The 57,671-nt window shown below is 57.1% G+C and carries 49 protein-coding genes and 2 pseudogenes; 21 read left to right on the plus strand and 30 right to left on the minus strand.

The window, feature by feature from the left end; translation table 11 throughout:
* The first annotated feature begins 158 nt into the window (after positions 1-158).
* The 4 genes from IQ265_RS22440 to IQ265_RS22455 all read left to right on the plus strand — a co-directional run bounded on the left by IQ265_RS22440 (position 159) and on the right by IQ265_RS22455 (position 2,288).
* Positions 159-491 carry a nucleotidyltransferase domain-containing protein gene (locus IQ265_RS22440; RefSeq protein WP_194057742.1) on the plus strand — a complete coding sequence of 111 codons (333 nt, stop codon included), beginning with the start codon at positions 159-161 and terminating at the stop codon, positions 489-491.
* Positions 466-855 carry a HEPN domain-containing protein gene (locus IQ265_RS22445; RefSeq protein ID WP_194057744.1) on the plus strand — a complete coding sequence of 130 codons (390 nt, stop codon included), beginning with the start codon at positions 466-468 and terminating at the stop codon, positions 853-855. Before IQ265_RS22440 ends, IQ265_RS22445 begins: the two co-directional genes overlap by 26 nt.
* A 104-nt stretch (positions 856-959) precedes the next feature.
* Positions 960-1,901, plus strand: coding sequence for a glycosyltransferase family 2 protein (locus tag IQ265_RS22450; RefSeq protein ID WP_194057746.1), 942 nt, complete (start codon positions 960-962; stop codon positions 1,899-1,901).
* Between the two features lie 42 nt (positions 1,902-1,943).
* Positions 1,944-2,288: a hypothetical protein gene (locus tag IQ265_RS22455; protein WP_194057748.1), complete on the plus strand. Its 345-nt coding sequence runs from the start codon at positions 1,944-1,946 to the stop codon at positions 2,286-2,288.
* 33 nt (positions 2,289-2,321) lie between these two features.
* On the opposite strand, the gene purU is transcribed toward IQ265_RS22455, so the two are convergent.
* From purU to IQ265_RS22480, 5 genes and pseudogenes are all read right to left on the minus strand, one after another.
* Positions 2,322-3,176 (minus strand): formyltetrahydrofolate deformylase, encoded by an 855-nt coding sequence (purU, locus tag IQ265_RS22460; protein ID WP_194057750.1) that lies wholly within the window; start codon positions 3,174-3,176, stop codon positions 2,322-2,324.
* Positions 3,177-3,227: 51 nt separating this feature from the next.
* Positions 3,228-3,986 carry a hypothetical protein gene (locus IQ265_RS22465; protein ID WP_194057752.1) on the minus strand — a complete coding sequence of 253 codons (759 nt, stop codon included), beginning with the start codon at positions 3,984-3,986 and terminating at the stop codon, positions 3,228-3,230.
* A 205-nt stretch (positions 3,987-4,191) separates the two neighbouring features.
* A complete protein-coding gene (locus IQ265_RS22470) occupies positions 4,192-5,613 on the minus strand; it encodes an NAD(P)(+) transhydrogenase (Re/Si-specific) subunit beta (protein WP_194057754.1) in 1,422 nt (473 codons plus the stop codon).
* An 84-nt stretch (positions 5,614-5,697) separates the two neighbouring features.
* Positions 5,698-7,311, minus strand: a pseudogene (gene pntA / locus IQ265_RS22475) (Re/Si-specific NAD(P)(+) transhydrogenase subunit alpha).
* A 651-nt stretch (positions 7,312-7,962) separates the two neighbouring features.
* Positions 7,963-8,736 carry an HAD family hydrolase gene (locus IQ265_RS22480; RefSeq protein WP_194057756.1) on the minus strand — a complete coding sequence of 258 codons (774 nt, stop codon included), beginning with the start codon at positions 8,734-8,736 and terminating at the stop codon, positions 7,963-7,965.
* 139 nt (positions 8,737-8,875) lie between these two features.
* Between IQ265_RS22480 and IQ265_RS22485 the strand changes: the two genes are divergently transcribed.
* The 3 genes from IQ265_RS22485 (at position 8,876) to IQ265_RS22495 (ending at position 12,158) form a co-directional block, all read left to right on the plus strand.
* The gene (locus tag IQ265_RS22485; protein WP_194057758.1) at positions 8,876-10,537 is read left to right on the plus strand and encodes a D-Ala-D-Ala carboxypeptidase family metallohydrolase; all 1,662 of its coding nucleotides are present in this window, start codon (positions 8,876-8,878) and stop codon (positions 10,535-10,537) included.
* A gap of 322 nt (positions 10,538-10,859) precedes the next feature.
* Positions 10,860-11,816, plus strand: a complete 957-nt coding sequence (prmC, locus tag IQ265_RS22490) for a peptide chain release factor N(5)-glutamine methyltransferase (protein WP_194057760.1) — start codon at positions 10,860-10,862, stop codon at positions 11,814-11,816.
* A gap of 69 nt (positions 11,817-11,885) precedes the next feature.
* Positions 11,886-12,158, plus strand: coding sequence for an acylphosphatase (locus tag IQ265_RS22495; RefSeq protein ID WP_194057762.1), 273 nt, complete (start codon positions 11,886-11,888; stop codon positions 12,156-12,158).
* Between the two features lie 271 nt (positions 12,159-12,429).
* On the opposite strand, the gene IQ265_RS22500 is transcribed toward IQ265_RS22495, so the two are convergent.
* From IQ265_RS22500 to IQ265_RS22520, 5 genes are all read right to left on the minus strand, one after another.
* Entirely contained in the window at positions 12,430-13,776 is a 1,347-nt protein-coding gene (locus IQ265_RS22500; RefSeq protein ID WP_194057764.1) for a hypothetical protein, read from the minus strand.
* A gap of 106 nt (positions 13,777-13,882) precedes the next feature.
* Positions 13,883-14,134, minus strand: coding sequence for a hypothetical protein (locus IQ265_RS22505; RefSeq protein WP_194057766.1), 252 nt, complete (start codon positions 14,132-14,134; stop codon positions 13,883-13,885).
* Between the two features lie 166 nt (positions 14,135-14,300).
* Positions 14,301-14,654, minus strand: coding sequence for a cupin domain-containing protein (locus IQ265_RS22510; protein WP_194057768.1), 354 nt, complete (start codon positions 14,652-14,654; stop codon positions 14,301-14,303).
* A gap of 19 nt (positions 14,655-14,673) precedes the next feature.
* Positions 14,674-14,889, minus strand: coding sequence for a hypothetical protein (locus tag IQ265_RS22515; protein ID WP_194057770.1), 216 nt, complete (start codon positions 14,887-14,889; stop codon positions 14,674-14,676).
* A 234-nt stretch (positions 14,890-15,123) separates the two neighbouring features.
* Positions 15,124-15,855 carry a hypothetical protein gene (locus tag IQ265_RS22520; RefSeq protein WP_194057772.1) on the minus strand — a complete coding sequence of 244 codons (732 nt, stop codon included), beginning with the start codon at positions 15,853-15,855 and terminating at the stop codon, positions 15,124-15,126.
* A 328-nt stretch (positions 15,856-16,183) separates the two neighbouring features.
* Here IQ265_RS22520 and IQ265_RS22525 point away from each other — a divergent pair, with 328 nt between their 5' ends.
* Positions 16,184-16,423, plus strand: coding sequence for a hypothetical protein (locus IQ265_RS22525; RefSeq protein ID WP_194057774.1), 240 nt, complete (start codon positions 16,184-16,186; stop codon positions 16,421-16,423).
* Between the two features lie 129 nt (positions 16,424-16,552).
* On the opposite strand, the gene IQ265_RS22530 is transcribed toward IQ265_RS22525, so the two are convergent.
* From IQ265_RS22530 to carB, 4 genes are all read right to left on the minus strand, one after another.
* Positions 16,553-16,879 (minus strand): DUF4926 domain-containing protein, encoded by a 327-nt coding sequence (locus tag IQ265_RS22530; protein ID WP_194057776.1) that lies wholly within the window; start codon positions 16,877-16,879, stop codon positions 16,553-16,555.
* Positions 16,879-17,205: a DUF6883 domain-containing protein gene (locus IQ265_RS30180; protein WP_347405004.1), complete on the minus strand. Its 327-nt coding sequence runs from the start codon at positions 17,203-17,205 to the stop codon at positions 16,879-16,881. Before IQ265_RS30180 ends, IQ265_RS22530 begins: the two co-directional genes overlap by 1 nt.
* Positions 17,206-17,311: 106 nt before the next feature.
* Positions 17,312-17,740: a hypothetical protein gene (locus tag IQ265_RS22535; protein ID WP_194057778.1), complete on the minus strand. Its 429-nt coding sequence runs from the start codon at positions 17,738-17,740 to the stop codon at positions 17,312-17,314.
* 86 nt (positions 17,741-17,826) lie between these two features.
* Positions 17,827-21,129 (minus strand): carbamoyl-phosphate synthase large subunit, encoded by a 3,303-nt coding sequence (gene carB, locus IQ265_RS22540; RefSeq protein WP_194057787.1) that lies wholly within the window; start codon positions 21,127-21,129, stop codon positions 17,827-17,829.
* Positions 21,130-21,466: 337 nt separating this feature from the next.
* Between carB and IQ265_RS22545 the strand changes: the two genes are divergently transcribed.
* Positions 21,467-22,924, plus strand: coding sequence for a heme peroxidase family protein (locus IQ265_RS22545; protein WP_194057789.1), 1,458 nt, complete (start codon positions 21,467-21,469; stop codon positions 22,922-22,924).
* A gap of 51 nt (positions 22,925-22,975) precedes the next feature.
* On the opposite strand, the gene IQ265_RS22550 is transcribed toward IQ265_RS22545, so the two are convergent.
* On the minus strand, positions 22,976-23,308 hold the full coding sequence (locus IQ265_RS22550) for a metalloregulator ArsR/SmtB family transcription factor (protein WP_194057791.1): 333 nt from the start codon (positions 23,306-23,308) through the stop codon (positions 22,976-22,978).
* 124 nt (positions 23,309-23,432) lie between these two features.
* Here IQ265_RS22550 and tgt point away from each other — a divergent pair, with 124 nt between their 5' ends.
* Positions 23,433-24,575 (plus strand): tRNA guanosine(34) transglycosylase Tgt, encoded by a 1,143-nt coding sequence (gene tgt, locus IQ265_RS22555; RefSeq protein ID WP_194057793.1) that lies wholly within the window; start codon positions 23,433-23,435, stop codon positions 24,573-24,575.
* Positions 24,576-24,684: 109 nt separating this feature from the next.
* On the plus strand, positions 24,685-24,822 hold the full coding sequence (locus IQ265_RS22560; protein ID WP_035985667.1) for a photosystem II reaction center protein K: 138 nt from the start codon (positions 24,685-24,687) through the stop codon (positions 24,820-24,822).
* Positions 24,823-24,896: 74 nt separating this feature from the next.
* Here the strand turns inward: IQ265_RS22560 and IQ265_RS22565 are convergent, their stop codons facing one another.
* On the minus strand, positions 24,897-25,823 hold the full coding sequence (locus tag IQ265_RS22565) for a toll/interleukin-1 receptor domain-containing protein (protein ID WP_194057795.1): 927 nt from the start codon (positions 25,821-25,823) through the stop codon (positions 24,897-24,899).
* 183 nt (positions 25,824-26,006) lie between these two features.
* Here IQ265_RS22565 and IQ265_RS22570 point away from each other — a divergent pair, with 183 nt between their 5' ends.
* The 3 genes from IQ265_RS22570 to IQ265_RS22580 are packed head-to-tail and all read left to right on the plus strand — an operon-like array spanning position 26,007 to position 29,287.
* Entirely contained in the window at positions 26,007-27,056 is a 1,050-nt protein-coding gene (locus IQ265_RS22570) for a hypothetical protein (RefSeq protein WP_194057796.1), read from the plus strand.
* 59 nt (positions 27,057-27,115) lie between these two features.
* Entirely contained in the window at positions 27,116-28,660 is a 1,545-nt protein-coding gene (locus IQ265_RS22575; RefSeq protein ID WP_194057797.1) for a GUN4 domain-containing protein, read from the plus strand.
* A 15-nt stretch (positions 28,661-28,675) separates the two neighbouring features.
* Positions 28,676-29,287: a GUN4 domain-containing protein gene (locus IQ265_RS22580; RefSeq protein WP_194057798.1), complete on the plus strand. Its 612-nt coding sequence runs from the start codon at positions 28,676-28,678 to the stop codon at positions 29,285-29,287.
* A gap of 267 nt (positions 29,288-29,554) precedes the next feature.
* Here the strand turns inward: IQ265_RS22580 and IQ265_RS22585 are convergent, their stop codons facing one another.
* The 3 genes from IQ265_RS22585 to IQ265_RS22595 all read right to left on the minus strand — a co-directional run bounded on the left by IQ265_RS22585 (position 29,555) and on the right by IQ265_RS22595 (position 31,856).
* Positions 29,555-30,625 (minus strand): cation diffusion facilitator family transporter, encoded by a 1,071-nt coding sequence (locus IQ265_RS22585; RefSeq protein ID WP_194057799.1) that lies wholly within the window; start codon positions 30,623-30,625, stop codon positions 29,555-29,557.
* Between the two features lie 207 nt (positions 30,626-30,832).
* Positions 30,833-31,363 (minus strand): DNA starvation/stationary phase protection protein Dps, encoded by a 531-nt coding sequence (dps, locus tag IQ265_RS22590; RefSeq protein WP_194057800.1) that lies wholly within the window; start codon positions 31,361-31,363, stop codon positions 30,833-30,835.
* 322 nt (positions 31,364-31,685) lie between these two features.
* Complete coding sequence (locus IQ265_RS22595; protein WP_194057801.1) at positions 31,686-31,856, minus strand: PCP reductase family protein; 171 nt, start codon at positions 31,854-31,856, stop codon at positions 31,686-31,688.
* A 381-nt stretch (positions 31,857-32,237) separates the two neighbouring features.
* Between IQ265_RS22595 and sigC the strand changes: the two genes are divergently transcribed.
* Positions 32,238-33,500, plus strand: coding sequence for an RNA polymerase sigma factor SigC (gene sigC, locus IQ265_RS22600; RefSeq protein WP_228038318.1), 1,263 nt, complete (start codon positions 32,238-32,240; stop codon positions 33,498-33,500).
* Positions 33,501-33,805: 305 nt separating this feature from the next.
* Here the strand turns inward: sigC and IQ265_RS22605 are convergent, their stop codons facing one another.
* From IQ265_RS22605 to IQ265_RS22615, 3 genes are all read right to left on the minus strand, one after another.
* Positions 33,806-34,183, minus strand: coding sequence for a nuclear transport factor 2 family protein (locus IQ265_RS22605; protein WP_194057803.1), 378 nt, complete (start codon positions 34,181-34,183; stop codon positions 33,806-33,808).
* Positions 34,184-34,540: 357 nt separating this feature from the next.
* Entirely contained in the window at positions 34,541-35,494 is a 954-nt protein-coding gene (locus IQ265_RS22610) for an aromatic ring-hydroxylating dioxygenase subunit alpha (RefSeq protein ID WP_228038326.1), read from the minus strand.
* A gap of 79 nt (positions 35,495-35,573) precedes the next feature.
* Positions 35,574-36,269: a YafY family protein gene (locus tag IQ265_RS22615; RefSeq protein ID WP_194057808.1), complete on the minus strand. Its 696-nt coding sequence runs from the start codon at positions 36,267-36,269 to the stop codon at positions 35,574-35,576.
* 287 nt (positions 36,270-36,556) lie between these two features.
* Between IQ265_RS22615 and IQ265_RS22620 the strand changes: the two genes are divergently transcribed.
* Positions 36,557-36,694 (plus strand): hypothetical protein, encoded by a 138-nt coding sequence (locus IQ265_RS22620; protein WP_194057809.1) that lies wholly within the window; start codon positions 36,557-36,559, stop codon positions 36,692-36,694.
* Between the two features lie 82 nt (positions 36,695-36,776).
* Here the strand turns inward: IQ265_RS22620 and IQ265_RS22625 are convergent, their stop codons facing one another.
* Positions 36,777-37,436, minus strand: a complete 660-nt coding sequence (locus IQ265_RS22625) for a Uma2 family endonuclease (RefSeq protein ID WP_194057810.1) — start codon at positions 37,434-37,436, stop codon at positions 36,777-36,779.
* A gap of 209 nt (positions 37,437-37,645) precedes the next feature.
* A complete protein-coding gene (locus IQ265_RS22630; protein WP_194057811.1) occupies positions 37,646-45,094 on the minus strand; it encodes a hypothetical protein in 7,449 nt (2,482 codons plus the stop codon).
* Positions 45,095-45,446: 352 nt separating this feature from the next.
* On the opposite strand from IQ265_RS22630, the gene IQ265_RS22635 reads away from it, so the two are divergent.
* The 3 genes from IQ265_RS22635 (at position 45,447) to cobT (ending at position 48,162) form a co-directional block, all read left to right on the plus strand.
* Complete coding sequence (locus IQ265_RS22635) at positions 45,447-46,151, plus strand: Crp/Fnr family transcriptional regulator (protein WP_194057812.1); 705 nt, start codon at positions 45,447-45,449, stop codon at positions 46,149-46,151.
* Positions 46,152-46,157: 6 nt separating this feature from the next.
* A complete protein-coding gene (locus tag IQ265_RS22640) occupies positions 46,158-46,943 on the plus strand; it encodes a DUF2232 domain-containing protein (protein WP_194057813.1) in 786 nt (261 codons plus the stop codon).
* Between the two features lie 112 nt (positions 46,944-47,055).
* A complete protein-coding gene (gene cobT, locus IQ265_RS22645) occupies positions 47,056-48,162 on the plus strand; it encodes a nicotinate mononucleotide-dependent phosphoribosyltransferase CobT (RefSeq protein ID WP_347405005.1) in 1,107 nt (368 codons plus the stop codon).
* Here cobT and IQ265_RS22650 read toward each other — a convergent pair.
* Together IQ265_RS22650 and IQ265_RS22655 are read right to left on the minus strand one after the other, a co-directional pair.
* Positions 48,159-48,791, minus strand: a complete 633-nt coding sequence (locus IQ265_RS22650) for a Uma2 family endonuclease (protein ID WP_194057814.1) — start codon at positions 48,789-48,791, stop codon at positions 48,159-48,161. The two genes, cobT and IQ265_RS22650, sit on opposite strands and share 4 nt — an antisense overlap.
* A 167-nt stretch (positions 48,792-48,958) precedes the next feature.
* Positions 48,959-49,327, minus strand: coding sequence for a hypothetical protein (locus IQ265_RS22655; RefSeq protein WP_194057816.1), 369 nt, complete (start codon positions 49,325-49,327; stop codon positions 48,959-48,961).
* Positions 49,328-49,834: 507 nt separating this feature from the next.
* Between IQ265_RS22655 and IQ265_RS22660 the strand changes: the two genes are divergently transcribed.
* Positions 49,835-51,625, plus strand: a complete 1,791-nt coding sequence (locus IQ265_RS22660) for an AIPR family protein (RefSeq protein ID WP_194057818.1) — start codon at positions 49,835-49,837, stop codon at positions 51,623-51,625.
* 315 nt (positions 51,626-51,940) lie between these two features.
* Here IQ265_RS22660 and IQ265_RS22665 read toward each other — a convergent pair whose 3' ends face one another.
* From IQ265_RS22665 to tsaB, 4 genes and pseudogenes are all read right to left on the minus strand, one after another.
* Positions 51,941-52,630 carry an SDR family oxidoreductase gene (locus IQ265_RS22665; RefSeq protein ID WP_194057820.1) on the minus strand — a complete coding sequence of 230 codons (690 nt, stop codon included), beginning with the start codon at positions 52,628-52,630 and terminating at the stop codon, positions 51,941-51,943.
* 118 nt (positions 52,631-52,748) lie between these two features.
* Entirely contained in the window at positions 52,749-54,152 is a 1,404-nt protein-coding gene (locus IQ265_RS22670; protein ID WP_194057822.1) for an ATP-binding protein, read from the minus strand.
* Positions 54,149-55,827: pseudogene (locus IQ265_RS22675) on the minus strand (FAD-dependent oxidoreductase). Before IQ265_RS22675 ends, IQ265_RS22670 begins: the two are co-directional and overlap by 4 nt.
* Positions 55,828-55,965: 138 nt before the next feature.
* Positions 55,966-56,589, minus strand: coding sequence for a tRNA (adenosine(37)-N6)-threonylcarbamoyltransferase complex dimerization subunit type 1 TsaB (gene tsaB / locus IQ265_RS22680; protein WP_194057824.1), 624 nt, complete (start codon positions 56,587-56,589; stop codon positions 55,966-55,968).
* Between the two features lie 712 nt (positions 56,590-57,301).
* Between tsaB and IQ265_RS22685 the strand changes: the two genes are divergently transcribed.
* Positions 57,302-57,649 carry a TfoX/Sxy family protein gene (locus IQ265_RS22685; protein WP_194057826.1) on the plus strand — a complete coding sequence of 116 codons (348 nt, stop codon included), beginning with the start codon at positions 57,302-57,304 and terminating at the stop codon, positions 57,647-57,649.
* Positions 57,650-57,671 lie beyond the last annotated feature (22 nt).

The following is a 57,671-nucleotide window of genomic DNA, read 5'->3' on the forward strand; positions in this document are numbered from 1 at the left end:
CATCCTCAATGCCATGGTGAGCCATGACACCCTCTGGCAGGCTCCAGCTTGCTCATTGCCGCCAGCTGCCACCCTCATGGCAGCTACTACATAGCAGGGTGAGCTTGACAATCAAGATAATCGCTACCGTAGCTGCAATCAGTGGATATCATACTGATATGCTCACCCAAAATACCATTCAGCAAATTGCCGATCGTATCGCCGATCGCTTTCACCCAGAGAAAATCATTCTCTTTGGCAGCTATGCCCGTGGCGAAGCCCACAACCACAGCGATTTAGATCTCCTCGTTGTTTTAGAAACCCTGCCCCCACGGGGTCAGCGCAGTGCGCCCATTGTCAAAATGCTAGCCCAAAGCTACGCCGAACCCATAGATGTTGTCGTTCGCTCAGCCCAGACACTCAAAGATTGGGAACAGGTGCCTGGCAGCTTTGCCCATCAGGTGCTCAACGAAGGGATTGTGCTCTATGACCGCCAAAAGCAGCCTGCCTGAAGCCTGGCTTGCCAAAGCAGAAGCCGATTTGCAAGCCGCTGAGTTACTCCTCAACGCAGCTAACCCTCTACTAGATATTGTCTGCTACCACGCCCAGCAATGTGCTGAGAAATATCTAAAGGGCTATCTTGTGGCCCACAGAGTCCAATTTAAGTTTGTGCATGAGCTAGCTTACCTGACTCGCCTTTGTGTAGAGCGAGAACCTGAGTTCTCGGAAATAATTGATATCGCTTCAGAACTACAAGATTACGCTACAGGCGTGCGATATCCAGATGACGATCTTGACGAGCCTACTTTTCAAGAAGCCCAAAAAGCTGTCAACTGTGCCAAAGAAATTCGGACTTTCGTTATCCAACGAATATAAAGTGTCCGAAGCGCTTGGGTTCATGCTGCGTCTGAGCAACCTACTGAGCATCGGGGAAACCTTAGCTATATCCGTGGGATGCGCTAGATAAGGAGCATGGGGCAATGAAATTTAGTCTGGTGATTACCACCTACAATCGGCTGGAGCTGCTGAAGCGGGCGATCGCCTGCGGCCTCAACCAAACCGTGCCCTGCGAAGTCGTTGTCGCTGACGATGCCTCTACCGATGGCACCGAGGCGTATGTGCGCAGTTTGGGCGATCGCGTCGTTTACCACCGCAATGCCCAGAACCTCAACCACGCTGCTACGGTGAACAACGGCGTGGCTGTCGCTAGCGGCGAGTGGGTCAAGTTTCTCGATGATGACGACTATCTAGCCCCCAACTGTATTGAGAAAATGACGGCTGCGATCGCTCAGCATCCTCGGGCCGTGCTCTGCTCCTGCCAAGCCATTCAAGTTGATGAGCACGGTGCTGAAATTCGCCGCACCCCGGCCACCGGCCCTGGCCAAGTTTTCTACATTCCCCAGAGCGCTATCCACTACGGCATGCTGATGGATCAGGTGCCCTTTGGTACCCCCGCCCAGGTCGCGGCTCGCCGTGATGCCTTTTTGCAGGCAGGCGGCTGGGATACCACCATGACCACCAACTACGACGACATCGACGCCTGGGTAAAATTGGCCGACTTTGGCGATGCGCTGTTCCTCAACGAATGCTTGGCCTACCGCACCATCTGGGCCGGCGGTTATGAGCAGAAGATGTCGCTCAGCCATCGTATGGCGCTGAATTTGACCATCAAGGAGCGCATTTATGGCCGGGTGAGCGAGGGATACCGCGATCGCATTCCGACCCTAGCCGCCATCGAGCAATACCTGCACCTGCACTGGGGGCTGGTGGCCCTGCGGCAGCGCCAGGTCGGCACCGGGTTATCCCTACTCGCGCCTGGAATGCTCTCGCCCCAGGCCTGGCGACTGCTAACCCAGGCCCGCAAGCTGCGCTCCACCCTGGAGGCCGATAGCCTGGTTCCTCGCACCGTCTTGGTGCATTAGGCTTGGTGCATTAGACCTGGGTATGATAGAAACACCCATGCGTTGGATCAGGTAATGCAGGCCAGTGACTCGTCAGAGGGATTTCAGCAGCAGATCTTGTCAGAGCTGCGCCAAATTAATCAGCGCCTTGACCGGGTAGAGACTGACATCGGCAACGTCAAGACTGATATTGGCAATGTCAAGACTGACCTGGGCCGGGTAGAAATCGATGTTGAAAAGCTCAACTTCAAGTTTGACACCTACCAGAACGCCTCTGACCAGGTAACGCGGTTAGCCACCACCATTGTGATTGCGGCAGCATCAGTGGTGATTTTGTCGCCGGTTTTGCAGGCGATTACGCCTGCGATTAGCGCTTTGGTGACGGGGGTGGCGGCGGGCAGCGGCTGATAGTAGCTTATGCCGCCAGCAAACCATCATCCATTAAGCAAATACGACGGTGCGGTTGCCGTAGACTAGGGTGCGGTTTTGCAGGTGCAGCCGCACGGCGCGGGCGAGCACGATGCGCTCGACATCTTTACCTTTGCGAATTAGCTCCTTCACATCGTCGCGGTGGCTGATGCGCACCACGTCCTGCTCGATGATTGGGCCTTCATCAAGGTCGGAGGTGACGTAGTGGGCAGTGGCCCCGATAATTTTTACCCCCCGTTGAAAGGCTCGCTGGTAAGGGTTCGCGCCCATGAAGGCGGGCAAAAACGAGTGGTGAATGTTGATGACGCGATCGTACTGGTTTAGAAAGTCTGAACTGAGTACCTGCATGTATTTGGCTAGCACTACCAGGTCGATGTTGTATTGCTGCAACAATTCGAGCTGTTTTTGCTCCTGCTCGGCTTTGGTGTCTTTAGTAACCGGCAGGTGCGCAAAGGCGATACCAAACTGGTCGGCAACGGGCTTGAGGTGGGGATGATTGCTGACGATTAGCGAAATTTCGGCCTTGAACTCTCCCGCCTTGTGCCGCCACAGCAGGTCGAGCAGGCAGTGATCTTGATGGCTGACCCAAATCGATAGGCGCGGCACTGCGTCAGAAAAGTGGAGCTGCCAGGTGGCCCCTAAGGGTTGCGCGATCGCCGCAAACGCTGGCCCGATGATCTCCCTGGGCAGGTTGAACCCATCTAGCTCCCACTCCAGCCGCGACAAAAACAGTCCTGCCTCGGGGTCGCGGTGCTGGTCGGCGTGGAGAATGTTGCCGCCGTTGGCGTAGATAAAGTTAGCAATTTTGGCTACTAGCCCTTTTTGGTCGGGGCAGGAGAACAGCAAAATAGCGGTGGGAGAACCCATAATCAGCAGCAAAACAGATCGGTTGGCTTAGCGTAGCATCTGTCTCGGTGCTCAATTAGTGGTTTCAGGCTCGCTTTGGGCAGGTGCTGGCTCAGCCGAGTCGTTGGCAGCAGGGGTTTCTGCTTCAGGGGTTGGAGGATTCGCAGCATCTGGTGCAGGAGAGGTCTCTGGAGCCGCTGAGCCTTCTGCGTTAGGGGGGGCTGGAGATGCGTCACCCTCGGGGGGCACAGGGGCTGAGGTCTCAACGGGCATCTTCCACTCCTCTAAGGGGCGGTTGATGCCGTTGGCTACATCGCGGGTAACGACGAGCACAGAGTACTCCTGTCCCTCGGCTGGAGGCCAGGGATCGGGGTCGACCACGGCATAGTTGGCACTGCCGCTAAAGTCGGGGCCGCCCAAAATGAATTCGTGCTCAGTGCCGTCTTTGAGCGTGACGGTGACCATGCCGACCGGGGCGTTAAAGCCAAAGTCGGTGGCTTGGTCAGCAGTCATGGTGACGGTTTGCAGGGGTGAGTCGGTGTTGAGGCGGCTAAGCAAGAAGGCCACAGCCCCCGGTTCGGCCAGGGCTTCGTCCGGCGCGGTCATCTGCCAGTTGCCGTCGGCGTCCTGCTCAAACACCAGGGTCTCGTCACCGCGATCGACGGTGAGGGTGGCGACATCAGCTTCTTCAAAAGCCAGGATGGGCTCGGTCGATTCGCTCTGGGTAGCGGTTTGGGGAGTCTGCGATCGCTGCGACTCGGCAATTAGCACCCCGGCCCCCAGCAAAAAGGCGACTCCGACCAGAATCAATGTACTGCGCTGAAATTTCATAGCCCTCAAACCGCGACGCTTAGAACCAGCTCGATCGTAATGTGCTGATCCATACTACGACCTGAGGGACGAGTTTATAGAAATGAGGCGAATAGAGCGGCCTCTTTTGGTACAGGAAACGACCAGCAATCGTCTGAGGGGTAGATAGCGTAGGATGCCAGTTTGGCACCCTACAAACTATTAATCTACGGCTGGAGGCACGGCGCTAAGCGGCGGCGAGAGCCGGGGCGGGTGCGTTCGTAGTCGAGAGCTGGGCCAAAATGCCGTTGACGTTGGTTTTGGCGTCGCCAAATAGCATCAGCGTGTTGTCGTTAAAGAAGAGCGGATTTTCGACTCCGGCGTAGCCCGACGACATGCCGCGCTTGAGCACCACCACGGTACTGGCTTCCCAGACTTCCATCACGGGCATACCGGCGATCGGGCTGTTGGGGTCGTACTTGGCGCTGGGGTTGACGGTGTCGTTGGCTCCAACCACCAGCACCACATCGGTGGCGGTCAGGTCGTCGTTGATTTCGTCCATTTCGAGCACGATGTCGTAGGGCACGTTGGCCTCGGCCAGGAGCACGTTCATGTGGCCGGGCATGCGACCCGCCACGGGGTGAATGCCAAATCGCACCTGCTTGCCCTGGCCTCGCAGCAGGCGAGTGATCTCGGCTACGGCGTGCTGGGCTTGGGCTACGGCCATGCCGTAACCGGGCACAATGACCACGCTCTGGGCATTGGCTAGCAGGTCAACGACTTCGCCCGTCGTCGTGCTGGTAGCGCTGCCCTCAATGGCAGCAGATTTGACAGTGCCGCTGGCGGTTTCCCCAAAGCCCCCAAGTACCACGTTAATGAAGGAGCGGTTCATGCCTTTGCACATGATGTAGCTGAGAATGGCTCCGCTGCTGCCCACCAGCGCTCCGGTAATAATCAGCAGGTCGTTGTTGAGCATAAAGCCCGCTGCCGCCGAGGCCAGACCCGAGTAGCTGTTGAGCAGTGAGATGACCACCGCCATGTCGGCCCCGCCGATCGCCATTACGATCACAATGCCGAAGATGCCCGCGATCGCCGTCATCGCCCCCAGCGCAATCATTGGCATATCGCCGATTGCGGTTAGGAAGGGGACGCCAAGGGCTGCGATCGCCCCCAACATGCCCAATGTCAGCACGTGGCGGGCGGGCAGCAGCACCGCTCGGCTGGGCACCCAGCCCCGCAGCTTGGCCACCGCGATCATCGATCCGGTAAAGGTAACGATGCCGATGAACACGCCGATATAGATCTCGACCCGGTGAACAATTACGTCTCCCCCGCTCAGGGCGGCGCTGGGCTGGAGATATTCGGCAAAGCCCACCAGCACAGCGGCTAGGCCCACAAAGCTGTTGAGCAGAGCCACCATCTCGGGCATATCGGTCATTGCCACGCGGGAGGCGGCCAGTACGCCAATTAGCACACCAAGACCGATGGAGCCAATCTGAATCGGGTAGCCCTGGCTGATGGCGGCGGTGGCGGCAAAGGCGATCGCCATGCCGAGAATGCCCAGCAGGTTGCCCCGCTTGGCGGTCTCTGGCTGCGACAGCCCCGCCAGACTGAGAATGAAGAGGGCGCTGGCGACGATGTAAGCGGTGGTTACGAGGTTGTTTTCCATATCCTTGGAGAATGCGTGGGTAGGCAGTTTTGAATTTTGCCTTTTGAATTCAAAGTTCAAAAGGCAAAATTCAAAGTTCAAAAATTACTTATGGAACATATTCAGCATCCGCTGGGACACCATGAAGCCGCCCGCGATGTTGACGGTGCCGAGGAAGAGGGCGATCGCGCCCAGGATCGTCATCGGTGAGGTGATATTGCTTGAGATCTGGAGCATGCCGCCGATGATGATAATGCCGCTAATGGCGTTGGTGACGCTCATCAGGGGCGTGTGGAGGCTGGGCGACACGTCCCAAATCACCTTCCAGCCCAAAAAGCTGGCCAGCACGAAGACGGTCAGGTGGGTCATAAACGAGGCCGGTGCCCAGAGACCGATGGCGACGCAGGCTAGGCCAATCAGAACGGGCCAGAGCAGCTGGCTGTACCAGGGTTTGGGGGCTGGGGTGGCATCTTGGGTGACTGGGGATGCCGATGAGGTGCTGGGTGCTGGGGCGGGAGCCWCSRYCWTSSGYRRYGGCCAGGTCACCTGGCCGTTATGGATGACGGTGGTGGCGCGAATGACCTGGTCTTCCATATCAATGGAAAACCCTTCGGCTCCGCCCAGGTCGCTGAGCAGATGCACCAGGTTGTTGCCGTAGAGCTGGCTAGCCTGGGCGGCCATACGGCTGGGCAGGTCAGTCAAGCCAATGATAGTGACGCCGTTGTAGTCGATCACCTCGCCGGGCTGGGTGACTTCGCAGTTGCCGCCTTGCTCAGCGGCCAGGTCGACCACCACTGAGCCGGGTTTCATGCTCTCAACCATTTCGCGGGTAATTAGCAGCGGCGCTGGTTTGCCGGGGATCAGCGCCGTGGTGATGATGATGTCGACATCTTTGGCCTGCTGGGCAAACAGAGCCATTTCGGCGGCGATAAAGGCCTGGCTCATTACCTTGGCGTAGCCGCCTTCGCCGCTGCCGTCTTCTTCGAAGTGCAGCTCTAGAAATTCTGCGCCGAGGCTCTGCACCTGCTCTTTGACCACCAGGCGGGTGTCAAAGGCTTTGACGATCGCTCCCAAGCTCTTGGCCGCGCCGATCGCCGCTAGCCCGGCCACGCCAACGCCAATCACCATCACCTTGGCGGGGGGCATTTTGCCCGCGGCGGTAATCTGGCCGGTAAAGCAGCGACCAAAGTGGCTGGCGGCCTCAATGACCGCTCGGTAACCGCCGATGTTGGCCATCGAGCTGAGGGCGTCGAGCTTTTGGGCGCGGGAGATGCGCGGCACCGAATCCATGGCCAGCACCGTGCTGCCCTGACCCGCCATTTGCTCTAGCAGATCGGGATTTTGAGCGGGCCAGATGAAGCTGACCAGGGTTTGATCGGGCCGCAGCAGGGTGGCTTCGTGGCGATCGAGGTGGGGATGGTGCTGGGGCGATCGCACCTTTAGCACCACATCGGCAGCCTCCCACAGGCTGGTAGGGTCTGATACGAGGGTGCAGCCAGCGGCCTCGTAGGCGCTGTCGGTAAAGCTGGCCCCGGCCCCGGCCTGGCGTTCGACCAGCACCTCAAAACCCAGCTTTTGAAGCTTTTTGGCCGTGTCGGGGGTGGCGGCTACTCGCTGTTCGCCGGCAAAAATTTCTTTGGGAATGCCAACTTTAAGCGCGGTGGGCGTGGCATCTGCCACGGCGGCTGCAGAATTCTCTTGGGGTGGTGCGATGGTCATAGGTAGTGGTGAGAAAAGAAATGGCATCAAACAACGAAAAGACAGGCCGATAGAGACTTGGCCAGAGACTAAAAAATCTTTAAAACACGCGATCGAAACACCAATGAAAACCGTTGAAGGGCAGAACTAAGCGCTGTCCGGTCAGTGCTACAGCCAGCTTAAACCATGACCCAGTTTTGCCCTCCGTTTGCCTAACATTGCCCACAGAGTACGCGTGATCTATCCAAAAAACTAACGTCCAGCCCCAATAGCTTTTGGCTCTATTGATGAACACTTATCCAGAGTTGGCAGCATAGCGGAGTCTGCTTTTGCAGCTAAATCCCTGTAGATTTTCTGGTGAGTTTCTTGGGGTTTGCTCCAGCTTGCTGACTCTTACCATCCTCTCTAGGGCTATAGATGGCCTGGATATTCAGATTGTTTTTCGATTTCCATGAGACTCATACAAGCAACTCATACAGCAAGAAACTCACGTAGTGTGGCCCATCATAATTGGCTGGCGCTCTCTGGCATGGTAAGGGGCAGGTCAAAGCACGGGGGTAAAACTTTAAGATTGTTTTATGAGTCTTGGGCTCCATGCCGATTAATTGTCAGCAAGGGGGAATAAAGTTTTTTTTTGTGAAGTTATTGCCCCAAAAAACTGCCCTTAATCGCTTAATTTTGGGCGTTAGCCGCCAATAGAGTGACCAGTTCTAAAAAACCTTCTACTTCACAGGCCTGAGATACGTAGGCCGGGTGGTAGGTGAGATGTTGCCAGTAGTCTTTAACGTTGGCGACTCCCACCGAGTGGGGAAACAGATCGGGAGCAAACAGGCTTTCGTCGTTGGGGCTGTCGCCCAGGGTAATGACCTCAGCTGTGGAAATTGGCGCAAAGTGGCGCTGCAACACCTGGAGCAGCCCCGCGGCCTTAGACTGGCCCAGCTTAAACAGATGACACTGCACGGTGCTGTAGGTAAAGCCCCAGCCCAGGGTTTGGCATAAATCTGCGATGGCCTCCAGCTCGTCCTCGGACAGCGCTTGGAGGTCGAAGGTCCAGTCGGTGAGGCGAAAGCGGTTGTCGTCAGACTCGTGCAGCTGAGGCCAGCGCCACTGCAGCTGGGTGAAGGCTTCGCTGAGCTGCTGGCGATGGGCAACCAGGTCTGGAATGTCGACCAGTAGCTCTGGGGCCGCATTGAGAGGAAAGTAAACGCCGCCGTTTTCGGCCATGGCCCCGGTGATGGGCAGGTAGTGGGCCAGACCGTTGACCCACCCCGCCGATCGCCCGGTAACGAGCATGACGGGGAGGCCCAGGTCTTGCAGCTGCTCTAGCCCGTTGAGTAGGGCAGCGGTAAACTTGCCCTGGCGGGTGAGGGTGCCATCCATGTCGGTGGCCAGCAGCTTGAAGGACTGAGAAAACCCACGGGTGGGTAATGGTTGAACTTCGCCCATCGGGTCTACACTTTGTGGTTACTGTAAATAGGGTGATGACTCTGAACAGCCTGTGTGCCTGGGGCCATGCGATCGCGCCATTTACCTGCTGGTAAAGTGAACGCCAGCCTCTACTGCCAGCCAATACTGACTTTCTGTTATGAGCACGTTAGCACCGGATCAGCGTAACTACTACTATCTTTTGGAGGGCGGGCGAGCGGGGGTGCACAAGCCCATTCTGGCGGCGCTCTATGAGGTGCAAAACCAGCCTCATCTGACCGATGGCGAAACGGGGCTGGGTATTGCCCCCGTCCACCAGATTGAGATGGCGGAGGTCGACACCTTTGCAGCCCAGGTGCAGTACGGGGCCAACACCATTCGCAGCCTCACCAACGGGCTAATTGAGCAGGGCTGGAGCGGGGCCGACATTTGGGATGCCAGCGTGGGGCGCTACAGCGATCGCTTTTTGCAGGCAGTGGCGAAGGGGTTTACGCCAGCGGTCAGCGATCCGGCTGCTGCCCAGCTCGAACCCAGCGACCCGGCCGCTCTGCTGCAGGCCTACCTAGACGACATCAGCACTGACTACAGCGGTGCCCAACTGCCCCAAAACCTGGCCAAGCTAGACTCGGCCCTGCTGGCCTTTGCCGAGCGCCTGCCCCCCAATTACGGACGGCTCGATTTTCAGCGGCAGGCCCTGGTGGAAGCAGTGCGCCTGTGGCGACAGCTCAACACCGACGAGGCCGCCTACGAGGCCCTGGGGGTGCCCGCGATCGATCAGGTGCCCGACGAAGCAGCCCTTGACAACGCTCTGGTGGCCTTTGTGCAGTCGGCGGTGCGCTACTACGCGGGCTACCCTAACCAGCGGGAGGCGCTGATTCGCCTGGTGCAGCTGTGGCGCGAAATAGATACCCGCGAGGAGGCGATCGCGTGGCTGCTCACCAACGACCCCTTCGCCTCCGAAACCAGCCTGGAGATCATTGATCCAGCCCTGATCGCCTTTGTGCAAAAAATTCCAGACCTCTACAGCGGCCAGGGCGACTGGCGCTTTGCCCTGACCGAAGGCTACCGCCGCTGGTTTGGCCTCGACTCGCGTACCACCGCCATTCAGCGCCTGGGGATCAACCCCGACGACCTGGCCCAAAATACTGAAAACCAGGCGGCTCTGGTGGCTGCAGCCCGTACTCTAGATCGCGCTCTGCTCGACTTCGCAGCCAGCATTCCCACCGCCTATACCCAAACCGAGCAGCAGCGAGAAGCCCTGATTCGCCTGGTGCAGATCTGGCGGCGGCTGGAAGGACGCATTCCCACCATTCAGTCGCTGTTTGAGGACGTGCGGCGGCTGGAGCGCGCTGCCCCCACTGCCCCCGAGGCCATGCCCGCCCCCGTGCCCCACCCCGCTCCACCCCGCCCCGCCCGCTGGACACCCACCAACCTGCAGCTGGATGCCAGCATTATCCCCAACGGCAACTTTACCTGGGCCGAGGCCACCCGAGGTGGTTCGCGTATGCCCCCCAACCAGGCCACCGTCGACGCCATTGTGCGGATTGCGGCACTGGCCCAGCAGGCCCGCGATCGCATCGGCCGCCCTTTTCTCATCACCAGCTGGTACCGCCCAGCGGAGATCAATCGCCGAGTCGGGGGCGCATCCGAAAGCCGCCATATTGTTGGCGACGCGATCGACTTTTACTGTGTGGGCCTCACGGGTAACCAGGTCTACTGGGCACTCGACCCCTGGTGGCCGGGCGGGCTGGGCCGCTACGGTCAGTTTCCGGCCCTGGTACATATTGACGCGCGGGGGGTGAAGGCGCGGTGGAGGCATTAGGGTAGATGGGTGGATGGGTGGGCGGGTAGGCGGGTAGGTGAGTGAATGGGGGGGGATGAGGAAGGTGAGGGGGTGACGAAGGTGAGGGTGAAGGGTCTTTGCTTATTACCGACCCGTTAACAGAACAGAGGTTTAAACCGATGATCAATCACTCCTTTCCGTTGGGTCCAGGGCGGCAAAGCTTTTGCTGGCACTCCTTTGGAGTGACGGTCCCTGGTCGATGGGGTCTGGGGGCGATCGAAAAGTCCCCAGCAGCAAATCTGGCTTTGAACCCACAATCTCCATTAAGCCCCGCCCCGCCTCCCATCAATCAAACGAAGCCATGACAAACGAAGCCATAACAGACGCTCCCTCAGTTACTGGGCACGAACTCTGGGCCTGGCGGCAAAACGCCTGCCAAGCCGCCCAGGCTGCAGGAGTTGAGGCGCGGGAAGTGGACTGGCTGCTGATGGCGGTGGCCGATGTCGATGGGCTGGCGCTGAAGCTGGGCACGGTGCAGGGGCGATCGCACATTACCCTACGCTACCCCCTCGCCGAGCTAGAGCGACGCTGGCAGCAGCGGCTGACCCAGCGGGTGCCGGTGCAGTATTTGGTGGGTGAAACCCCCTGGCGCGACCTGACACTGTCAGTGTCCCCAGCGGTGCTGATCCCCAGACCTGAGACAGAATTGATCATTGAGCTGGCGGCGGCGGCGATCGCCAATAGCCCGATTGGAGATCAGCTAGCCACGGGCGTTTGGGTCGATATGGGCACGGGCAGCGGGGCGATCGCCCTGGGGCTGGCCCAAACCTTTTCTGCCGCCAGCATTTTGGCCGTCGATTTCAGCGCTGAAGCCTTAGCGATCGCCGTTGAAAATGCGACCAGGGTGGGCCTGCGCGATGGGCAAAGCCCAACCCCTGATGGTCAACGCATCACCTTCTACCAAGGCTCCTGGTTTGAGCCGTTGGCAGCCTATCGGGGCCAGATCAGCGCCGTAGTCTCAAACCCGCCCTACATTCCCTCAGCGCTGCTGCCCACCCTCCAGCCGGAGGTAGTAAACCATGAACCCGCCGCTGCTCTAGATGGCGGCGACGACGGCCTCACAGCGTTGCGCATTCTTGTTACCCAGGCCCCCGACTACCTAGTGGCGGGCGGGCTGTGGCTGGTCGAAACGATGGCGGGCCAGGGAGAGAGCGTTAGAGACCTCCTAGAGGCGCAGGGCAGCTACCGCGACATTCACATTTGGCTCGACTTAGCCGGGCGCGATCGCTTTGTGCAAGCGACCTACGCACCCGAGTAGATTGGGCCGGAAGTGGTGACACCCATCGATTAGGTTGAATACTCTAATGAACCGACAAACCAGAGGCCAATGGAACAGATTCGAGCGGTAGTGCATGGCGTTGTGCAGGGGGTTGGATTTCGCTATCACACCCGCCATACGGCCCAACAGCTGGGCGTTAAAGGGTTTGTGCGCAACCAACCCGATGGCACTGTCGAAATAGTGGCTGTGGGCACCAGCGACCAGCTAAACTCCCTGCTAGATTGGGCAAACCAGGGACCGGTGAGTGCCCAAGTTACCAAGGTAGAGGTTGACCCCCATACCGGATCAGCTCACTTTGATGACTTCACTATTGAGCGGTAGAGCGTTGCACAACTCATACCGAATCCTGTTTGAACCACCCAGTTTGTAGGGGCGTAGCATGCTACGCCCCTACGGGATTCCTGTTTTGAATCGAGGTTTTTCCAAATCGGATTTTCTCTGAAAATAGCCGTCCCTAGCCCCTTTGGGGCGGCTTCACCAACGACTTCGCTCAGGCCCAACGACTTCGCTCAGGCCCATCGACTTCGCTCAGGGAACGGCTATAGCTTTTTTTATCGTTGGGGTACCGGGCTTGCGGCATGGACGATTGGTATTAACCGCCATCGCCGCCGCGCTGATACTCCCAAAAGCGCTGCCACCAGTTGCGCGGTTCCTGCTTGGGGCCGTCGTGCTCGGTGGGGCGATCGCTAGGGCCATCGACCACCAGGCTGCCCACGTAGTCGGCATCGGCATAGACGCGATCGATCTGCTGGCGAATTTCGGCCATGTCGGCCTCCGAAACCACACCGTTGCTGGTGGCTTTGTAAAACTGCACCGTGACCCGAATTGGGTAATCGGGGTCGCGCTCAATGGCGAGGTTGTCAATTTCGGTAAACGGCCCCTCCACTGGGCCGTGGCCAATCACTGCGGCCTCGACATCGCTGGGGGCGCGGCTTTCCATGGTTGGGGCAGCAGCCGAGGGTATACCCATGTCGAAGGACTGCCACATGGGCGATCGCTGCTTGAGCGGCACCTGAATCAGCAGCACCATATTCAAACCCTCGGCATCGTCTTCGACCACCTCACCGCCTGGGCGCGAGCTGCTGGGAGCCTCCGGCTGGGTTTGAAAGTCGCTCAGCCGCTGGCCCGTAAAGCTCGCCCGTTCGCCATCTTTGTTAAAGAACAAACGCTGGCCCCAGGTGCGCCCCGCCTCAAACCCGTCGCGCTGGTTGTCGATCACGGTGACGCTAGTGCCCTCACGGGTGGCGAGAATCGTGAGCACCGCCGGGTCGCCAGGGCGCGACTGGTAGTTAAACAGCACCGGGTTAAAGGTAGCTAAACCCGACTGCGGAATGGGCAAAAAGCAGGCCTGGGCGCTGACTAAGACATGGCTATCGCGAGGGGCTAGCAGCGACTGCCGCCGCCCGGCCCACGACTCGGGCTCGTGCAGATAGCGGCGCAGGTCGCCCAGCAGCTCGTTGAGGGGCACCCGCCGCAGGTCTTCACCCCGCTCATTGCCCACCTGCACAAAGAAATTCTCAAGGGGAATATCGGCGCTGATGTCTTCGAAGTTGGGGTGGCGAATCACCGGCATCAGGTGAAGCTGATAGCGCCCCGTTTCCGGGTCGTGCTGCTGCACCTGAATGGTCATATCGCTAATGTTTGGCCCTACCGCCGACCCGTAAAAGCGCCCAGTATCTTCCCAGGTGACGTTGAGCACATTTAGATCGAACGACTCGGCCAGTTGGCGAGCGATGGGGTCGTATACCATGGCCTGGGTGCGCTCGATCACCTGGCGATCGCGGCTGTACTGCTGGCGCTGCACAATCGGCGGCACCGAAGACAGCTCGGGGACAGTTAGCTCTGCCGCCTGTAGCTGGGTAGGGACGAGGGCGATGGGCAAGGCCCCGCTCGCAGCGAGCGCGCCTAAAGGTAACCAGACGTTGAATGGGCGTTTCATCCTCGTACTCCTTCCAGACCTATGCCCTTAACCTACGGGAAGGGGCGGGTGGAGTCAGGATGGTTACAGAAACTGAAACTGCTGTTCTCGGACGCGTTCCTAGCCTCTACTGCTTGATTGGAATCGATGGCCCTGCACTGGCCCCCAGCTGATGCAGCGCCGCCAACACATCCTCCAGCGACACATCTTCGCCGCCAGCCATATTTTCTTCAGCGGCGACCTGAAGCTCTCGGGCGTCGTACTCCCAGCGGTGTAGAATTTCCACCTTCTGCTCTAGGGTTAGCTCCTGGTTGTTGCACACTTCAAGCGGGGTCGCAAACGCGCTCAATGGGTTGACTATCGCTTTATCAATATCCATGGGCACCTCCTGGGGCAAGTCGTCTGCTCTCATCCTAACCAGATAGAACAGCCCCAGGGACTTCTACAGAAAGCTGGTTACCGCGATCGCGCCCTGAAGCCGTTGAATTGGGTTGCATCCGATTCGCACAGTAGCAGGGACTGTACGCATCAGCGATCGCGCCAGATTAATATTGGCTGGCTAGATTTATCAAGTCGCCGTGTACCGCTAGCCAAACGCAGGGCGGCTCGCGGCTGGTGTAGTCGACCCGGTGGCGAACGTGAGCCGGTATCAGCACGTAGTCGCCTGGTTCCATAGCGAGAACAGCGCCATCCTCGTAGGTGAGCGTGGCGCTGCCTTGTAATAGAATTACCCACTCAGCCTGGCTTTGGTCGTACCATTCACCGGGAGGTGTCGTTTGCCCTGTTGAGACAATGCGCTCAATTCGCAGGTGGGGCGTTTCAACCAGGGCCGTAAACACCTCCACCGCAGGTAGCGGGTCGGGCAGCTGAAATAGATTGCCGGTGGAGGCAGGGGGCATAGCGCAGTGATGCCGTGCCCTAGTCGATCGAGCAGCCGTCTTGGTCGCAGGTGACTTTAGACGCTACCGCACTTTCGGGCACCACGGTAAACCCGCCCACGCTAACGCCCGTAACGCCGTACTGGTCGCGCAGCACCTGGTTAAAGCTGGCAATAATGTCTGGCAGCTGCTGCTCTAGTACAGAGCGCACTTGATCGGCCTCGGGGGGCGGGCTGCCAACGGTTTCTATAGGCATAGGTTTGAGCCGGTAATGTATGCCTTATTGTAGAGTGCCAAGAAATGGCAACTCAGTTTGCGTTACGGCTCTACATATAGAAACGTCACGCTGGTTCTACCGTGTTTGCTCAATAGCTGAGCACATAGGATGACGGCTGAAACACTTAGCATTGAAACGCTAACAGGCGTGTAAGTGCCCCAATCAATTCGGTGCTTGCCAATTCGACAACGCCAGATCTTAGCCACATCGCCATTAACTGCTTGGGATAAACCGGCACTCGCTCTCATTAGCTGCAAGCGCTAACGACTTGGTGCAGGGCTCGCGGTTGGGCGATCGCACATAAACCCACTGCCCCTGCACTCTGAGCCCTACCTGGTTGGTTCTAGCATTGAACGCCAAATCCGCCTCACCCGCAGAAATAATGTCGGTAGAGCCGCGATAGACCTGGTGGCACGGCCCCAGCCAGTGGCAGTTCAGTAGCATAATGTCGCCGTGGTTGTCGTCTATGGGAAAGGCCACATAGACGGCCCGATAGGTCGTGCGCCAGAGCGAGACAACCTGACTAGCTTTAGGAGCGTAGCCTAGAAACAAAGTTGGCAGCAAGGCTACGAATAGAAGCACCTCGACAAGCAGCAGTACCAACAGTTTTTTGACGCCTCGGTGCGCGCTGCGTCGCCAGTTTGGTTTGAGGCTCATGAGCAGCAGCACGCAAAGGGTCATTCCCCCCAGGGCGATCGCAACTATCCCCACGAGCAGCAGCAGTAGCGCGATCGCCAGTAGCTGACTGTAGGCCCAGGCCAGCCCGTGAAACCCAACCCCCCGGCCCGAGACGAAGGGCAAATACCACAGCCAGCCCAAAGCGGTTAGCAAACCCCAAATGGCAAAGACCCAACGGCGGCGATCGCGGCGGGCGAAAAGCTGACACACAGCGCCCGCGGCGCGGGCGAAGGATGAGCCAGAATTACGACTTTTGGAGCTGTGCATCGTCAATAGGGCGTGAGCTAACCCAAGGGTGGCTCAGCCTATGCCCTATTGTCATCCTCACTGGCAAAGTAAGTTGAAAAAGGCCAGCCTGAGCACAAAAACGTCAGTACGGTTGAACTTTTAGCGCAGGTTTAGTAGGTTAATGCTGCGGGGAATGATTCTAGGCGGGTAAGGGCGGAGTTCGCAGCTCCGCTCTTACCCTAATCATCCCAACTTATCTCGGGTAGGTCGAGATGACTGGCATCATTCTAGATCCGGTCTCTTGTATTGCCGAAACGAGGGATCTGGATAGTTCCCCGTTTTCTTTACCGAAAACGGAGTTACCCGTATGTTTCAAGAATCTGACGCAGAGGGCATGGCCCCTGCACTGTTTACCCTGCCCACCTACCGCCAAGAAACCCTGCGCCACATTTTGCTCGGCGACTATGCCGCGCTGATGGAGGCGATTAACCAAATGGCGGCGCTACGCTACTGCGACAAAATCGCCTGGTCAGACCCCATACCCACAGGCCGCAGCGGCGAATACCTCAGCGTAATGACCCGCAGGCGAGGGGTGACAACAGGCTAAATAGCTTAGTAACCAAAGCCCCAGAGTTTTTCAAAAATTCTGGGGCTCTGGCAAAAAATGTGAAAATGAATAGTTACAGAAGCGCCGAACTGTCGTTTTAGGTAATGTCTAGCGATACTTCGCAGCTTCTTAAGCACTTTTTTGATCCGCCTTTTCTTTTTGCACAAGAAAATCTATATAGTCTTGAAGATGCAACAGTCTTGACTGAGAAAGTTGACGCAACTTGGCTAGAATTTCCTCTTCCTGCTGTAGTTGACTGAGGGAGATAATTTGCGAGGCGTCTACCTCAACAGTTACGTTGGGCACATCAAAGCCTTCTAAACTATAGCCATCCTCTTTACCTTCCTGGCTAGGATAATGCTCTACTATAGTGGCAATATCGCCTCTTTTAAGGTGATACTCTGGTAGGTCTTTGGCCAGAGCAACTTGAGAAAATAAAGGAAATGTCTTTGCCATTAGCTTTCTCCTTTATCTGGTACTAAGGTCACAAATTTAGTTGTTCCGTTTGCCACCATCCAAATAGTTAGAATGCTCAACTCAATACCATTAACGCCTCGAAGTTTAGTGCTAATACAATATTTGTCACCGTGACGAGTTGTTTCAAGAAACTCTGCTGGCTGAGATAAGACTTGAGTACGTATGTCTTGTTCGAGCTGCTGCCAATTGGTTAAGCTGTACCCGGCTTGAGCGAGAAACTTAGACTTGTCGTCTTTAGGCAGTAAGACAAGTAGGTACTGGGTTAGCTTCTCTTTTGCAATGACTGCGTCTTGAGGGAGATACACTGTACGTTGATGGCACCATAATTAACCTATTCTACCCTGTGGGTTTTCGTACATGTAGCCTCTCGATTCTAGCCGATCGCCCTAAACAGTCCCGTGTAATGAAGGGCTAGGTAGTGTGAGGCGACCAAGTTAGCGGTTTATCAGGTGCAACGACCCATGCTCGAAGTTGCTGTCCAAGGTTATTAATGGCAGCAACTTCAGTACGAATAAAGAAACTTGTTTGGGCATGATCAATTGACATTGCATTGTTATCAACAGCAAATTCAATGGCAGCATGACCAACCGAGTCAAACAGAAATGCCCGAACAAGCACGAAGTAAGCCCATTTGCCAGTTCGATCACCTAACTCAAACCGCACCTCATCTTGTATGCTTTGCGGAAACTTGTAAAAATCGGCCCCAAGAGCATCTAAATTCTCTGGATAAGTGTAGAAGTCTTGAACCCCAGAAAAATAGCCATTGCTAGCACTAATTTCAACACGCCAAGCTAAATCATCGTAGAGCAGTCGTTTGAGCGAGATAAAGGCATTAGCCATCAGCGAAATACAGAGGACTACCATCATTATTTATGCTGGTTCCGCGTCACAGACTCCCCTATAGCCGAGCCTGCTGTATCACCAACTTACATTCCCACATACTCCTGGAGTGACTTCACTTGGAGGGGATTTTGTTGCAGGGAACCGATCGCAGCGGTGGTCGCCTTCGCCCCCGCAATCGTGGTGATAATCGGCACCTTGTAGGCCAGCGCCGTGCGGCGAATCGAGCGATCGTCTTCCTGAGCGGTGCTGCCCGCTGGGGTGTTGATGATTAGCTGAATGTCGTTGTTTTTGATCGCATCTTCGACGTTGGGGCGGCCCTCGTGCACCTTGAGAATGAGATCGACGGTGAGCCCTTCGTCCATAAGGGCGGCGCGGGTGCCGGAGGTGGCGATGACCTTAAAGCCCATCTTGGCAAAATCTTTGGCGACGGGGATGACGGCAGCCTTGTCGCGATCGTTCATGGAGATGAACACGGTGCCTTTGAGCGGCAGCTTTTGGTTGGCCCCCAGCACAGCTTTGGCGAAGGCTTTGCCAAAGTCGGCGTCGATGCCCATGACTTCTCCGGTGGAGCGCATCTCAGGGCCGAGCAGGGCGTCGGTACCGGCAAACTTGTCGAAGGGCAGCACCGCTTCTTTAACCGCAATGTGCTGGGGCAGCACCTCTTCGGTGAAGCCCAGTTCGGCCAGGGTTTTGCCTGACATCACCCGCACCGCCAGCTTGGCTAAAGGATGGCCGATCGCCTTCGATACAAAAGGTACCGTGCGCGAGGCGCGGGGGTTGGCCTCGATGATGTAGACCTGGTCGCCCTTGACGGCAAACTGAATATTCATCAGGCCGATGACGTTGAGGCGCTTGGCTAGCTTTATTGTCCAGTCGCGGATAGTGACGAGGGCGGCGGGGGGTAGGGTGATGGTGGGCAGCGAGCAGGCCGAGTCGCCGGAGTGAATGCCCGCCTGCTCGATGTGCTCCATAATGCCGCCGATTACGACCTGGCCAGAGTGGTCGGCGATCGCATCCACATCCACCTCGATCGCGTTCTCCAAAAACTTGTCGATCAGGATCGGGTGGTCGGGCTCGACCAGCACCGCGTAGGTCATGTAGCGCTCCAGGTCGGCGTCGGAATAGACGATTTCCATGGCGCGACCGCCCAGCACGTAGCTGGGGCGCACCACCACGGGATAGTCGATCTGCTGGGCCACCTTCAGGGCATCGTTGTAGCTGCGGGCCATACCGTTGGGGGGCTGCTTGATATCTAGCTCACGCAGAATGGCCTCAAAGCGCTCCCGGTCTTCGGCGGTGTCGATGGAGTCGGGGGAGGTGCCCCAAATTTGGGTGGATGGGTGGATGRGTGGATGGGTGGATGGGTCGGTGGGTAGGGGCAGACAACCGTCTGCCCTGGCGGAGGATTCTAGATTGGACAGGTATTGTTGGAGGGGCACGGCCAGCTTGAGCGGGGTTTGGCCGCCGAACTGGATGATGATGCCGACGGGGTTTTCGGCTTCGATGATGTTGAGCACGTCTTCTTTGGTCAGCGGCTCAAAGTAGAGGCGATCGCTGGTGTCGTAGTCGGTCGAGACCGTTTCAGGGTTGGAGTTGACCATGATGGTCTCGTAGCCGTCGTCCCGCAGGGCAAAGGAGGCGTGGCAGCAGCAGTAGTCAAACTCAATGCCCTGGCCGATGCGGTTGGGGCCACCGCCTAAAATCATCACCTTGGGGCGATCGCTGGGCAGCACCTCGGTTTCGTCTTCGTAGGTGGAGTAGTAGTAGGGGGTAAAGGCCTCAAACTCGGCGGCGCAGGTATCGACGGTTTTGTACACCGGAATCACGCCCAGCTCTTTGCGGTACTGGCGCACGGTGTCTTCGTGGGTTTGGGTGGCATAGGCAATTTGGCGATCGCTAAAGCCCTGGCGCTTGACTGCCCGCATCTGCTCGTAGCTCAGCTCGCTCAGCTTGGTGCGCTTGAGAAACTTTTCGGTCTGCAACAGGCCGTAGAGCTGGTTGAGAAACCAGGGGTCGATGGCGGTGAGGTCAAAGATGTCGTTGACGGTAAGGCCCAGCTGCATGGCGTGGCGTAGGTCAAAGATGCGCTCGGGGTTGGGGGTGCGGAGCTTGGGGCGAATTTCGTTCAGGCTGGGCAGCTTTTCGGCCCGATCGCAGCCCCAGCCCGCCCGGCCAGTTTCGAGCGATCGCAGCGCCTTCTGAAACGACTCCTGAAAGGTGCGCCCGATCGCCATCGCCTCGCCCACCGACTTCATCTGCGTGGTCAGCGTCGAGGAGGTGCCGGGGAATTTTTCAAAGGCAAAGCGAGGAATTTTGGTCACCACGTAGTCGATGGTGGGCTCAAAGCTAGCCGGGGTTTTTTTGGTAATGTCGTTAGAAATTTCGTTGAGGGTGTAGCCCACCGCCAGCTTGGCCGCAAACTTGGCGATCGGAAAGCCTGTGGCCTTTGACGCCAGGGCCGAGCTGCGCGACACGCGGGGGTTCATCTCAATCACAATGAAGTCGCCATTGTCGGGGTTGACCGCAAACTGAATGTTCGAGCCGCCAGTTTCCACGCCAATCTCGCGGATGATCTTGATCGAGGCATCGCGCAGGCGCTGATACTCTTTGTCGGTGAGGGTCTGGGCGGGGGCCACCGTAATCGAGTCGCCCGTGTGTACGCCCATCGGATCGAGGTTTTCGATCGAGCAGATAATTACCACGTTATCGGCCAGGTCGCGCATCACCTCTAGCTCGTACTCCTTCCAGCCCAGCAGCGACTGCTCGACTAGAATTTGCGATACCGGGCTGGCGTCGAGGCCCGATCGCGCGATCGTTTCAAACTCCTCCTGGTTGTAGGCGATGCCGCCGCCGGTACCGCCCATGGTGTAGGCGGGCCGAATAATCAGAGGGAAAGTGCCGATCTGTTTAGCAATCTGCCGCGCCTCATCCATAGTTTCGGCTAGGCCCGAGGGGCATACGGGCACATTGATGCGCGCCATCGCTTCTTTAAATAGCTTGCGATCTTCCGCCATTTCAATCGCTTCGAGCTTGGCCCCAATCAGCTCGACGCCGTAGCGCTCGAGCACCCCAGTTTTGGCCAGGGTCACCGCCAGGTTCAGCGCCGTCTGGCCGCCCATGGTGGGCAGCATGACGTCGGGGCGCTCCCGCTCGATCACCCGCTCCACAATTTCGGGGGTCAGCGGCTCAATGTAGGTGCGATCGGCGGTCTCCGGGTCGGTCATGATGGTGGCCGGGTTGGAGTTGATCAGCACCACCTCGTAGCCCTCTTCCCGCAGCGCTTTGCAGGCCTGGGTGCCCGAGTAGTCAAACTCGCAGGCCTGACCAATGACAATCGGGCCAGAGCCGATCAGCAGAATCTTTTTGATGTCATCACGGCGGGGCATAGGCTGCACAGGTGCGTATGAAAAATCCAAATCATTCTAAGGGCTAATTGCCAGATTCGTTTGCTTAGGTTGCGGCATTCCGACGCGATTCTTGGCGGGATTCCCCAGGTCTGTGAGCCAATGTCAGCGTTTAGTGAATTTAAGCCAAACTCCCGCACCCAGGATGAGGGGTAAAAGGTTTCAGGTGGAAGGTTTAAGGGGCCAAATCAAACCTCGCACCCCAGACCCTACACCTTGCACCCTACCCCCCAAAAAGTACCCGCGCGGGTACTGCGATCGCCCCTACCCCCTTGCCATGATGGGGCCATCCACCGAGTTGAACTACACGAGGTATGCCATGACACGGCACGGTCAAATGTATCTCAGAGACGCTGCTCCCCCCCGCTTTCGGGTTCCGGCTCGGGGCCGCTTCGGCAGAATGTTTCGCTGCACGCGCCCCTTTGCCCAAGATACCCCCGCCGTTCGCCAGGCCCTGATGGCGCTGGGCAAAGCCGAAGGCATTATGGACCCCGGCCCCACTAACAACCCCGACAACCCCGCCATTCCGGCCGGATTCACCTTTTTGGGTCAGTTCATCGACCATGACCTCACCTTCGACCCTACCTCTAGTTTAGAGCGCCAATCGGATCCTGAGGCGATCGAAAACTTCCGCACCCCCTCCTTTGAGCTAGATAGCGTTTACGGCGCTGGCCCCACTGCTAGCCCCCATCTATACGACAACAGCCCCGCCAATCGCGGCAAGCTGTTGATCGACAGCGATCGCCCCCACGACCTGGCCCGCAACAGCCAGGGCACCGCGCTGCTGGGCGACCCCCGCAACGACGAAAACCTGATTGTGTCGCAGCTGCACCTGGCCTTCGTCAAGTTTCACAACGCGACGATCGACAAGCTCAAGGCCGAGGGCGTCAACCCCGGCCAGCTGTTCGACGAAGCCCAAAAGCTGGTGCGCTGGCACTACCAGTGGATTGTGCTGCACGAATTTCTGCCGCTGCTAGTGGGCCAGAAGGTGGTCGACACCGTGCTGCAACGGGGCCGCCGCTTCTACAGCACCCGCTGGCGGCGCGAACCCTACATTCCGGTGGAGTTTTCGGTGGCGGCCTACCGCTTTGGCCACAGCCAGGTGCGCGGCGGCTATGTGATCAATGACGGGTTTAGGGCCGCGATTTTTGTGCCCCCCGGTTCGGGCGGCAATGACCTGTCGAGCGGCAAACCGTTATCTCCTGAGCGGGTAATGGACTGGCGCAACTTCTTCAAGCTGGATGACACCAAAACTCCCCAGCTGAGCCAGCGCATTGATGCCACTATCTCGCGGCCCTTGTTTCAGCTGCCGTTTATTCCGCCCAATATGGCGTCGAACCCGGCCTCGCTGGCCCAGCGCAACCTGCTGCGCCACCTGACCTTTGGTCTACCCTCGGGCCAGACCGTCGCTCGCCGCATGGGCATTGCGCCCCTGTCTGCCGCTGACCTGGCGGATGTGGCCGCGATCAGCACCGAGTTGGCCAACAACACGCCCCTGTGGTTCTACGTGCTGCGGGAGGCCGACAAGCGCGCCGATGGCCAATCGCTCGGCCCCGTAGGCGGTCGCATTGTAGCGGAGGTGTTTATCGGCCTGCTGCAGTCTGATGAGCTGTCGTATCTCTGCCAAGAGCCCGACTGGATGCCCAGACTGGGAACTGGCGGTGACTTCAAGATGGCCGACCTGCTGAAATTTGCTGGCGTAGCTGAGCCTCCTGCCCTGCCTACCCCACCTGCTCCCGCTGAGACTCCTCAACCTGCCGAGGTGTCCGCTAGCTAAGGCTCATCTCCAACGGCTACCTGACCTGTAGGGGCGCAGCATGCTGCGCCCCTATAGCCGATCGGGCGGGCAGGGGCAGGCCGGACGCTGGGGGCTGAGCTGGCGTAGGGTGCCTAGGTAGTCTTCGAGATCGCCAAACTCGGCGGGGTTAAGGCGGTAGTAGATCCAGCGGCCATCCTGACGGGCGGAGATCAGCCCGGCCTCGCGCAGGGTTTTGAGATGAAAAGAGAGTTTGGATTGGGCAATCTCCATGCGATCGCACAGATCGCATACGCACATTTCCTGCGATCGCAGCAGCTCGATCACCTCCAGCCGCAGCGGGTCAGACAGGGCCTTAAAGCGAGCCAGTAGGGTATCAGACCGTTTCTCTAAAGCCGGAGCCATCTGCTGCGCAAGGTAAGGAAATCACTAGACCCAGCGTAGCAAAGCGGCGCGATATCTGCTGCGCCGCCAAATGCTACGATAAATGCCGCTTTGCCCTTCGCCCTGCTCCCCGGAGCGCTGCATTTTGACCCAGGCTTTTTCCTTTAGCTGCGACGCTCGCTGTAGCCACACCCAGGCGCGGGCGGGCACCTTCACCACCCCCCACGGCCCCGTCCACACGCCTCGGTTTATGCCCGTGGGCACCCTGGCCAACGTCAAAACCGTCACCCCGGCCCAGCTCGCCACCACCGGGGCGCAGATGGTGCTCTCCAACACCTACCACCTGCACCTGCAACCCGGCGAAGACATTGTGGCTGAGGCGGGGGGTCTGCACCGCTTCATGGGCTGGAATGGCCCCATGCTAACCGATTCGGGCGGCTTTCAAGTGTTTAGCCTCAGCCAGATGCGCACCATTACCGAAGACGGCGTGACGTTTAAATCGCCCAAGGATGGCCGCATCATCAACATCCGCCCCGAAACCTCGATTCAAATTCAGAACGATTTGGGGGCCGATGTGATCATGGCCTTTGACGAGTGCCCCCCCTACCCGTGCAGCCGCGAGACGATCAAAGCCTCTACCGATCGCACCTGGCGCTGGCTTCAGCGCTGCGTTGAGGCCCACAAGCGCCCCGATCAGGCACTATTTGGCATTGTGCAGGGGGGCGTCTATCCTGACCTGCGCACCGAGGCGGCCCAGCAGCTAGCCACGCTCGATCTGCCGGGTTATGCGATCGGCGGCGTCAGCGTGGGCGAGCCGCCGGAGCTAATCGAAACCATTGTCAAAGCCACTGCCCCCTGCCTGCCCGAGCACAAGCCCCGCTACCTAATGGGGGTGGGCACCTATAAGGAGATGGCCCAGGCGATCGCGGCTGGGGTAGACCTGTTCGACTGCGTCATTCCCACCCGGCTGGCCCGCCATGGCGCGGCCCTGGTGGCAGGCGAACGCTGGAACCTCAAAAACCAGCGCTTTCGCCGCGACTACACCCCCATCGACACCGACTGCCCCTGCTACACCTGCCAACACTTCACCCGCGCCTACCTCTGCCACCTAATCCACGCCAAGGAGATGCTGGCCTTTACCCTGATCTCGATCCACAACATCACTGAGCTGGTGCGGTTTACCCAGCGCATTCGGGAGGCCATTGTGGGCGATCGCTTTGCCCAAGAATTTGCCCACTGGCTGGTGCCAAACTCGGCAGCAACCTCCGTAGACGCCCCCCACCCGTGATAAAATGCGAAGAAAATTTACCAATTCTCAGATTCCAGCCAGAGCGCTAGGGTGCGGCGGGGTCTGGGTCTGGTCTGTCCCGGCTGTGTAACGAGAGGATAATTATTCAATGGACGTCGCAATGCTGCTGGCCAAACTGCCCGAGGCCTACTCCCTGTTCGATCCCCTGGTAGACGTGCTGCCCATCATCCCTGTGTTTTTCCTGTTGCTGGCCTTTGTATGGCAAGCTTCCGTCGGCTTTAAATAAAAAGTGTTTCAGCTTTAGCTAACAAAAACCCTAAAGCTTTTATAGCTCTGGGGTTTTTGTTTTTGGGCTGGCCATTAGCGTTGCGCAGCCTGGTTCGACAAGTTCCCGTGGTGCTCTTCCCATTCTTTGATGATCTGATGCTCAATCTTGAGGGCTTTCCACCGGGGCAAATTTAGATTGTGATGCAGCCGTCGCAAATGGCTGATGGCCCGTCTATCGAGGGTCAGTACTGGGGCGTGATCGCTGGCCCCAGAAGCAGACGCTAGAGCGCTGGCATGGTGATTAACCAAGTGCCTAACCGCTGTTGTGTAGCGGTGATAGGGCTGCTGGGCCGCCTCTCGAATGTGTTTAGTGATCTCGCGAGTGAGCTGCAAATGCTGTCGTAGAGTCTCTAGGTAAATCTGACCTATAGCATCGATCTGACCATTGCTACTCTCCAGGCAGTAGCGCACCTCGTGACGGTACTGTTCCTGCCGCAGCAGCTCATCGTCTGAAGGGCTGGCCAAGGTCTTGGGCAACTCTAAAGAGCTGCCCTCAATGAGGCGATCTAGCTCGCGCACCAACCGCTGTTTATCCTCGTGAAACGCTTTAGAGCTAATAGGCAGTCCATTGCGATGAGGCAGCTCTTTTAGACCATCAGGCAGCATATCCTCCCTGGGCATCACCACGCCGTCTATCAGTAGCGGCACAACGCGAACATTGTGACAGGTTAAGGCTTCCTCCAGCTCTATTCTTACCCAGTCAACAGGCTTGTTCCAGTCGCCGCTACTTAAGCCAGAGGCTGTAATACTGTTCAACCATTTCGCCGCAATTACCGGCAGCACAACGGCGCATTGACTGAGGGTGTCTCTAATATACTGGCGAATGTCTTCACCCTTAGGGATACTTTTTTCATCTAGAAAAACAGCGTCTTTGCCATAGGTTTCTTCTAGATGTTCGTGAATTTTGCGGGTAATGGTTTGGCTATCGCGGCGGCGGTAGGAAAGAAAAATGATTGGCATACTTCACCCTTGAAGCTCCCTAAGTTGCCCCTATTAAAGACCAGGTTTACAATTGTGGAGCCCCGATTCAATCAGCACTGATATACTGAGCCAACGACTGTCAGCACCATTGCCTCAGCAAAAATGGTCCACGATTTTAACTCAGTCAACAGTTTCCAGCTTGCGATTACATCCCTAGAGAGCGTGCCAAACCCAAGGGGTATCCATGCTGACGTTCAAGTTCTAGCTAGCGACATTACCCGGCTAAGCGGCTTAGAGCACACAACCTTTGACTTTGTCCCCCGTTCCCAGCGCCATCCCTCCGGTCTGGGTACAGCTCCCGTCAATGGTGCTGCTAAGCTATATGTAGGGCTGTGGTTTGAGGCACCGCTAGATAAGTTTAGGGTAGTGCTCAGGTGCGTGGGCAACTGGCTCGATCGCACCGCTGAGAAATACAGCTTTGAAGTTAAAATTCCGTCTGCTCAGGCGATCGCGCAACAAATAGACCAGGCAGACGTCAAAAATCCACCGGCCTACACTATTACCCTCGCCACTAATCAGGCCAAAAAACTGGCTGAACTGCTGCCCCTGGGCGAAGCGCTGCTGCCACCCCAGGAGCTTTATCTCACCAAGGCTAAAGACTATGTCAATACCTTTGGTGAGCTAACTCCCGCCGCTAGGGCTAACTTACTGTTAATGCGCCATCGCATGGGGCTTGCCAGTGAAGAGACCAGCGACCTCAATGCCAGGGCGATGGGGCCGTTCAAAACCCTGGGTGACAAGTACCAGCACTTTCGTCGAGAGCTGCTGGTGTGTAAGCAGGAGAGCGACCTCGATAGCGAGCTGTGGCAGGTGATGCAGGCCAAGGCCGAGACGATGAGCCTGCCCGAGGCCGATACTCAGTTTCTCAAGGCCGAGCGCCTTAGCACTCTGCGTCAGGAAGCCGACCGAGTGCGCCAGCAGCGGGAGGCCGAGGCCGAAGCCGAGCGCCAGCGTTACCGAGAGCAGCGCCAGCGCTTAGATCACTACCGCCACGCCTTTGTAGGCCTGGTAACTGATGCGCTGGTACCACTGAACCTTGCACCCGATGCCGCCCAGTTTCGTCAAGCCATGATGGCTCAGCTCTCGGGTGCGGAGTTTAACCGGGGCCGCTTGATCCAGGCCCGAGAATTTTACAACCTCAGCCCGCAGGAGGCCGATGCCCTTGAAAAGACCGTTTTAGATGAGCTGTATTTGCTATCTGGCTTACTATAAAGTTGCGGCGGAATGCTTTGGCTAAAACCCGGTCTTGGGTGCGTCTGTGAGGTGCTGGCTTGGCGCAGGATATTCAATTTTCAATCAGGTTTGTAGATCCTCAGTACAAGAGCGACGATGTGGTGACTGAGGTTCACTACCTGATTGAAGATCTGCGCGACCTCAATGGCATGAGCCAAACTCGCTTTGAACCGATCTCAGAAATTAGAGATGTCGCCGAAATTCGAGTCGGGGTTACGTTTGCGGCCCCCTCAGACCTGCTAGGGCCAATTTTGCGGCGGCTGCGCGATCGCCTCTACTACAACCCGATCGCAACGGCTTTCTGCTTCAAAATGGCTGACATCATGCTGTGCATCGAAACGCACCAGGCTGACGATTTACTAGGTTTCATAGCCGCAGCCCAAAGCGGACTGCTGTTTGCGCCCGAGCGCGATTACCTGGCCGAGGCCGAAACCTACAGCCGCACCCAGGGCGAGCTGTCGCCCACCGAACTCGACAACCTCAATCTGCTGCGCCAGCGTCTGGGCCTCACGGCGGAGCAGGCCGAAGTGCTCAACGCCAGAGCGGCCAGCCCTTACCCAACCAAAGCCGACAAGCACCGCCACTTTGAAGACATGACCGCCGCCGAGTTTAGCCGTTTGCGCGCTATGGACGAAGGCCCGCCCTTTGCCTCCAAAGACATTTGGCCTGTGCTGCAAGAGCTAGCCGAAAATTTGGGTTTGCCTTTCCTCGAAGCAGAGGCCATTTATCAAACGCACCAGCAGCGCTATCACGACGATACCAAGCTCAAAACCGAGCAAACTACGGCTAAAACCGCTGAAGATGGCCGTCTGTCTGCCGAGGCTAAGGCCGAAGCCGAGCGCCAAAAGCAGGCTCAACAAACCCAAGAACGCCTCAACCAGTACCGAGACCTGTGCCGCCAGACCATGACCCACGCTATTTACCCCTCTGAGTTTGATCAGGGCCGCCTTGACCAGGCCCGGCGACTGTGGGGTATTTCTGCCGAGCAGGCGCTGCAGCTGGAGACAGAGGTGCGCGATGAGCTGTACGGCGGGGTGGCGTCGGCTACTGGGGTTGACTACAATCGCCTGCGCAACCTGCTGCACCAACAGGCCTGGCACGAAGCCGACATGGAAACCGAAGTTCTAATTTTGAATGCCCTCAACCTCGATATGCAGCCCGTGACCGCTGCCACGATGGAGCGACTATCGACGGTTGATTTAACCACTATTGACGGCCTTTGGAACCGCTATAGTAAGGGGCGCTTTGGGTTTAAAGCCCAGCAGCAGGTCTACCGAGGCCAGCAGCAAATTCAGGCCGACGATCGCCAGCGGTGGCTAGCCTTTGAGGAGGCGTTGGGCTGGCGCGAGGCCCCTTCGCTGTTTTCCCGGGGCTACAAGCCCTACCACGACCTCACCTTCAGCCTCGAAGCGCCCCCAGGCCACCTGCCCACCTGGCGCTGGTGCTGCCCCAGTTTGAGCGATCGCTACAAAATCAACCTTGAGATTATGGCCGCTGTCATCCACCATCTCAACACCTGCATGCCCCTGGAGACCGTAACGGTTCCGGCCCTCGATACAGCGTTTCCTACCCAAATTGCCTAACCGGAGGGCTTACCCGTGCTCGCCAGCGCCACCAATAGCGGTTTAGAAGAAGACCTCAGCGAACTCAGTCTGCTGCTCAACGAAGAAGCTTGGGAAGAGGCCGATCGCCTGACGGCCGATCTACTGCTAGACGCCGTAGCCTACAACCAAAATGCCATGCGCTTACAGGGAGTCAGCCCCCGCCAGCGCCCTTATCTCACCACTGAGGCCGTAGCGGCTCTGCCCTGCCAACTGCTCCAAGCCATCGACGATCGCTGGCAGAGGGCCAGCGGCGGGCACTTTGGCTTTTCGGCCCAGCTTCAGATCTACGCTAACCTGCTAGAAACCGTGGATTTTGACCCAGACCTAAACAACTGGTCTACCCCCCATCCGTTCTTTGAAGACGTGGGCTGGCTGATGCTGGTTGCGCTGCGACCCGTGGGGTTTCTGCGGTTTTACAACTGGCTAGAGTTTGACCTTGATGCCCCCAGAGGCCACCTGCCTGCGCTCTGGTACTGGAAAATACCGCGCATGGTTTCCCTGCAAATGGGTGGCTTCTTGACCGGCCAGGGGGGGTGTTTTGGCGACCTGGCCCGGCTCGATGCCATGATGCTGCGGCTCTCGCGCTGCCACCAGCTCGGCGGGTAGTACCGCTGCGCGGAATTCAAAATGCGAAGTTCAAAATGAATCAGCCACCGTAGGGTTGGCACTGCCCACCGGTTATAGCCATCGCCAGGACGGCTAGGACATGCTAAAGCTTCTGGAACGATGGCTATACGTCAGTTCGCTGCCCGAGTTTTCGCTATGGCAGTTACTGATGTCCTAAGCGAACTGACCACCGCTATAAATCAAAGAAAAAGTTTTTCAGAAGTTGCTTAAAGTCAGAGGCCCCGTGGACAGATTTAAGGGATGTCGTTAGTCCAAAGCGATGGGCGACTGAGGCTGCACCTGAATGGTGACCTCAGCCAGGTAGGGCAACTGCTGGTGCAAGTGAATTCTGAGGTGGGAGGCGATCGCCTCCCCCGCTGCCACCGATAGCCTCGGCTCTACCGCCAAACTCACCTCACCGTACAGTCGATGGCCCAGCCACCGCCCCTTGACCTCCGTTACCGTAGCGGCGGCCTGCCCAACGCCGTGCTCTACCTCGTGGCGCAGACGATCGAGCACCTCTGGCTCTACCCCATCTAGCAGCCGGGTAAATACCGTTTGGGTCGACTGCCAGACCACCCGCAGCAGCACCAGGGTAATTACCAGCCCCATCACGGGGTCGGCCCAGGGGTAACCCAGCCCCACCCCCAGGGCACTAACCAGCACCGCTAGGCTGACTAGGCCATCGGCGCGGGCGTGCAGCCCATCAGCCACTAGGGCGGCGCTATTGATCTCGCGCCCCACCCGTAGGCGAAATAGGGCTACCACCTCGTTGCCCACAAAGCCAATTACCGCTGCCGTCGCCAGTGCCCCCAAATGGTCTAAGGGCTGGGGATGGCGCAGCCGCTCAATCGATTCGTACCCAGTAATCAGCGCGCTCAAAAAAATCACCGCCACGATCGCCACCCCGGCCAAATCTTCAGCTCGGCCATAGCCGTAGGCAAAGCGGGGCGAGGGCTTGGCGCGAGCCAGCACAAAGGCCACCCCTAGGGGCACCGAGGTCATGGCATCGCCCACGTTGTGAATTAGGTCGGCCATTAGCGCGACGCTGCCCGAGAGAGCAAACACCACGGCCTGGGCGATCGCCGTAATCATCAGCCCCACAAACGACCACTTTACCGCCCACAGCCCCCGCTCCGAGACGGCAATCTCAGGGTCTACAGCCCCGTGGGTATGGCTGTGATGGGAATGCTTGTGGGAGTGCTTGTGGGAATGTCCATCGTGGTGGTGCTGTCCGTGGCTGTGGGCATGATCTGCCAGGGTGACTGAAGCGATCGCGCCCTCCATAACGCCATCCAATGCGTCCGAGCCAGACAAGTGAGAAGCCGGGTTAGCCATAGTTAGCGAAAGAGCTACTGAAGCGCTATAGTAACGGCTCAAAACCGAGTCTGACCACAGAGATCACAAAGATAAAGGTCCCCATAAACGAGGCTCGGGTTCGCCTGTGCAATACGTGCGTTTGGTTATGTCGCTCTTAAGCAATGGGGCCGGGGAGACAGCACCTGTCTCCCCGGCCCCAACCAGCATTAGCCGCAGGAGCGGCCCTTAACCTCGGTCAGACTTTTGCACCAGGTGCGCCTCTAAGAACCAGAGACGCATGTCAATGGTGCGAGAAACCTCGGTATAGAGGTCGGCGGTGTCGGCATCGCCCAGGTTGTCGGTGGTGTCGATGGCTTCGCGCACGTGCTTACCGTAGGCGGCAAAACGCTCAGCCAGGGCGGTGACGTGCTCAGGGCCTTCTACCGCATCAACGGGGTACTCAGGCAAAATCGACTCGGCGGCAGCCATACGGGCCGTGCCCATGGCAGTACCACCCAGGGCGGTAACGCGCTCGGCCACCAAATCCACAAACCCTTCCAGTTCGCCCGCCAGCTCGTCAAACAGCTCGTGCAGCTGGTAGAAGTTCATGCCCTTCACATTCCAGTGGGCCTGCTTGGTCTGAGTCTTGAGATCGAGGGTGGCGGCCAGCGTTTGGTTTAGTACGGCACAAACCTGCGATCGCACCTCAGCCGACATATCAATACGGGTGGGGTAAAACCCGCGCTTGGTTTTAGTTTTCTCAGCGGTTGCAACCATATGGCCTCTCTTTGTTTTGTCAATCGAATGGATAACCAACAAACCTGTGATGCTGCCTGCGGGCCTAATCTTGAAATCCTACCACTACGGCCCCGGCTTCTCCTAAATCATACTCGTTATGAGTACGACTTGCAACCCGGCCCAAGCGTTTATGCCGGTTTCTACAGCCGCCAAGGACCTGCCGCCGCCCCAAGTTATGCTCTGAGAACGGCTTCAGCACATTCTCTCAGCCAGTGAGCCGGCGGTTCATTCTTCTATGGCGGCCTATATCGGTTAAGCCGCGATCGAAAAAACGGCGGTAGCTTGCTGGCCAAAGCCAACGCTACTGGCCAAACTCCAAACGCACCCGTTCTACCAGGTCAGCCGTCACCGCCTCGGCCTCGGCCTCGCGAGCCACATCTTCAATGCGCTTGCGGGCCTGGGCACGCACAAAAAACGGAATATTTTTGAGCTTAGCCTGGGCATCAGCTGTCCAGGGAAGTCCGTCAGCCATTAGCGAAGTCTGCTCCCAATTGCAACGAATGCCCTAATCCTATACATCGCTTCGCCGCCAATGTGAGGTTTTTGCCAAGGTGTAACGTTCCATCGGGAATTACAAGCAATGGCGGCGTAGATTATGGTGTCGGTTCGCTTTCGCCTACCTCAGCCCGATCGCTAGATCATCCCCAAACACCTGGGCCTTTGAAACCAAAGAACGCACCAGCCAGGCTGACGTTTACCCCCCCAGGCGCTGGCGTCGAAAGCTGACTCAAGTTAGCTCACCCAAGCCCTGGAACTCAAGCCCTTGTTCTAAAGTCCTGACGGGTGGGAACAATAGGCTCAGGTTGGCAAATGGCCTATCGGCACACGTTTAGACACGTAACTAGAGAGCGTCATGGTAGCAACACCCCACTACAAGAAAGATGAAGCCGCCGCCCTGCCCGATCAGGAGTTTGGCCTCCCTACTCTGGGAGAGGAGGATGAAGGGGCGGACATCAGGCTCCAGGACTTTTCTGCTGCCGACGCTGCTGACAGCGACTTCGAAACCGATGCTGCCGCCATGCTAAAGGGCAAGCGCACCACCGACCTGGTCCGCCTCTACCTGCAAGAAATTGGTCGGGTGCGCCTGCTAGAGCGCCACGAGGAAGTCTCTGAGGCCCAGGCTGTGCAGGGCTACATGCAACTGCTAACCGATTTAACCCAGGCCGCTGACGTGAATGGTGGCATCTTAGCCATCTACAGCAACCTGCTCAAAACCCGCGATCGCCTCTCATCGCAGCTGGGCTATCGCCCTTCCCTAGAGCGCTGGGCTACTGAAGCCGAGGTGCCCATCGCCGATCTCAAACCTACGCTCGCCGCCGGCAAGCGGGCCTGGGCCGAGCTCAGCAACCTCACCGTACCCGAGCTAGAAAAGGCCATCTCCGAAGGCATTCGCGCCAAAGAGCACATGATCAAGGCTAACCTGCGACTGGTGGTCTCGGTCGCTAAGAAGTACCAAAACCGGGGGCTAGAGCTGCTCGATCTAATTCAGGAAGGCACCCTGGGGCTAGAGCGGGCGGTCGAAAAGTTTGACCCCACCAAGGGCTATCGCTTTAGCACCTACGCCTACTGGTGGATTCGCCAGGGCATTACGCGGGCGATCGCTACCCAGAGCCGCACCATTCGCCTGCCCGTCCATATCACCGAAAAGCTGAACAAAATTAAAAAGGCCCAGCGCAAGCTCTCCCAGGAGAAAGGCCGCACCCCCTCCATCGAAGACATCGCCCGCGAGCTGGATATGACTGCCGTTCAGGTGCGCGAAGTGCTGTTGCGCGTACCCCGCGCCGTCTCCCTCGAAACCAAGGTGGGCAAAGACCGCGACACCGAACTGGGCGACCTGCTCGAAACCGACTGCATGTCGCCCGAAGACATGTTGATTCGTGAGTCACTGCGCCGCGACCTGCAACAGCTGATGGCCGACCTCACCAGCCGCGAGCAAGACGTCATCAACATGCGTTTTGGCCTCGGCGATGGTACCCCCTACTCGCTGGCCGAAATTGGCCGCGCCCTGGAGCTATCGCGCGAGCGAGTGCGCCAGATCGAGTCGAAGGCGCTGCAAAAGCTGCGCCAGCCCAAGCGCCGCAACCGCGTTCGCGACTACCTCGAAGCGCTGAACTAGAAGATGATTCGCTGTTGAGGGACGGGGTGCCTGTGGGAAAAGCTCAAGATCTGAGCTATTGCCCAGGCACCCCGTCCCTTTTCGCACAGCCTGTCTAAGACTGGGTTTGGGGATGCTGCTCTGCTCCGAGCAAATTGTTGGCTGAATAAGTAGGAAAGCCTAACTAAACGTAGCCCTGGATCGCTGAAAGCCTTGCTGTGCGGTAATCAGCATGTTGATTATTTAGATCTACCTACTTAGCACCACCGATGGCTCCCAACGACTCGAATATTAGCCACTGTGCAAAACCGAGAAAGTTTAGAACTTCAAATCATCGCGCTAACGCTGCCACCAAGGACTTGCCAACCGCTTTCCCCCTTGCGCCAAACTCTCATATAGCGGTAATCACCTGCAAAGGCATTTCCTAAATACGTACCGCTCAAGAATATTTGGGCTGATGCAAGAACAAAGTGTTCGCTCCAAACACGTATTTCTAGTTCTTTGGGCACAAACTCGTGAAACTGAGTGCCGCCAGTGCGGTGCAGGTCCAAGTCCATTGCTTTGGTTGCCAGTTCGCCAGTTGGCCCAGCAAAAAGCAGATCATCGGCAATAAGTGTGTCTAATTCAGATACGTCGGAGGTTGACATGGCGGCGTAAAGTCGCGCTTCACACTCACGAATTTGAACTTCAATTTCTGAATCCACGTTTCTCACCACAGTTCTAACTACACTTAACTATTCTGCGTTACAGGTTTCCTCATCAACCTACCTCAACTAATAGTCAGTCGCCCTACCTACACTGGACAACCTGATTGACTGACACAACTTTGGAAAGCATTGATATTCCGTAGGTTGGGTGGCGCGATAGCAGAACCTAACAGGCCTCGGATTATTGGCTAATGCTGGGTTTCACTGCGTTTCACCCAACCTACATTAAAAATGTGTCAGGCAGTCAGCTGGACAACTCGGAGCGATTGGCAATGAGAGAACTCATGCTAGGCAAAAAGACTTTGAACGTACGCTCTAACCAAACTTGTCATACGCTATCGCTAGTAAATGTTATCAGCTAGCACTCATATCTCGGATAACTTCATTCCTTTTACCTTTTACTGCGCGGTAGTACCAACGACGAAACCTCAAGGAGGGTTCGTCAGTAGGCACGTTATATCCTTCGTTTACATTAGAAACTTCACTAACTTGTGACTCAACCATAATACGATCATCATCGGATGCTGCAAAGAAATCATCGAAGTTGAAGTTGCTTTGACCAATCCCAGGATTGGGCAAAAGAACCTGCATGAATCGCATTTTATGCGTGTTGATCGGTATGGCAAAGAAATGGGGAAGAAGAGGCATTCCGTCTAGATTGAGAACGATAATATTCGGTTGATGCCAGTCAATCTTAGTGCCAGACGGTAAGGTGTTGAGTTTATTAGTAACCTTCATCCCGTCTGCTGTTGAGGTAATGCTGATTTGGGCGATCGCATCCTTGTGTGCTGCATCGTTGAGCTCGCCACCAAATGAGTTTCGATGAACAAAGGGAAGATGCAAGTAATCTAATGAGATGTCGACTGCTCTGGTCCAATGAGCATTCCAAATCTCATGGTGAATGATGTATCGGTCATTGGGTTCCAACAAGCTGGACGGTAACTGGGGAGCTGATGCGTTTTCTGTTCCTGTAAAAATCCATACCATCCCCGCGATTACCCTTGTAGGAAAACTCACAACTGACAATTTTGATAGATGAGCCGAGCTGAGCGGGTTAAAAGGAACACGAGTGCAGGTGCCATCAGTATCAAATTGCCAGCCGTGGTAGGGACATTCAATGCACCCACTCTCTGTGACTCGGCCTCGTGAGAGAGGAGCACCGCGATGGGGACAGAGATCTGGCAAAGCTGAGAACTGACCTCCAGCATCACGAAACAGGACTAACGATTCTCCAGCTAGTTCAATCGCAATCGGCTCGGCTCCAATTTCAGCAACGGGTAATACTGGAGTCCAAAAGTTTGGGAACATCTCAAACACGGCAAAATTTGGTCCTTAACGAGTGCTTGCGTGTAACTCACCATAGAGCAGCACTCCTGACAGCGTTATGTCAGTTGAACCCAAACAATTTTATTCTTTCTAGATTAAAACTCGTGTATGCTTCAAGGCTAACCTCTTCCGGAAACCCAATGTCCAAGACAAAGTCGAGAGATTTGATTCGATCAACACGGAAATCTCTGTAAGAATTCCTGAGTTGGCACCACGTACCAGTAGTCCATTTTCCGCCCCAAAAAAATAACCCAAGTGGGAAGATGACTCTCTGAGATGTTTCCTCATTCAGGCTTAGATACGTAATCCTAACCGTTTGCTTTTGTTGAATTGCCCGGTAAAGCTCGTTCCAATGTCTCAAGTTATGGTCATTTAAACCCTCGCCCAGAGCCCGAACGGGCGTGTAATTGGGATTTAGGCTTCGTGATGGTAAAACGGCTCCTATTTTGTCTAAAAGTGTTTTTGCCGCCTCTGCTAAGTCACTTCCTGTTGATCGCGACAGCATTTCAACACCTAACATCAAAGCGGCAATTTCATCATGGTTTAAAGTTAGGGGCGGCAGCTCAAAATCTTCATCTAAAGCGTAACCGACACCTGGCTCACCATAAACTGGAATGCCGCTTACAGAGAGATCATCGATGTATCGGTAGATTGTACGTACAGAAACACCAATCCGTTCGGCTAGCTGCTCTGCTGTAATCGGTTGGTGAGACCTGATGATATTCACTAATTGAAAAAGACGGTCAGCTTTCCTCATTTCCTGACATCAAATGATGTTGCTGTTTGAGCCATATAGTAATTAATTAGATAGAGCTAATTTGCCAAAATGCCTCTGCTGCTCAAATAGACAGATTGTTTGAGCCTAATTCCTTAGAAGGATCAACGGGCTACGGGTAATTGCATAATAGCTTTCCCAAGGCTAGTGGAGCGACCCAATGCCCATACCGCCCAGCGCCGCAGGAGCCACTTCCGCCCCTAGTTGCGAGCGGAGTCGAAACGCGGTTACTGAGTGGAGCCGAGACGCGGTTACTGAGCGGAGCCGAGATGCGGTTACTGAGCGGAGTCGAAACGCGGTTACTGAGCGGAGTCGAGGTGCGGTTACTGAGCGGAGTCGAGGTGCGGTTACTGAGCGGAGTCGAAGTATGGATGGTCATTCTGGCGAAAACCTTACTCATTGAGTAAGAGGAACTTTGAAGAGGCTTATTTTCTGTAGCGAAAGTAGAGATTCCCCCTGCCCCCTTGAAAAGTGGGGACCGGAGCTTGCCTACCCCTCGGGCTCTACTCCCAACGCCTTTAGCTGCTCGGCCAGGCGATCGGCTCGGTCCTGAGCGGTGGCCGCTGCTTCCTCTGGGGTGGGCACCAACTCGCCGGAGGGGTGAAAGTAGCGCAAGGTATTGTCTTGAATGCCCAGAAACAGGTTCAGTACCTCGCTCCAGCGTTGGCCAGATTCATTGGGGATGATCGCATCATAGTGCTGCCCCACTAGTCGGTAGCCCTCAAACTCTAGCGTCTCTGGCGAAAACCAAAAATACTCCGGGGTTCTAAATCGATCTTGGTAGAGCACCTTTTTGAGAGTGCGGTCTGCTCTGGCCGTGGCCGGAGACAGCAGCTCGATAATTAGATCGGGGTATCGGCCGCCTTCTTCCCACACCACCCACGATTTGCGGGGGCGTCGCTGGGTTTGGTTTACCAGGAAAAAGTCTGGACCTCTAAAATCCCGGTTCTTGAGCTGTTCACGGCTGAAGTAGATAGTGAGGTTAGCGCCAATGAAAAAGTCGGTGCGCTCTTTCCACAGCCACTCCAAACAGGCTACCAGCAGTGCCAGCTGAGCGTAGTGCAGCGAACTTTCCATCTCGGGCTCATTGCTCTCTAGCTGGGTGGCATCTGGCATCAGGTCGGCCAGTTCTTGCGCGGTCATCACCATTGCCCGTCTATCCTCAGCGCTAGGTACCCTCATTGTAAGTTCAGCGTTGCTAGACATAGGTGTGAATCAAGCATTCAGCGGCCCTCGCAGGGGCAAACGACCGTCTGCCCCTGTTCAAATTCATGCCCTAGTGCAGCAACACCGCAAGCTCAGTTCTGGCAACAACCCTTGAGTCGCTAGCTGCCCAGCCCTGAGAATGCACTCTCGGTCTACACATTCAGCACTGTGAGCTGGCTCAGCAGAGGGTCGACCAGGGTTTGATGCTTGTCGGCCAGGAGCTCATCCATGTAGGCTTGCAGGCGTGCGCCCTGCTCCAGGTTGGGCACGTACACTTGACCGTTGGGGCGGGTAAGTAGGGGTGTGGTGGCCAGCCTCATTAACTCATCGTTGTCAGGGGCTAGCACCAGAGGACCGCTGCCGGTGCTGGGCAGCAGACCGGGGGGCAGACGACCTTCGAGTAGGGCCATCAGGTGGGCCTGGCAGGCTTCCACATTTAGCCCCCGCTCCTTCAGCAGATGCAGAATGCCGTTGAGGGGCATGGGCTGCTCGGGCAGGGCGCGCAGCACCTCCATCAGCAAGAACATGTCGCTGTACTGGTGGCGCGTGAGGTCGAGCACCTGGGGATAGCGCACCAGGTTGACCAGCCCATAGGTGACTCGGCTACAGCTGGGCGGGCGATCGCTGTGGTATGTATCCTGCACGATGGTGGCGTTGGGAAACTTCTGTCGCAGCCAGCGGGCTATCTTGGGCAACGAGGCGCTGCCACCCGTGCAAATCACCTGGTTGATGCCCTGGGTATTGAGCCCCGACTCGCTCAACAGTCGGTTGAGGTGGCCATTGATGCGCTGAATGTAGGGCAGAATGATGCGGTCTTCTAGATCCTTGCTGCGCACGATCCAGCGTTGGTCGGCCAGCTCCAGCTCAAACTGGGGCTGGTGCTGAAGGATGATCTTCAGGTGACGGGCCGCTTCTAGTACGCTCTGCCCTAGCAGGGAGGCTTCTAGGCGCTGGTAGAGGCGCTGACGGCGGGCGATGTCGGGTTCTGCCGGGCGCGGCATCTCGCAGCTATCGAGGTCGAGGTCGTGCCAGTGGGTGCCAGCCAGTTCGGGCATAGCAGCCTGCCAGCCCCAGCCTGCAGCTTCAGCAGAGCGACCAGAGCCTTCGGCGGGGCGGCTCTGGCGACGTTCTGCCGGGTGCAGCAGGTGGCAAACGATATCGAGGTCGATGGCGTCGCCCGCGTAGCTCATCGAGTGCAGGGCAAAGTCGCTGTAGGAGAGATCGCTTAGGGCGGTGGGCAGGTTGACAATACCCACCTCGGTCACGGTAGCTCCGGCGGAGAGTACCACCGTACCCCCAGTCCAAGGGCAGGCGTAGAGGGTCTGCTGCTGCATGGGCTGACCGTTGCCCTCGGGCAGCGGCGTAGACGGGTCGGGCAGACCCGAGAGCACTGCCGCGATCGCATCTTCGACAAAATAGATATCGTCGGGGCTGGCGATTAGCCTGGCTCCGAGCACTGCCTCTCGCAGGTTGAAGGTGTAGGTGTCGGGCCAGTTGGCTGGGTAGCTGACCACTATTCCCTGCAGCTGATTCAGCGCCGAGACGATCGCCTGGGCATCTAGGCCCACCGCTCCCACCGTGAAGGCTGCCTCTGGGCTGAGCCCCTGGGGCAGGGTCGCCAGCAGCTCGCGCAGGCTGTCCTGAAAGATTTGTAGGGGCAGGCGATCGCGGTCAGACCACTGAATCTGGGGCTGATAGACCCCATCGCCCACTACCGCTGGAATGCTGAGTTTGAGGTACGGCTTCAGGGCTTTGAGCAACACCGTGCCCTGGTCGGCAGCGTCGCCATCGCTCCAGTTTACGGTCAGGGCCGAAGACCCAATGGACTGTACCTGGCAGCTTCCGCTACCATTCCCTGTGCTCACCGAGGCCAGGCTGGGCAGCCGAAAGAACTTGTCGGCGGTAACTCCCGAAATGGCGTTATCAACCCAGTAGAGCGGGTACACCTGCCCGCCGCGCCGCTCTAGCAGCACCGCTGATAAGCCTGTGGTGCCCACATCTAGACCCAAAAACCACAGCGGAGCTAGCGCTGCTGCCTCGGGCTCGTCAGCCTCTGGCGGCGCTGGAATCATAACAGGCTCGTCTTCGATGGCGTCGAAGTCGTCAGTGCTCTCTAGCTCAGCACTCTCTAACTCAGTTTCATCTATGTCGAACTCAGCGGGCAGATTGCGATCGTCAAGGGCAGGTTCAGGCTCAGCCGGGGGAGGTGGGGCTATAGGGTCGAGCACAGGTGGGGCGATCGCTTCCGGTGCTACCGCATCTGGTGCCACTGCATCAAACGCCCTAGAGATAATCTCTTCCAGCAGATCAACGGGTAGAACTGGCCCGGCTTGATTGAGAGGCTGAGCTGGCTCGCCTGACTCTAGATTGAGGCTTGCTAGGCTGTCTAAGTTTTCTTCTAAATTAAGCGTCTCTGGTTCTAGCCCCTCTGGCGCGAGCGCTTCTGATTCTAGAGATTCGAGCGCGGGGGAATCTAACCCAAAGACTTCTGGTTCTGGCGTTTCTGATTCTGAAGATTCAGGGGTGAACAGATCTAGCCCAAAAGCTTCCGGCTCTGGGGCCTCTGGTTCTGAAAATTCGGATGCGAGCGAATCTAACTCAAAGACTTCTGGTTCTAGGGATTCGGGCGCGAGCGGATCTAACTCAAGAGCTTCCGGCTCTGGGGCCTTTGGTTCTAAAGCCTCTGGCGCTAAGGAGGACTCCAGGGCGGTGACTTCTTCTAGTTTAGGCGCACCAAGATCCAGGGTATCGAGATCTAGCGCATCGAGGTCAATGGCTTCAGGACCAGGGGCTTCAGGCTCCAGGGTAAAGAACTCGTCTAGAGAAAAATCTACTGTCGCCGCTGAAGCTGGAGGATCTGCTAGCGAAGCCTCGGTCAATGCCTCGTCTACCGCTAGGTCTGCTGACTCAGCGTCTGCCGACTCCACAGGCGTAGAGGCTGCCGTGAGGGGCCAGGTTTCAGATAGCGGGGACTGGTCAGAGACAGATTCTGAAGTCGGTTCTAGGTCGGCTTCAGAGAGCCAGTCGGCGATGTCACTGTCGCCAAAAGCGGCTTCTGCACTGGTCTCTTGCTGGGGGCTGGTTGTATCCTCCAGGGAAAGATCGTCTAGGAAAAGGGCCAAATTGTCATCGGGCGGGGCAGCAGCCTCTGGTTCGAGCCGGAGGTCAAGGTCGAGATCGAGGGAGAGGCGATCGTCCGCCGGGGCAAAGTTCCCGTCAGGCTCATCGTTTTGAGCGGGTTCCACGGGTTGCGAGTCGCCCTCGTCTTCTACTTCGAGCCAAATTGGTTCCGCTATAGATGGTTGGGCCGGAGGCGACTCGGGGGGGGCGATCGCCTCGAGATCCAAGTCATCTAAGCTGAGATTGAGGTCGAGATCAAGGCTAGGGGCTGGGGTAAGGGGCTCGATCGGCTCCCCCAGCAAGGCGTCGAGATTGATGAAATCAATCATCGCTTCCATCGATTCGGCCGTCTCCGCCGCTGCCGACTGAATGGGGTCGAAGGGAGCGGGTGGCTCTGACTGAGCCGCTAGGTCAGTTTCTGCAAAAGAACCTGCCCCCGCCGCGTCCAAAATGTTGTCGAGGCTGATTTCGCGCTGCCAGTCGGTGGCGGTTTCGTCCTGGGTGTCTTGGGGTGGGAGGGTGGCTTCGGGGCCTTTAGACCAGCCTTCTCCTAGCGCCGCTAAATCGTCTAGCGAGCCAGGCCTCGCCTCAGTCGGTGTGGCCCCAGGTTCATCTGACTCGGGCTCATCCAGGCTGAGGTTGAGATCGTCGAGGGTAATCGAGAGGGATGGCCCTGGGGGGTTGGGTTCGGGTGCCGCAGCTGCCATACCCCAGGTGTCTAGCGTTAGCTCTGGTTCTGGGGTGACGTCTGGCCCGGTAACTGTTAGGGATGAATCGTAGGGAGGTTCGTCTCCCAGGCCTAACCCCGCTAGGGTGACGTCTGGGGTTGAGGCAGGTGCAGGCTCTCCCAGGTCCAAACCCGTCAGGGTGAGGTCACTTAGGTCTGGCCGATCGCCTGGCTCAGCCTCTGGGGTTGGCCCAGCCGCCAGACTACTCTCTGAGAACAAATTGGCGATCGCATCGTCCGGCGGTGGATCGGGCCGCAGGGCAGATTCTGGCGGGGCGCTGGCGCTGTCTGTTGGTGCCGGGTCAAAGTCGGCCAGGGTAAAGTCGTTGGCTCCCTCTGCTTCTGAGCCAGAGATGGAGCCAAACTGGGCGTCAGATGTGAGGTCGTCTAGGGTTGCGCCAGGCCGGGGTTCTGGGGCCAGGGGTGTCAGTGGGTCGAGGGTAAGCTCGCCCAGCAAGTTTTCTAGGGTAAGCGAGGGGCCGGTTGGGCCAGTTGAGGGTGCTGCTGGCGATCGCTCTGGGGCAGGCGGGCTGGGCTGAGTCGCATCGGCCGACAGCTCGGTGAGATCGCCCAGGGTTAACCCCGACTCGCCCAGGGCTGGTTCCTCTGGGCCCAGGCTCAAATCTAGGTCTGACAAAATTGAGGCCAAAGACGACGTATCCGATGAGGGGGCAGGCGTCGCATCAAGAGTATTAAATAGATCCTCAGACGCAAGATTCCCAGGCTCAGCGGCCCTGGGCGATATATCGCCAAACAGATCAACTCCTGAGGCACTAGCAGAGGACTGATTGAAGCGTTCGATACTTGCCTCGTCAGCGATCGGTGCTTCCAATGCGTCTGAATCACCGAACAGGTCTAATCCCGAACCCTCTGGGGCTGAGGGTTCTGGTGCAGACGGTGACTCAGTGTTGACCAAGTCTGAGCCGTCAACCAAATCTAGTCCTGAATTTGCTGGGGCTGGGGGTTCTGGTGCAGACGGTGACTCAGTGTTGACCAAATCTGAGACATCAAGTAAATCTAATCCCGGAACTTCTGGGTTTGGGGTTACGGGTGTAGACGGTGGTTCATCGTCAACGATCAGATCTGAACTATCAAACAGATCTAGCGACGGGGTTTGGAGATCCGGTGCAGACGGTGGCTCATCGATAATTAGATCTGAACTGTCAAACAGATCTGGCAACTCACCGGCGCGGGTAGCGTCGGGCGCAGCCAGGGTATCGCCAAACAGATCCAGCGCTGCCAGGTCTTCGGTGGGTTCGGCAGTAGGGACGCTTCCCAAAGCGATCTCGTCGCGAATTGCAGCCTGTGAGTCTGTAGGCGATATGTCAAAGAGATCTAACCCCGATTCGTCCCCCGGTTGATCGATGGGGGCCGGGACAGTGAAGGATTCGTCATCATCAGTGACCGCGTCACTGAAAAGATTGACGCCGAGCTCCTCAGCGGCAGCAGATGCCACCGCTGGTGCCGCGTCATCAAACAAATCGACGCTGGCCAAATCGGCGGAAAAAGATGATTCAGGGCCGAGTAGGTCAGGTTCACGTGGGGTCGAGTCAGCTAAGTCGGCAGGTAAATCAGCATCTAACGCCGACAGATCGAGCTGATCTAGCTCAAGATCAGGGGCCGAAGGTTGCTCTACCTCTAGGGCTAGCTCGTTTGAGAGGTCGATGCTGAGGTCAGGTGGGGAGCCAGCAGCGGCGTCTTCACGCCCAAATGCGTCTAGTTCATCGGGCTGTAGGGTTTCAGGAGGGGAGGGGGCATCGGCCTGCCAATCGAGGCTAAGCAGATCGGCTAGATCGGTTACCGCTGCCTCGGTGGGGCGATCGGCGTCGGGCGATTGGCGGTTACCTTGGTCAGTCTCCTGAGCGAGATCCTCCAGGGAGAACAAATCGCGATCGGCACTCTCGGCGGGTACCGCTGCATCCGAGGGGGGGAAGGCATCTTCGGGCTGGGGCGTGGGTTCAAAGAAGCCCGATAGGCCAGGTTCCGCCGCCACCTCTAAATAGTCGAGGTCCTGGCGGAGCTGGTTGATCATGGCCTCGTCTAGGGCCAGGTCGTAGCTGCTGGTGACGGGCAGCTCATCCTGGGTTAGTAAATCTTCGTCGGGTGAGGCGGCCATAAATTCGCCCTCGCTGTCGTCAGCAGCGCCTTCTAAGTCGCCCGTTTCTCCAGGGCCAGGGGGTAGCAACTCGTCAAACGATTCTATGGTCTCCGGTAGGTTAACCTCGACAGCCGCTAGTGAGCCAGCCAGGATGGTATCGAGGGGGTCGACGGTGGCGTCGCCAAACAGATCCAGATTGTCCAAATTGCTGCCCGAGCGTTCTGGGCTGACCTCCGCCTCTGCAACGTCGGCAGCCTGTATCAGCATCGCCAAATCGTCAGGGTGCGGCGGCTCGGCAGCTGGCGGGGGCGGCYCGGCGGCGATCGCCCCTGTAGCTTCAGCGGTATCAGCGGGGCGATCGACATCCAAAAAGAGATCCACGGCATCGTCCGTGCCAGTCTCATCCCCAAGCTCGGCAGCACTGGCTTCGGCGATGCTGGCCTCATCGGCTTCAGCAAAAAAACCGCCGCCAAACAAGCTCTGGTAGAGGTCGTCTAGCGCTGTTTCGGCTTCCATCCCAGCCTCGGCAACGTCGGCACTTAGATCGCTCCCTCCCTCTGGCAACGACACCGCCGGGGATGGGTCGGGGGCGGCGGCATCGAGGCTATCGAGCAGCGGCAGATCGAGGGGAGACGCCTCAGCGTCGTCGAGGTCAAGGGCCGCCTCAAGGGCTTCATCCAGCTGGAGTTCGGTAATATCGTCGTCGAGGTCAACACCTAAATCGAGGGCTTCCAAAGCCAGGTCGACCTCCAAATCAGGGGACAGGCTCCCTCCTTCGGCAAAGGTGTTGTCTGTCGAGGTTTCTGGGGCAGGGGTGGCGAGGTTGGGCTGGGGCAGCTCTCGCCGCTGGCCCGATTCTAAATAGGCCAGGGTTTCCTGGTTGATCTGCTGGCCCAGGTGGTTGACCAGGGCGCTAAACATCAGCTCGCCCTGCTGGCCCAGGGTGTGCATCTGGTTGAGGCCCTGGTTGAGCGAATTTTGGTAGCTGTAGATGCTCTGCTGCAGGGTCTCAAACACCGATCGCAGCGATTGATCGAGCCCTCGCATGACCTGGTCTGACTGAGCCTGAATTTGCTTTAGAAACTCCAGTCGCTGGGCTGGGGTGAGGCCAGGGGCATCGGGGTCAGACTCAGTGCCTTCGAGCAGACCGTAGGCGTTGGCGGTGGCCGACTCTAGCCGCTGTACCGACTGGTCGACCTGGTTGCTCAGGTGGGCCTCCAGCTGGTGGGCCATCTGCTGGAGGGCGGCCTCCCAGCTTGGCGGTAGCTGGTGCAGCGCTGCTGTCTGATCAATTTGCGATCGCTGCTGTTGAAGCTCCTGCACCTCCTGCAGCAAAAGCTCTCGCTGCTGGCGCAGGGTCGCCACCTCGTTGCGCAGCGGGTCTAAAATCTGCATGGTTTGCCCGCGCAGGTACTGCATCTCCTGCAGTAGCGCCTTGAGCACCTGGCTCGCGGCCGCCGTCGTGGGGTCATCGGGTAAACCGCTGGGGCCGGGGGGTGGGGAACCAGCTTTCATCTCCGCCAGGTAGGCCCGTGCTCGGGCCAGCAGCTGACGCTGATTGGCATCATTTGACATGACCCAGGGCAGCCGGGGGGCGGCTTCCCCCAACATTGAGTCAATTTCGGCTACCAGAGCTTCCAGTTCGTCCTGCTGCACAGCCACCTCTTTGCTTATCTTCCCCAGCGATTGCCAAAGTGTATGTCAGGCCCCTTTAAAAATCATCACGGTAATGCCCTAGTGCTGCTGCTGTTAAAGGACATAGATTGATGGGTTTAATTGGCTTCAAAGCAAGCTGGAATTGAGTTTGGATCTTAACGGCGATTCGCCGAGCGCTCCCTCCGGGAATCGCCTCTGGTCTGCCCGGGAAGGAGTGATATAGTGCTAAGACTTTGGATTCCACCGCCAAGCTACTAATGAAGAATTCTACCCCTCCCCTGGGATAGGATTGGTTGAGGCGATTTAATATCACTAACTTAAACAAAAAAATTAATGTTGGGGTGGTCAATTGATGGATGCTCGCTACAACCCTCGAGATACCGACGCTGACTTAAAACTTATTCGATCGGCGCTGCTATTTCAGGATTTGCCAGAGGAGGCTGTAGCGGAAGCCACCAGCCACGTGGTCTCTCGTCGCCACCCAGCCAACCAGGTGATTTTGCTGGAAAACGACTGGGGCAGCTCAGTGTACTTTATTTTGGAAGGCTGGGTAAAAATTCGCACCTACAACCTCGACGGCAAAGAGGTCACCCTAAACATTCTAGGCAGGGGCGAGCTGTTTGGCGAAATGGCCCCGCTCGAAGAGGTGCCCCGCTCCACCGATGTTATTACCCTAGTGCCCACGGTGATTGGCAGCATGCCCGCCAGTGACTTTGTAAAACTTCTAAATACCCAGCCTCTGGCCGGCATTCGCCTGTCGCAGCTGATGGCGCGGCGGCTGCGTCAGGTCAACCGGCGGCTGCGGCTGCGCGAGTCTGACAGCACCTCGCGGGTGGCCGACATCATTCTCTTTTTGGCCGATGGGCAGGGGCAGCGCAGCGCCAGCGGCGTTGAAATTCCCAACCTGCCTCACCGCGAGTTGAGCAGCCTCAGCGGTCTGGCGCGGGAGACAGTCACCCGCGTACTGAGTAAGCTAGAGAAGAAAGGGTTAATTGTGCGGGAAAAAGATCTAATGAGCATTCCCGACCTCAATGCCCTAGAACGCCTGCTGGTTTAGCCATCCATGAGTCATCCCCCCGACCCCACCCCTGGGGCTAATTTTGTGCCCCCGGCTGAGGCTACCGCGAGTGACTTCGATGGGTTAGACACCTACCTGGAGTACCGCACTCCCGAGGCCGAAACCGACGGGCCAGATCTGTCGCACCGCCTCAAAGCTGGCCCTCTGGCAATGGTTGAAACGGCCTTTTTAGCCAGCACCGCCGCGCTGATCTGGCTGGTGAATACGTACTTTCCGCCGGGGCCAATTCTGCGAATTTTGTTTCCGCTGCCGATGGCGCTGGTTTACCTGCGCTGGGGGCCACGGGCGGCGTGGATGTCGGCCCTGGTGTCGGGGCTGCTGCTCTCAGTGCTGATGGGGCCACCCCGCAGCCTGCTATTTCTGATTCCCTACGCGCTGCTGGGAGTACAGCTCGGCTTTTTTTGGGTGCGCCGGGCCAATTGGTACATCTCGATCGCGGTTGGGTCGCTGCTGGGCACGATTGGGTTTTTCTTTCGGCTATGGCTGTCGTCGGTGCTGGTGGGCGAAGACCTGTGGGTGTACCTGACTACCCAAGTTACCCAAATGCTGAACTGGGGGCTGGAGCGCCTGGTGGGTCTGGGCGTGCTGGATGTAGGTGTGCTGGGCCAGGCCAATGTACAAGCGGTGCAGATCTTAGCCTTGGTGTCGGTGCTGGCCAGCAATGTGGTGTACCTGTTTACGGTGCATCTAGCGGCCTGGCTGCTGCTGGGGCGGTTGGGCGCGAAGATACCGGAGCCGCCGGGGTGGGTGCAGGATTTGTTGAAGGAGTAGCAGGGGGTAAGGGTTTAGGGTGCAAGGTAAAAGGTACAGGGTTCAAGGCGGAATTTGGCCCTAAACCCTATACCCTTTTCTGAGATCGCTGTTTGTTGGAGTCGTAAGTTCTGTGGGTGAGCCGTTGATAAAGGTTTATACGCAGAATCGGCGGGGGGAGGATTGGCTGGGGCGGGTGCGGGGGTTGCGGCCTGGGCTGGTGCTGACGCTGGGGTTTACCGAGACGGGGCTGGTAGAAGGGATTTCGGCGGCGGGGGCGACACCGCGCGATCGCACCTTTACCGCCCTGGCCGATGCCGAATTTATGGTCAATGGCCTGACGACAGCCCTCAAGTATCCCCTGCCGCCGCTTCAGGCAGGAGCTTCCCCAGCGCTAATTTCTAAAGCTGTTATCGCCGAGCAGGGAATTCCCCTCGTCGTTCTCAATGCTGGATTGCCCCAGCCGCCGACCGTCCTTCACCTGGATTTGGGAGGGAAGCGAGCGCAATGTCTGAGCACCGGGGCAGCTTTGCCGTTAGATGTGGTGTGCCACCTCTGGCGGCAGGGGTTGGCCCAGGGCGAATTGCTAGGGAGCAAGAGCGACTACCTGCTGCTGGCGGAGTGTGTGGTGGGGGGCACGACTACGGCATTGGGTCTTCTCACCGGGCTGGGGCTAGATGCAGCGGCGCGAGTTAACAGCAGCCACCCCATCTGTAACCACGATCAGAAGCAGGCTTTGGTTACTAAGGGATTGTCGCTAGCAGGATTGCCAGAGCGGCCCCATCCCCTAGCGGTGGTGGCGGCGGTGGGCGACCCGATGCAGCCGGTGGTGGCGGGGATGGCGATCGCGGCTAGCCGCACCCGGCCCGTGCTGCTGGCGGGGGGCACGCAAATGCTGGCGGTCTATGCGCTGATGGTGGCGATCGCGGCGGCAGAAGGCTGCGACTGGAATCCACAAAACATCGTGGTGGGCACCACTCGCTGGGTGGCGGAGGATGCCACCGGAGATACGGTGGGGCTGGCGGAGCTGACGGGGGCCTGTTTGATGGCGACCCGGCTGAGCTTTGCAGCGTCGCGGTTTGAGGCGCTGCGGGCCTACGAGCGGGGGTTTGTGAAGGAGGGCGTGGGGGCGGGGGGATGTGCGATCGCGGCCTCGCTCTACCAAAACTGGGGTCAGCCGGAGCTATTGGGGGCGATCGAAGCGCTGCTAGCGCAAAAGTCTCGGCTAGAAAAGCCCTAGGAGCTTTGCTGACGAATCCACCGCCGCAGCGACTTCACTACGGCGTTGTCGTCTTCCCCAGGAGCCATCTGCAAAAATGTCACCAGCATTTGCGATGACACCTGAGGAAACGTAGGGCTAACCTCGCACTCTACGTATTGCCCACCAACAAGCGCATAAAAAACCAGCCCTCGCCGCTGGGTGTATTGCCACACCTCAGGAATTTGCAGCTGTTGATAGATCGTAAATCGCCGCTGGGCCGAGCTGGTAATGTCTACTTCTACCGCAAGGTCGGGGGGTGGGTTGGTGCGCAGGTCGAGTTGTAGGGTGCTGATCTGGTCGGCGTTTTGAATGTAGTAGCAGGAGTCGGGTTCGACCCCTTGCTCCAGGTCTTCCCGCTCTAGAGTGGTGGAGCCGTAGGCTTTGATTTTGAGGTCGAGTTCTTCTGTTAAGGCAGTGATGATGCGGTCTAGCAGCCGATTTAGCACTTCGTGGAGGTCAGAGGGCATGATGATTTCTAACGTGCCTTGGTCATAGGCCAGCCGCGCAGCCCGATGGTCGCCCATGTCTTGCAGTAGGGCCTGGTATGTGCTCCACGACACGCGTTGCAGGGTAATGTGCTGACTAGGGGATTGCAGCAGGGTGGCCATGGCCTTGCTCTGAGTGCATTTGCTTCAACTGTAGCGGAATTTTCTCGCCACGCTAGTCAACGATGGAACCAATAGGTGAAGCCGAGGAAACTGGCCAGCCCAACTATTTGAGTCGGGCTGGCAACCAACGCTAAATCAGTGACTTAACCCTGGCATCTTGCTGCGCGCTACTCCAACAGAATGGTTTTGGTCATGATCACCATCCACGTCTCGACTCCGCTCGACGACCGCGTCTCGACTCCGCTCGACGACCGCGTCTCGACTCCGCTCGACGACCGCGTCTCGACTCCGCTCGACGACCGCGTCTCGGTGCTAGGCGGCACGGGGATGGGGTTGCTCCAGTCGTTGGGGTCGGCGTAGCCGAGGGCATGGAGAATTTTGATGGTGCGGTCTAGGGCGGCGAGGCTGCCGTAGAGCATGTGACGCACTTTTTCGGGGGTTAGGGGTCGGGTGCCTTTGCTATCCCCACTGGGCGGCAGCGGTAGGGAGCCGGCCTCTGGGTTGTCGCTGGCGTCTGGTTCAAGATATTCAAACATCGGTTCTGTTTTCCTGTTTTGTGGTTGAGGAAGACAGAACGCGAAAACCCCAGCCACCCGCAGTTGAAGTGCAAACTGAGGGGGCTAGGGTACGATGAGCCTAGCCTCGCAATCTGCGTGCAAGATTTGCGGGGTTAGCTGTCTGTTGGTGTTCCAGCACCTTCAGACAGCGCCAAGATTTTCTTTTCGAGTTCTGCATGGCCACCGTTTTGCTCAAACGGCTTAGTGGATGAGTCTACTGGTACGGACGCGCCCCGTCAACCGTGATGCAAATGAGAACTTCACCCAAAAAGATATGAAGAGTTGCTAACGAGCTGCTGAAATCAGTTTAATATGCGGAAAGTTCCTTGTGATCTCCCATTTTTGGGATGATATGCGGAAAGTTTCGACCCATCATCCCTATTTTGGGTAGATAGATCGAAACATTCGCTGTAATAAGATTGTTAGCTTATCTGCAAAATCCAAGTCTGCGTACTTAATGTAGAAAATATTTGACTGGCATCAACTATGGCTTTTGTGAAAGATATAAGAATTGCAGATAATGCAACCCCAGCTGCGGCTACATCTCGTATTGTTGCTCAACGTCTTGGTAAATCACTTCGAGAAAGATTTCAAGACTCTATACATAAACGTGAATGCGAGCCCTCCCAGGATGATTATGATGTGAAAATGGCTAGTAGAGCTATAGCTGCGTTTTCCATATATAACTTGGCTGTAGTAGATGATGCCACGGCTGGGAAAAGCGTATGTGATAGTTCTGAAGACGGTTGTATTGATGCTTTATGTGTAAATCACAGCGAGAAAAGAGTGGTGGTGGTTCAGTCAAAATTCAACCAAAGAGGTAATAGTACTTGGACAAGAGATGATTTCCTGTCATTCAAAGATGCATGCGAAAAACTTCAACTAGAAGAGTATTTTCGATTTGATCGAATCTTGCAGCAAATGGCTAACGACATAGAAATTGGACTTGAATCTCAAGATTATAAATTTTTATTTGTAATGGCACACACAGGAAAGCGTGGCGCTGCCGAGATGATTCTACATGATATGCAAAGATGGCAAGATGAACTAAATTCAGCAGCTCTTGCCCCTGCAAACACTCCGCAAGACGATCTTCCATTTCAAGTACATCTTGTATCTGCTGAAGATTTAACAGAGTGGCTGCAAACTGGAACACATGTGAATATTGATCTTGATGATGTTGAGATCGAAAACTATGGGCAAAAAAATGAGCCATATTTAGCATTCTATGGACAAATTAGTGGTGATCAAATACTAGAGTGGTGGGAAGCACATGGAACCCGTTTATTTGCCAAAAATATAAGAAATCTACTAGGCAGTACAGATGTTAATGAATCAATTGGAGATACTGCCGTAAATAATCCGACAATGTTCTGGTATTACAACAATGGAATTACATTGCTAGTTTCAGAAATATTGCCGAATCGTCGTAATGCTAATAGAGGTACTGAAAGAGGTACATTTAAATTTCTGAACGCCAGTGTCATTAATGGTGCTCAAACAGTTAGTACAATTGGTCAAGTATTTAAAAATATTACTGAAGAAAGTAGTGCTATTCTCGCTCAGATAAAAATTCCTGCAAGGTTTATCAAGGTAGCTGGCAGTGAAAATGCAGAAGCTGCTGCAGCTATCACCAAAGCAAATAACCATCAAAATAGAGTGCTAGGAAGAGACTTCGCGTCGCAACACTCGGAGCAACTAAGAATATCAAAAGAACTTGCTGTAGAAAACTACCAATATCAATTATTAAGAACAGATGATCAACACATCCATGTTGATTCAAGCACCATAGATTTAGACGAGGCACTTGATGGTCTAGCATGCTTGACTATGTCGGCATCTATTATTGCTACGTTGAAAGATAAAAGAGGACGATTTTTCGAGAATCTGGATGGTCAATTGTATAAAAGTGTCTTCAATCCTACAGTTTCAGGCATTAAGGTTATTAATGCGGTTGTTCACCTTCGTGTAATTGAGCGGCTCATAGATTCTAAGCTAAGCACAACAGACAGAAGTACGCATAGAAAACGTCACCTCATTATTACTCATGGGAATAGGGTCATAGCAGCTCTTCTATTAAATAAAGTGAGTAATATAGCAACTGCTACAGAGTCAATCTCACCGGATGAAGGACTTTTATCAAGTAAACTTGATTCCATTGTTGATGAAGCCGAGCAATACTTTGAAAGAAACTATACAAATGCTTATCCAGCAAGATTCTTTGGAAACGTTGAAAAGGTCAACGAAATACTTAACGTATTGAGTGATGGGCTATAAAATCAAACGATGCCAAGCACATGAAAAGATTACTTGCCGTCGCTCAGCTAAGTCATTAGCTCATCCCATTTCTGGGTTGAGGCCGTATCTACTCTTTCAAAGTTAAACGCTACTTGCTTGCCTCGCAAAGCAAGTGTAGAGTCATCAAAGATGAGACGTAGAAACCGGTTATCGATTTTAGACGGGTGGCTTCTGCCTACTTCAAGGAAGGGTAAGCACACTGCAAAGCAGGTATGCCCCGGCGCAGACTCTACAGAAATGGTGCCGTGGTGGCGGTTTTTGACAATGCGAAGCATCGTGGTTAAGCTTCATCAACTACCTCTCAACCGGTGGAGTTGGCAGAACCACAAGTTCACCAATATCAACATTGGGAGGTTGCGAGAGCGCAAATAGCACCGTCCGAGCCACATCATCAGGACGCAGTGCATCGGGCTTCGGGTCATCAAAGAACGGTGTATCTACCATACCCGGTTCAATTAGAGTGACACGCACCCCCGTGCCGCGCATCTCCTCTCGCAGGTTGTAGCCGATCGCTGAGACAGCCCATTTAGAGGCTGCATACATAGAACCTTTCAGCACTGTGCGGCCTGCGATCGAGCCAGTGATGATGACATGACCCTTGGCTTTCCTGAGTTCTGCTAAGCTGGCCCGCAACGTGTAGGCGACGCCCAGAATATTGGTGTTAACGATGCGTTGCCAAGACTCAACCGGAGCCCCGGAAAACCCACCCGGTTCACCGCCACACCCGGCATTAGCAAACACCGCATCTAGGCTGCCAAACGCCTCTACGGCGTTGGCGACCAACTGTTCTTGCGATCCATAGTCAGTGACATCACAGGCAAAAGTGCGAACTCTATCGGCATCTAGTTCTTGCGCTAGTTGATCCAGCTTCTCAGTAGAGCGGGCGGCCAAGACAAGGTTGAAACCTTGCGCTGCCGCCTGTCGGGCCGTGGCGGCACCAATACCTGTAGATGCGCCGGTAATCAGTAGAGTTCTAGTCGCCATCTTAAGTTTCCTACTCTGCCACGAATCTCCATGGTTATCTTGCCACAGATGCCTATGGGGCAAGGGCGGCTGGGGTTGGGTGAGCTAGAGCGCATCACAGTCGATGCGCCATTTTTGCTTACCCCAGGGGCAAACACACCGCAAAGCAGGTATGCCCCGGTGCAGACTCCACAGAAATGGTGCCGTGGTGGCGGTTTTCGACAATGCGCAGCACCGTTTCGAGGCCCAGGCCCGAGCCTTTGCCGACGCCCTTGGTGGTAAAAAATGGCTCGTAGATGCGCGACTTAATCTCTGGTGGAATGCCCGGCCCGGTGTCGATAATTTCTACCCGAGCGTCGCCCTGAAAATGGCAGGTGCGCAGGGTGAGGGTGCCCTTCTCGCCCATGGCGTCGATCGCATTGTCGATCAAATTCGTCCACACCTGGTTGAGTTCGCTGCCGTGGGCCATTAGCTTGGGCAGGGTGGCATCGTAGTCGCGCTCCACCTTAATGCCCTGCTTCAGCTTGAAGGCAAACAGCCGCAGAGTGTCTTCTAGCCCCTGGTGCAGGTCGACCATCTGCTGCGCGCCCTGATCCATATAGCTATAAGACTTCATCGATTTGATCAGAGTGGCGATGCGCTCGGCCCCGTGCTGGCCGCTCTGAATCATCGACATCATTTCAAAGGAGAGGGCCAGCCAGCGAATGCCCATGTCGCGCAGCTGGGTGGGGTTGTCGCGCCAGGGGGCCATCAGCCGTTCTAGGGTGGGGATATCGATACCCGCCAGGGCCAAGGGTTCGGCCAGTTTCCAGGCTTGGGTCGCGCCGTAGTCTTCGAGCCAGTCGAGCAGTTCCTCCTCGCGATCGCTCAGGGTCGCCGCATCGGCTCCGCACTTGAGAATGGTTTCGTAGCCCGCATCCCGCACCCGCTGCCACTCCGCCGATTCGGCTTCGTCGGGCTGCTGCTGGCCGTAGAGCATATTCATTTTCTCTAGCTCGCGAATGGCGGGCACCATTTCGCTGAGCGATCGCACCAGGGCCGCCGCCGGGTTATTCAACTCGTGGGCCAAGCCCGCCGACAGCGTACCCAGGGCCGCCATTTTTTCGCGCCCGCGCAGAAACGACTCCAGCCCCCGCACCCGCTGCTGCATCAGGCGAAACACCTGGCGCTCAAACTCGCGACACTCGTGCAGCAGGGTGAGAAAGTCGGCCCCGGCGATCGCATGGATCTGACAATCTGACATTGCCTGGAGCGTCACTGGGGCGGGCTCGTCCGTGAGCACCGGAATTTCGCCGATGTAGCCGAGGCCTTCGTGCTGGCCGATGGGCATGGCCACACCCTCGCTCTGGCGGGTAATACCGAGGCGACCCGAGGCAATCACGTAGATCGTGGTGGTCAGGTCGCCCTCTCTGACCAGGTAGTCACCCTTGGAGAGCTGAATGAAGGTGGCGCGATCGCACACCCACTCCAGGCGCTCCGGGGGCAGGTGGTTAAAGGGCGCGATCGCCTGCAAATGCTCCAGACAAAGCGTTGACGCGCTCATCGCACCGCCCCCAAGTACTGGTGAACGAACTGCACGCAGATTGACCCTTCGCCCACGCCAGAAGCCACCCGCTTGATCGACCCACAGCGCACGTCGCCCACGGCAAACACGCCGGGTAGGCTGGTTTCGAGCAGAAAGGGGGGCCGCTCCTGAGACCACACCTGGTGGGGTGGCACTCCCGTACTGGCCAGGTCTGGCCCGGTGAGCAGGTAGCCCCGCCCATCCCGCTGCACCAAATCTTCTAGCCAGTCGGTGTGGGGAGTGGCCCCAATAAAGATGAATAGCGACTGGGCGGGCACGGTTTCGGTGGCCCCAGTGATGGCATTTTGCAGCACCAGCGCCTCTAGCTGCGTCCCTCCCTTGGCCTCGATCACGCTGGTGTGGGTTTGCACGGTGATGTTAGGTGTCGCGGCGATCTGGTCGATTAGGTACTGCGACATGCTCTTGGTCAGCGAGTCGCCCCGCACCAGCATGGTCACCGACTTGGCGTACTTGGCAAAGTTCATCGCCGCCTGTCCTGCCGAATTCGCTCCGCCGATAATGTACACGTCTTCTCCTTCGCAGGCCAGGGCTTCGGTTTGGGCCGCGCCGTAGTAGACCCCCGCCCCGGTGAACTGCTCCAGSCMMKSTSWGNTTGNKCMGNMKCCAYGMGAYCSCCRGGGCNKAMWWTCWCMSCCTGNSTGCNYGANTKTCGCNWGYYKKCGCTGAGGGTGAGCAGCCGGTAGTCGTTGTCGGTGCGCACCGACTGCACCGACTGGGGCGTGAGAATTTCGACCCCAAAGCGGCGGGCCTGGCTGACGGCGCGGCGGGCCAGGTCGCTGCCGGAGAGGCCCACCGGAAAGCCCAGGTRGKTCTCAATGCGGGAGCTGGTGCCCGCCTGGCCACCGGGGGCCTCGCGCTCGATTAGCACCGTGTGCAGCCCTTCGGACGCGCCGTAGACCGCCGCCGCCAGCCCAGCGGGGCCACCCCCGACGATTACCAGGTCGTAAAAGGGTTTGGCCGCCGTAGTTTGCAGGCCAATGCGAGCCGCCAGCTCGGCGGTGGTGGGCTGACGCAGGGGGTCGCCATCGGGGAACAGCACCAGGGGCAGTTTGGGCCCCGTTACACTATCGGTCACACAGCCAGCCAGGGTGCGGGCCTCTTCGCTGCGTTCTACATCCAGCCAGCGATAGGGGATCTGGTTGCGGGCCAGAAAGTCTTTGATTTCATGGCTCTGGGGATTCCAGCGATCGCCCACCACCCGAATGCCCTCAAACGGGGGCCGAAAGTTGGCCTGCCAATCGGCCAGCAGGTCGTCAATCACCGGGTACAGGTTTTCCTCCGGCGGATCCCAGGGCTTCATCAGGTAGTAGTCGAGGCCGACCTCGTTGATGGCGCGAATGGCGGCATCGGTGTCGCTGTAGGCGGTGAGCAAGGCCCGCTTGACGTCGGGCACCAGCGCGATGGCCTGCTCTAGAAACTCCACGCCGCTCATTTCGGGCATACGCTGATCGACTAGCAGCAGCGCCACCGGATCGCCGCGCTGCACGATTTGCTGGAGGGCTTCGAAGGCCGCCGCCCCCGAACTGGCTCGCATGACGCGGTAGTGCTCGCCGTAGTGCCGCCGCAGGTCGCGGGCGATCGCCTGCAGGACATCCGGGTCGTCGTCAACAGTGAAAATAATCGGTTTGGCCATAGCAGAGACCTGAAGGGGGCACTGGGTCTAGCCCTTGACGGTGAAGAGAGAACAGCCAAAGGCGTTGCTGCCCAGTGTAGCCGACCGTTCTTTCAAAAATCTGCGTGGGGCTATACCTCAGCCACGGCCTACAGGTGCCTACAGCTCGACCGGGTGCTGGCCGTAGTAGGGCAGTACCGACGACCAATCGGGGCGATCGCCCCCCTGCCAGCGCTGGTGTGCCAGCGCCAAGACCTGCACTACGGTCTCGGCCAGGTCATCCCCCGCGATCGCGCGTTGCGAGGCTTCAGGATGGCCGGCCAATGCAGACTCCCAATCCTCTAGGGTCAGCACCTGATCGGGTTGTACGGCTGCCAATCCCTCGGCCGTTGGTTTGTAAATGGCGGTAAAGAGCTGTCCGCGCTGGGCCTGCATCTCCACGGCAATGGCTGAGCTAGCTTCAGTCGGCGATTGCTCTAGCGCCCGCTGGGCTACTGCCGCCAAACTCGATACTCCAAATAGCGGTACCTCTAGCTGCTGGGCCAGAATGCGCGCCGTCACCACCCCAATGCGGGTGCCCGTGAATCCGCCCGGCCCCTGGGCCACGGCTAAAAACGAGAAATCTGGCCAGGCGTAGGGAGCCACAAACTCGATCAGCAGGTGGTGCAGCTGAGTGGACAGATCGCGACCCAGCGCCCAGGTCTGATGGCGGGTTTCGCCGTCAAAATTGCTCAGGGCCAGCCCCAGGGCGGGGCCGCAGGTGTGAATCGCTAGGGCTAACATGTGCTCAGGTTGGGTGTTCAGACTGATCCAGACTATAGGACAGAACTGATGCAAACAGCCTGAGTCTTCTTTCTTGGTCACGGTCTGAAGGCTGTTTACAGATTTTGAGCACGATGTCCTGAACGGTTCGTAAAAGCCTGAAGAATGATTAGGCGCAAGTGTGAACCGAACCAGACAATGAAAAACAAACTAATTTACCTTGGCCTACACGGCCTGTTGGTCGCCGTCTGCTTTGCCCTGGGCGATACGCTGGGCTTTCCCTGGTGGCCTACTGCAATAGGCTGGTTATTTGTAGCCTTTCTGGGCAATCAGGGGCTTTGGAATGTGGCCAGAAGTTTTCGTTGAAATCGACTCAACTTCCAGTAAGTTTTGTAAAAATTTTTCGTCCTCGCTAGAAATGCCGGGAGCAGGCCCCTATAACCCATAAAATTAACCAAGACGCACCAGCTATAGCTCCAGGCATCTGGTGTCTGCTGTTACAGGTTTATCCATGAAGAATCGCTGTCTTCCCGCCTGCCTGATCCTTAGAAATATTGCTTTAATCCTTACGTTAGTCGCTGGTAGCGTAATGCTAGGAGCAGAAATTCACGCCTCGGCTAACCATCAGCACCAGCAGACCCAGGCCTTGCGCAAGCTATTTGTCTACCAAATTCTGGTGGGCTTCGAGCAGCAGCAGTAGGCTGTACCCCTTGCCGAGACAAGTCAGCGAGCCATGTCAGACCCACAGGCCAAAGCGTTTAAAGATGCTGTGGTTAACCACCTAAACCAGGTAGCTCCGGTTACCGCACGGGCCATGTTTGGGGGCTACGGGCTGTACTGCGAGGGCACCATGTTTGCCCTGATTGCCCACGAAACGCTCTACCTCAAGGTAAATGCCACCAACCAGGAGCACTTTACCGAGGCAGGCATGGGGCCGTTTACCTACGATCGCAACGGCAAACCGGCGACCATGTCCTACTATCAGCTGCCAACAGCGGTGTACGACGATCTGGAGCGTCTCCAGGAATGGATTGAGGTCTCGGTGGCGATCGCCCGCCAGGCTAAGCGCAGTCAGCGGTAACCCGACGGGCGACCCAGGAGCA

This window comes from Nodosilinea sp. LEGE 06152 (assembly GCF_015207525.1).
Classification (GTDB): Bacteria; Cyanobacteriota; Cyanobacteriia; order Phormidesmidales; family Phormidesmidaceae; genus Nodosilinea.

Excerpts from the sequence above, each read along its gene's own strand:
- IQ265_RS22520 (WP_194057772.1), bottom strand. The coding sequence starts at position 15,855 with ATGCACAGCTCCAAAAGTCGTAATTCTGGCTCATCCTTCGCCCGCGCC.
- IQ265_RS22655 (WP_194057816.1), bottom strand. The coding sequence starts at position 49,327 with ATGTTTGAATATCTTGAACCAGACGCCAGCGACAACCCAGAGGCCGGC.
- IQ265_RS22445 (WP_194057744.1), top strand. The coding sequence starts at position 466 with ATGACCGCCAAAAGCAGCCTGCCTGAAGCCTGGCTTGCCAAAGCAGAA.
- IQ265_RS22615 (WP_194057808.1), bottom strand. The coding sequence starts at position 36,269 with ATGAGGAAAGCTGACCGTCTTTTTCAATTAGTGAATATCATCAGGTCT.
- IQ265_RS22620 (WP_194057809.1), top strand. The coding sequence starts at position 36,557 with ATGCGGTTACTGAGCGGAGTCGAAACGCGGTTACTGAGCGGAGTCGAG.
- IQ265_RS22565 (WP_194057795.1), bottom strand. The coding sequence starts at position 25,823 with ATGCCAATCATTTTTCTTTCCTACCGCCGCCGCGATAGCCAAACCATT.
- IQ265_RS22665 (WP_194057820.1), bottom strand. The coding sequence starts at position 52,630 with ATGGCGACTAGAACTCTACTGATTACCGGCGCATCTACAGGTATTGGT.
- IQ265_RS22640 (WP_194057813.1), top strand. The coding sequence starts at position 46,158 with ATGAGTCATCCCCCCGACCCCACCCCTGGGGCTAATTTTGTGCCCCCG.
- IQ265_RS22535 (WP_194057778.1), bottom strand. The coding sequence starts at position 17,740 with ATGGCTAATGCCTTTATCTCGCTCAAACGACTGCTCTACGATGATTTA.
- IQ265_RS22440 (WP_194057742.1), top strand. The coding sequence starts at position 159 with ATGCTCACCCAAAATACCATTCAGCAAATTGCCGATCGTATCGCCGAT.
- IQ265_RS22530 (WP_194057776.1), bottom strand. The coding sequence starts at position 16,879 with ATGGCAAAGACATTTCCTTTATTTTCTCAAGTTGCTCTGGCCAAAGAC.
- IQ265_RS22545 (WP_194057789.1), top strand. The coding sequence starts at position 21,467 with ATGACACGGCACGGTCAAATGTATCTCAGAGACGCTGCTCCCCCCCGC.
- IQ265_RS22510 (WP_194057768.1), bottom strand. The coding sequence starts at position 14,654 with ATGCCCCCTGCCTCCACCGGCAATCTATTTCAGCTGCCCGACCCGCTA.
- IQ265_RS22670 (WP_194057822.1), bottom strand. The coding sequence starts at position 54,152 with ATGAGCGCGTCAACGCTTTGTCTGGAGCATTTGCAGGCGATCGCGCCC.
- dps (WP_194057800.1), bottom strand. The coding sequence starts at position 31,363 with ATGGTTGCAACCGCTGAGAAAACTAAAACCAAGCGCGGGTTTTACCCC.
- IQ265_RS22660 (WP_194057818.1), top strand. The coding sequence starts at position 49,835 with ATGGCTTTTGTGAAAGATATAAGAATTGCAGATAATGCAACCCCAGCT.
- IQ265_RS22685 (WP_194057826.1), top strand. The coding sequence starts at position 57,302 with ATGTCAGACCCACAGGCCAAAGCGTTTAAAGATGCTGTGGTTAACCAC.
- IQ265_RS22515 (WP_194057770.1), bottom strand. The coding sequence starts at position 14,889 with ATGCCTATAGAAACCGTTGGCAGCCCGCCCCCCGAGGCCGATCAAGTG.
- IQ265_RS22595 (WP_194057801.1), bottom strand. The coding sequence starts at position 31,856 with ATGGCTGACGGACTTCCCTGGACAGCTGATGCCCAGGCTAAGCTCAAA.
- IQ265_RS22450 (WP_194057746.1), top strand. The coding sequence starts at position 960 with ATGAAATTTAGTCTGGTGATTACCACCTACAATCGGCTGGAGCTGCTG.
- IQ265_RS22625 (WP_194057810.1), bottom strand. The coding sequence starts at position 37,436 with ATGGTGATGACCGCGCAAGAACTGGCCGACCTGATGCCAGATGCCACC.
- IQ265_RS22650 (WP_194057814.1), bottom strand. The coding sequence starts at position 48,791 with ATGGCCACCCTGCTGCAATCCCCTAGTCAGCACATTACCCTGCAACGC.
- IQ265_RS22480 (WP_194057756.1), bottom strand. The coding sequence starts at position 8,736 with ATGGGCGAAGTTCAACCATTACCCACCCGTGGGTTTTCTCAGTCCTTC.
- IQ265_RS22635 (WP_194057812.1), top strand. The coding sequence starts at position 45,447 with ATGGATGCTCGCTACAACCCTCGAGATACCGACGCTGACTTAAAACTT.
- IQ265_RS22550 (WP_194057791.1), bottom strand. The coding sequence starts at position 23,308 with ATGGCTCCGGCTTTAGAGAAACGGTCTGATACCCTACTGGCTCGCTTT.
- prmC (WP_194057760.1), top strand. The coding sequence starts at position 10,860 with ATGACAAACGAAGCCATAACAGACGCTCCCTCAGTTACTGGGCACGAA.
- IQ265_RS22470 (WP_194057754.1), bottom strand. The coding sequence starts at position 5,613 with ATGGAAAACAACCTCGTAACCACCGCTTACATCGTCGCCAGCGCCCTC.
- IQ265_RS22485 (WP_194057758.1), top strand. The coding sequence starts at position 8,876 with ATGAGCACGTTAGCACCGGATCAGCGTAACTACTACTATCTTTTGGAG.
- IQ265_RS22525 (WP_194057774.1), top strand. The coding sequence starts at position 16,184 with ATGTTTCAAGAATCTGACGCAGAGGGCATGGCCCCTGCACTGTTTACC.
- IQ265_RS22560 (WP_035985667.1), top strand. The coding sequence starts at position 24,685 with ATGGACGTCGCAATGCTGCTGGCCAAACTGCCCGAGGCCTACTCCCTG.
- tsaB (WP_194057824.1), bottom strand. The coding sequence starts at position 56,589 with ATGTTAGCCCTAGCGATTCACACCTGCGGCCCCGCCCTGGGGCTGGCC.
- IQ265_RS22465 (WP_194057752.1), bottom strand. The coding sequence starts at position 3,986 with ATGAAATTTCAGCGCAGTACATTGATTCTGGTCGGAGTCGCCTTTTTG.
- IQ265_RS22505 (WP_194057766.1), bottom strand. The coding sequence starts at position 14,134 with ATGGATATTGATAAAGCGATAGTCAACCCATTGAGCGCGTTTGCGACC.
- IQ265_RS22500 (WP_194057764.1), bottom strand. The coding sequence starts at position 13,776 with ATGAAACGCCCATTCAACGTCTGGTTACCTTTAGGCGCGCTCGCTGCG.
- sigC (WP_228038318.1), top strand. The coding sequence starts at position 32,238 with ATGGTAGCAACACCCCACTACAAGAAAGATGAAGCCGCCGCCCTGCCC.
- IQ265_RS22610 (WP_228038326.1), bottom strand. The coding sequence starts at position 35,494 with ATGTTCCCAAACTTTTGGACTCCAGTATTACCCGTTGCTGAAATTGGA.
- purU (WP_194057750.1), bottom strand. The coding sequence starts at position 3,176 with ATGGGTTCTCCCACCGCTATTTTGCTGTTCTCCTGCCCCGACCAAAAA.
- IQ265_RS22585 (WP_194057799.1), bottom strand. The coding sequence starts at position 30,625 with ATGGCTAACCCGGCTTCTCACTTGTCTGGCTCGGACGCATTGGATGGC.
- IQ265_RS22495 (WP_194057762.1), top strand. The coding sequence starts at position 11,886 with ATGGAACAGATTCGAGCGGTAGTGCATGGCGTTGTGCAGGGGGTTGGA.